The sequence below is a fragment of the Amedibacterium intestinale genome, from assembly GCF_010537335.1.
Classification (GTDB): domain Bacteria; phylum Bacillota_I; class Bacilli_A; order Erysipelotrichales; family Erysipelotrichaceae; genus Amedibacterium; species Amedibacterium intestinale.
This window is the reverse complement of the sequence record NZ_AP019711.1, coordinates 1557129-1614799: the sequence shown is the minus strand read 5'-3', so window position 1 is coordinate 1614799 and position 57671 is coordinate 1557129. Positions and strand designations below refer to the sequence as shown.

Sequence of the window (57671 nt, the reverse complement as noted above, 5' to 3'; positions counted from 1 at the left end):
AAAGATGAGGAATATTATGGGTGGTATCACAAATAATATTCTTCTTTTCTTTTGAGTTTTTCAAAAACTTTCCATTTTACATTTTACTTTGATATTGTTATACTTTATAAAGAATATCGAATAGGAGGATGTTCATGAAAAAATTTATATGTATATTTAGCTGTATGCTGATGTTAATATTAGGTGGATGCTCATCTTATGAAAGAGATACAAGTGCTGGTGAAGTAAAGAAGATAACGGTAAATGAGATGCAGAAAAAGTTAGAAAATAAAGAGACTTTTGCTATCGTTTTTACGCAAAGCTGGTGTGGACATTGTAAAGATTTGATGGCAATGTTAGATACTTATTTAGAAGATCACCATGTAATTTTAAATGATTTGATCCTGGATATGGATCCAGATTACAGCAGTGAGGAAGCAGTAGATATTTCTCAAAAAACATTTACGGATATGACAGGAACTCCAACACTTTATTATGTTAAGGATGGAGAAATTGCAAGTAAGCTTGTCAGTGGAGAAGATGGAATCACAGAAGAAAAATTTGATAGCTGGGTTCAAAAGAATGAATTGGATAAAAAGGAATAGCTTTTATAAGCTGTTCTTTTTTTTACAATCAATGTTATAATATTACTTGTGTAAAAAAGGTGTGATTGTCATGTCAAAATTAAAAAAGATTATAAATATTACATTGGCAGGAATCTTGGTTTTAACGTTGTTAATGTCTGTCATTACCGTTATTAATAGAGAAAGTAAAGAAAACTTTATATATCGAAATAAAGAACCTAAAAAAATAGGGGCAACGTATATGACATTAAACAATCCTTTTTATCAAATTATAGACAATGAAATTCGCAGTGTTGTAAATGCGAATGGAGATATTTTAATTTCTTTAGATCCACAGCTAAGCCTGGAAAGACAGGTGCAGCAATTGGAATATCTTATTGAGCAGGATGTAGATGCAATTGTTTTAACAGCAGTTGATTTTAATGGTTTGACCTCCTCTTTAAAAAAAGCAAGTGAAGCAGGTATACCGATTCTTGTAGTCGATACAGATATACCTGAGAATGATTACGTATCTTTTAGTATTACTTCAGATAATTATCAGGCAGGAGTTGAATGTGCAAAAGATATGATGAAGAAAAAAAGTCATGCAGATATAGTACTTCTTCGTCATAGTAAAGCATATTCTGCACTTCAGCGAATACAGGGGTTTGTAGATACAATAAAAGATAATCCTAATTATCGAATTGTTGAAAATATAGAATGCAATGGACAACTGGAAGTCGCTATGCCAAAAATGAAACAATTCCTAAATAAGAATGTTCCTTTTGATGTTGTCATGGGTTTAAACGATCCAAGTATTTTAGGGGCAGTAGCAGCTATGCAGGAACAAAATCGTTTAAAAGATGTTCTTGTATATGGAGTTGATGGTTCACCAGAAGTGAAAGATTTAATAAAAGATGGATTTATTGAAGGGACAGTTGTTCAATCACCAAAAACAATGGGAAAAGAAACTGCAGAAATCTTATATCGTATTTTAAATAAAAAAGGGTATGCGAAAAGCGAAAAAATAGAAGTTACACTTATAACGAAAGAAAATATTCATGAGCATTCTCTGGAAGGATGGGAATAACTATGTTTTCAAAAATTACTAATACAGATAAGCTTCATTTCACATTTTTATTCATGAGCTTCATTAATTTTATCATTATTATTTTTATTGGAAGTGTAATGGCAATCACAATACAAACTGTATGTGATATGGATAGTGCCTATATTTTTCTAAGCAGAATTTCTCATTTACCTAAAAATCCTTATTCCGTATTGCTTATATCTATTCTAGCTTTTCTTTTCTTACTTGTGATGATGTGGATAAGAAGAAAACAGGAAATTACCTCCGTTCGTCTTGGTGTTTGGTTTGCTGCGGAAATTATCTTATGTATGATAATTATGGAGGAATTATCCTTTAGTACCAATGCGATTTTATTATTTGTGATGGCAGATATTTTATTATATCTGACTTCTAATGTAAATCGAATGATTTATATGCTTTGCATGATTGTATTGTATTTGATTTGCAATTATGAGGTGATGAGTCGTTATGTTTCCATGCTATCTTTCATGGAATATATTTCTGTCTATGATGCTTCTATGCGTGCAGCCTTATCAAGTGCATTAACTACGCTTTCTTCTTTGAATATCATTGTCTTTATCGTACATATGATTTTTGTAGTACAAGATAAATTGAAGGAAAACAAACATTTTATTGAAATGAATAATGAGTTAAAGAACTTGAATGAGCAATTGAAAGAATATGCAGATATACGTGAAAAAATGGGGGAAACAAGAGAGAGGAATCGTCTGGCAAGGGAAATTCATGATACCCTTGGTCACACATTAACAGGCTTATCTGTTGGGTTAGATGCCTGTGTAGTGACAAGTGATATAGATCTTGAAGCAACGAAAAAACAATTGCGTTTATTAAGTGAAACAGCAAGAAGAGGATTAAAGGATGTTCGACGTTCTGTAGATAAGCTAAGACCGGATGCATTGGAACATTATACATTGAAGGAAGCATTGGATAAAATGATTCAAGAGTTTCATGAAGTAACAGATGTATCTATTCATTTTGTATGTCATTTGCCAAAACTTGTATTTGATAATGATGAGGAAGAAGTTATTTATCGAATCATACAGGAAGGAATGACAAATGCAGTTCGTCATGGAAAAGCAAAAGAAATATATATTTCGATTGCGAAGGAAAGAAACATATTGATATTAATAATTGAGGATGATGGTATTGGATGTGAAAATATCAAGCCGGATTTTGGATTGCATCATATGCAGGAAAGGGTTTCTCTGTTACAGGGAAATATTCGTTTTTATGGTTCTAATGGATTTGTAATTATTGCGGAAATCCCAATTCGAGAAGGAGTTTTATAATGATTAAAATTATGATAGCAGATGATCAGGAATTGATTCGTGAAAGTTTAAAAATTATTTTAAGTACACAAAAAGAATTTAATATTATCTCTACTGCTGTTAGTGGTAAAGATGTTATTGAAAAAGTAAGAGATGAAGCTCCGGATGTAATTCTTATGGATATACGTATGCCGGATATGGATGGTGTGCAGTGTACAAAGTTTATAAAAGAAGTTTATCCAGAAATTAAAATTATTATTTTAACGACTTTTGATGATGACGATTATATTTTTGATGCGTTAAAATATGGTGCAAGCGGCTATTTGTTAAAGGGAGTTGCTTTAGAAGAATTAAGTAGTGCGATTCATACAGTTGTGGAAGGCGGTGCTATTTTTAATCCAAATGTTGCAGGAAAAGTAACACAGTTTTTTTCGAAAATGGCAAATCATCAGGGATTGAAAGAAACTTTTATCTCAGATACAGATGTGCCTACTATGAGCAATACAGAGTGGCAAATTATCTGCAAGGTCGCACAAGGGCTTTCTAATAAGGAAATAGCCTTTGAATTAAAGTTTACAGAGGGAACGATTCGCAACTATTTAAGTGTTATTTTGGAAAAATTAAACTTACGAGATCGTACACAATTGGCAATCTGGTATTTGCATAAAGAAAAGGATGAGCATGAATGAAAAGAAAACATAAGTTCATATTCGCAAGTGTTATTTTAGGAATTGCTGTCTGCTTGCTTGGTGCGTTTTATTACCATACAAGAACGATTACTTTAACACTGGGGATGTTTTCAGGAAGTAACTGGGATGTGCCAAGTGCAGATAGTTATCGTATTATTGATGAAACGATTCAGGAATTTGAAAAAAAACACCCAAATGTTAACGTTAAGTATGTCAGTGGATTGCAGAAAGAAGAGTATGCAGAGTGGATGAGTCAGCAGGCTTTAAAATCGAATCTTCCTGATGTATTTATGGTTCGAAGTGAAGATTTTGCGACTTTTGCGAATGTAGGAGTTTTAGAAAATCTTAATGCTTATATAAGAAGAGATGAAACATTTCATATCAAAGATTATTTTTCACCTGCTTTAGAAACTTGTAAACAGGAGAATGACTTTTATGCACTTCCTTATGAGAGTGTTCCTACACTTATGTATGTGAATAAAACATTATTAGAAAAAGAACATATTAAAATCCCATCAAAGAATTGGACATGGGATGAGTTTTATGATATTTGTGAGAAAGTAACAAAAGATACAAACAAAGATGGGGAATTAGATCAGTTTGGGGTTTATGATTTTTCCTGGCAGCAGGCAGTGTATTCTAATGGAGGGACGATCTTTGATAAAGAAGGAAAAAATACAACACTTGCCAATAATAAAGTGTATGAAGCGGTAGAATTTACAAGGAAACTGGAAATGCTGAGTCTTGGAGAAAGAATAGTTGAAAATGATTTTGATAATGGAAAAGTAGCTTTTCGACCAATGCGTTTTAGTGAATATCGTACGTATAAGCCATATCCATGGAAAATAAAAAAATATTCGGATTTTGAATGGGAATGCATCCCTATGCCTGCAGGTCCACAAGGAAAAAATACATCTTCTTTAGATACTTTAATGATAGGAATGAGTAGTGCATCTAGCCATAAAGCATTGGCATGGGAATTTATGAAACTGCTAAGTTATAATAAAGATACACAGGAAAAACTGCTAGAATATTCGCAAGGAGTTCCTGTTATAAAAGAAGTCTTAAACTCAGAAAAAGCCTCTGATTATTTAAAAGAAGATGGATTAGTAGGTAAAGAACCATATATTACATTTTTTACGAATATCATGGAAGAAGCAATTCCTATAAAGAAATCAAAAGAATATGAATCTGTAATGACAATTGCAGATAGAGATATGGAAACTTTAGTATCAAATAAAGAGGATATTAAAATAGGAGTAGATACTTTACAGACAAAAATAGAAGTATATCTACGAGGAACGAATTAGCGCTTATATCATATACAATGTAAAATTAAAAAATCAGAAGATTTTGTGTAATAAAAATTATTTTATGTTTTTATAGGAGAAAAGAACAAAAACATATCGGTTTTTAGTATAATAAAAGAAAGAATGAAGGTGTGTAATATGAGTGCCTATATTGAATTTCGAAATGTAAAAAAAGTATATAAAATGGGAGAGGTAGAAATTGAAGCACTGGCAGGTGTGGATTTTTCTATTGATAAGGGTGAATTTGTTGTGATTGCCGGAGCAAGCGGTGCTGGGAAAAGTACGATTTTGAATATACTTGGCGGTATGGATTCACTAACAAGTGGAAATATTTTTGTAGATGGAAAAGAAATCAGTGGATATACTTCCCGTCAGCTGACAACATATCGTCGATACGATATTGGATTTGTCTTTCAGTTTTATAATCTGGTACAAAACTTAACAGTAAGAGAAAATGTGGAACTTGCAACACAGATTTGTAAGGAACCACTGGATATTGATCAAACAATTGAAGCCGTTGGTTTAAGGGAGAGAAGCAGAAATTTCCCTGCACAGTTGTCTGGGGGAGAACAGCAGCGTGTTGCCATTGCACGTGCTTTAGCAAAAAATCCTAAGTTATTGTTATGTGATGAGCCAACCGGTGCTTTGGATTATAATACAGGGAAACAGGTATTAAAACTGCTGCAGGATACTTGTCGAAAACAGAAAGTAACGGTCATTGTGATCACGCATAATCTGGCACTTGCGCCAATGGGAGATAAAGTTATTCATGTAAAAAATGGAAGAATCGAAAGTATTGAAATTAATGAAAATCCTATGCCTGTGGAAAGGATTGAATATTGATGAAATCTGCATTATGGAAAGACATATTGCGTGAGATACGAAAATCGAAAGGACGCTTTTTTTCGATTATGATGATCGTTGCGATTGGAGTTGCTTTTTTCGCAGGGGTAAAAGGAAGCGTTCCTGATATGAAATATACCGCAGATAAATATTTTGATGATTATCAGGCACAGGATATTCAGCTGGTATCTAGCGTAGGTTTCACAAAAGAAGATGTAGAAGAAATTCGTAAAGTGGAGGGTGTCGAAGGTGTGCATCCTACTTATACAAAAGATGTCGTGACAAATAAGGATGCCCGTCAATACACGTTGAAAGTGATGGGGATGCCTTCTAAAGATAAACAGGGAAGTATAGATGATGTGAATAAACTTCGTCTTGTGGAAGGAAGATTTCCTGAAAAAAGCGGAGAATGTGTTGTAGAAAAATCGACGTTAACAGAAGGAGATTTTCATATCGGAGATACAATTACGCTTTCCAGTGGAAATAAAGAAGATATCAAAGATTCTTTGAAAACAGATACGTATAAAATTGTAGGAACGGTATATTCTCCTGTATATTTATCAGATGAAAAAGGAAGTACGACCATAGGTAGTGGAACCATTGATTATTTTATCGTTGTACTGGATGATGAATTTACAATGGATTATTATACAGAAGTTGGAGTAACCGTAAGTGGTGCAGACAAGTATAATTCTTATGAAGATGCCTATTTTGATGTAACGGATAATGTAAAAAATCGATTACAGACTTTAGGAAATGATCGTGTAGAACTTCGTACAAAAGAAATACAGGATACTGCAAAAAAAGAATATGAAAAAGGGGAAAAGGAATACGAGCAGTCAAAGAAAACTTTTGAGGAAGAAATGACAAAAGCACAGGCGAAACTGGATGCTTCCAAAGATACACTTTTGGTTTCAGAGGCAACCTTAAATTCTTCCAAGCTTTACGCACAGCAGGAAGTTGCCAATGCGAAATCACAGATTGCGATGCTGGAAAGTGCATTGACACAGGTACAGGCAAAACAAAAAGAATTAAGTGTACAGATTCAAAGCAAAGTAGATGCAGCAAATGCACGATTAGATGAACTGTATGCGCAAAAGAAAGTATATGAGGATATTATTTCGTATAATGAAAATCGAAAAATAGAGTTGCAGGCAAAACTGGATGCAGCGAGCAGTGAAGAAGAAAAGAAACTGTATCAGATGCAAATTGCTGTTTGTGATGAAACAATTCAAACAACAAAGGAATTGGAAAAAACATTGGAAGACTCAATTTCAACCGTGAGAGGAACTTTGCAGGAAATTCAAAAACAGCTGGATGATGTGGATAACTACAGCAAGGAATTAACGACCATGTTAGCAGATGCCAAGCAGGAATTAAAAGACAAAGAAGCTTTGGCGAAAGAACAGAGTGCATCTGGGGAAGCACAGATAAAAGAAGGAAAACAAAAACTTCAAGAAGGGCAGAAAGAATTGCTGCGTCAAAAAACCTTGGGAGAAGCACAGTTAGAACTTGCAAAACAGAAACTGGATAAGGCAAAAGCACAGTTATCCAATCTTCCAGAACCACAATGGTATGTACTGGATCGTCATAAACAGTATGCGTATATGGATTATGGAAGTGTAGCAGATCGCATGGATGGTATTGCGAAAGTATTCCCATTATTCTTCTTTCTTGTCGCAGCACTTGTATGTTTAACAACCATGACACGTATGGTAGATGAACAGCGTGGAAATATTGGTACGATGAAAGCCCTTGGCTACAGTCAAGGAGCAATCGCACTAAAATATATTGTGTATGCGTTTGTTGCAGGTGTGGCTGGTTCTATTTTAGGATGTTCTTTAGGTATGTATATCTTCCCGCTGGTTATTTTCAACGCATGGAATTTAATGTACAATCTTCCCCCATTATCCTTTGTATTACAGCCAACATTGATGTTTGGTGCCAGTGCGCTTGTTATTGGGGTAACAATACTGGCAGCTTTTGCGGCAGTTTACAAAGAACTCATGGAAGTACCTTCCCAGTTAATGCGGCCAAAAGCACCAAAAGAAGGAAAGAAGATTTTTTTGGAAAGAATTCCATTTTTATGGTCTTCCTTCAGCTTTACCCAAAAGGTAACTGCCCGAAATATTTTCCGTTATAAGAAACGTTTCTTTATGACTGTCATTGGTATTGCAGGATGCAGTGCTTTGCTGGTAGCAGGGTTTGGTATACAAGACAGTATTTCTGATATTGTTTCCAAACAGTATGAGGAAATCTTTCAATACGATGCGGTTATTACTTTAGATGATGGTGCAACGATACTGGAAAAAGAAGATGTTATTGACAGTATGAAAGAAGATACGCGTTTTAAAGAAGTCTTAGGTGTCACACAAAAACCGGTAACGATAACTTCTGATAGTGGAGAGGATAGTGCAGTCACTGTTGTTTCTCCTGGGGATATAGCAGAATTTTCAGATTTCACAAGTCTTCGTCATCGTGGGAGTAAAGAACTTTTACCATTAGACGATGATGGGGCATTGATCAGTGAAAAACTGGCAATGAATCTTGGAGTAAAAAAAGGGGATGTGATTTCTTTAAAAGATGCAGATGGTATCTCATATGATGTCAAAATTAATGATATTGTGGAAAACTATGTAGGACATTATATCTACATGTCTCCTATTTATTATAAAGAAGTATTTAAAGAGAGACAAAGCAATAATGCTGTGTATACAAAATTAGCAAGCAATGATGAAAAAGTGGAAAATGAATTGGCACAGGAATGGATGGGGAAAGATCATGTTAGTAGTGTTTCCATTTATTCGGGAATGGCAGAAACTTTCCAAGATACACTTGATTCTTTAGGGTTTGTTGTTGTGGTTCTTGTGATTGCGGCTGGATTACTGGCATTTGTTGTATTGTATAATTTAACGAATGTCAATATATCAGAACGTATTCGAGAAATTGCGACGATAAAAGTATTAGGCTTTTATGATAAAGAGGTTAGTGCCTATGTTTATCGTGAAAACATTATTTTGACGATCATTGGTGCTTTGGCAGGTCTTTTACTTGGTATTGGATTACATCATCTAATCATGGGACTTGCGGAAATGGAAAATGTCATGTTTGGAAGAAACATTGATGGTATTTCCTTTGTCGTATCTTTCTTTATTACGATGTTATTTGCATGTATTGTAAACCTTGTTATGTATCGTAAATTAAAGAATGTCGCAATGGTAGAATCACTAAAATCTGTGGAATAAAAGTTTTAAATAAATCCGCCAATTTCTTGTAAAATCATATTTTTTAGCATATAATATGAATAGGCAAAAAAGAAAATAGGCCACAGGAAATAAAAAAGGAGTGCTAGCGACACTCCTTTCAGGTTGTTGACAAAGTAGTCGACAACCATTTTTAAATATGATAATATAAACACGGCAGAAAGATGACTTCGTAAGCCAAAAAATTGTTGCTCTTTCTGCCTTTTATTGTGCGAAGATGATATAATTATAATGGCTTACGGAGGAGATTTTATATGGCAATGACAAGAAGAAATAACAAAAACGATAGTATTATATTAAATACAATAGAAGAATTAGTACCGCAGGATCATGATATCAGAATGCTGGAAAGCTGTATCGACTGGAATTTTATCTACCCTCTTGTAGAAAATCTTTACAGTGATGTTGGAAGACCAAGCATAGATCCTGTGGTTCTTTTTAAAATGATCTTCATCAATATTATTTTCGGAATAGGTTCAATGAGAAAGACCTGCAGAGAAATACAGGTAAACCTTGCGTATCGCTGGTTTCTGGGAATCTCCATGGATGAAAGGGTGCCAAATTATTCTACCTGGAGTCAAAACTATATCCGAAGATACGGTGACAGTGAAGTGTTTGAAAAAATATTTGATCAGATATTGAAACAGGCAATCTCTTATGGCTTTGTAGATATGGAAACTGTATATGGAGACTCCACACATCAAAAGGCAAATGCGAATAAAAACAAGTATACAGATGAAGAAGTTGAAATTATGAAGAAGATATATGAAAACGATCTGCTGGATGAGATAAACAGGGATCGTGAAGAACATGGGAAGAAACCAATTAAAAAAAACGAAAAAGAAGAATTAAATTTTGATGAAGAAACGGGAAAACTGAAAAGGGACATACAAACAAAGCATATCAAAATCAGTAAAACAGATTCGGAGAGTGGCTGTTTCCATAAAGGTGAAAAAGAAAAATGTTTTGCTTATTCACATCAAACATTTTGCGATAGAAATGGATTTGTACTGGCAAGCGTATGTGTTGCGGGAAACGTACATGACAGCGTATCTTTCTTTTCAGCGTATAAAGTATTAAACGATAAATATATGGATCAAATAAAAAATGTATGTCTGGATGCAGGATATATAACACCAGCAATATGTAAGACGATATTAGAAAATGGGCAAAAAATGTATGCGCCTTATAAAAGACCAATGACAAAGAAAGGATATTATAAGAAGTACGAGTATGTATATGATGAAGGATATGACTGTTATCTGTGTCCAAATAATAAGGTGCTGTCATACAGCACGACAAACAAGCTTGGATATAAAGAATACAAATCAAATCCAAAGGATTGTGAGAACTGTCCTTTAAGAGGAAGATGTACATCATCAAAGAACTTTCAGAAAGTAGTGACACGTCATGTATGGGAGGAATACCGGGAGGAGGTAATGGATGAGATAAGACATACACCGGAATGGAAAGAAATCTATCCAAGGCGTAAAGAAAGCATAGAGAGGGTGTTCGCAGACTGTAAAGAACATCACACGTTGAGATATACCAGAGTAAGAGGGCTACAAAAAAATCAGCATCAGTCGCTGATGATTTTTGCGTGTTATAATCTAAAAAGAATGTCCAGATGGAGGTGGAAAAACCTCTCTAAAACTGTACAAAATCTAATAAAAAGCACAATTTTAAATTATTTTAAGAAAAAAGAAAAGCGATACTTGTTTATAAGTACCACTTTGTCAACAATCTGAAAGGAGTGCTAGCGACACTCCTTTTTTATTATTGTTGCCTTTATTTTCTGTCTAGAAATTTGCAGATAAAGTATGTAACAATGCCTGCTGCGACAGAGGAAAAAAAGAAAATAGTATCTCCACAGGAAATCACCTCCTTCCTGCTGGTTGGAGATTGGCAACGAAGGGATTATATCACTATACAGGGGAAAGATGTATCTATTTTACGGGATAAAATGTAGAGTAATTGTATTCGTATTTGTACTTATTTTATTTTTATCAAATAATATATTAGATAAAAATAAAATTTATTGTTGTATATTTATGAAATATCTATATAATATAATTATAAAACAAGATGTTTTATAAACATAAAATGAGGTGATAGAATGAAAATAGGGTATCGTGATGTATGGAAGTTAAAAGCATATCGATGGAATTTGATAGCGGGAATGATTGGAAGACTGGGGGATTCCATTGATATGATTGGTTTTAGCTGGATGATGTATGGTTTAACAAAATCTACACTTTATACAGCAATCGTCTTTGGGGTAAATATGCTTCCTACGATTATACTGCAGCCATTTGCTGGTGCAATGATTGAACGCATATCGAAAAAGAAAATTATTGTATTATGTGACAGTGCCAGATTTGTCTTAACAACGTTTGTATTGTTTTTATATATGTGTGATATGTTGAATCCAGTATTCTTGTTGTTTGTTACCTTTCTTAATAATTTATTTGAAGCATTTCGTATGCCAGCTGGAACATGTTTTCTTGCGGATACATTGCCACAAGACATGTATGAGCAGGGTGTATCTTTAAACCAGTCAACTTCCAGAACATGTGAACTGATTGGAACTGGTTTGGCAGGGGTTATCATCGCAGGTGTTGGTGTAAAAGGAACTTTGTTTTGTGATCTTTTAGCGTTTCTTATCTGTGCACTTATGATTTCTCGAATTCATCTTACAGAAAGCAATGTTGCAGATAATGTACCCATTAAGCAGCATATAAAATCCACAATGATACAGATGAAGGAAGGTCTGCACTATATGATGAGAAAACGAGTTGTATTGATTATTGCGATAACGGCATCACTGTTAAATGTTGGATTGGTTCCTTTAAACAGTTTTGAAGCTGCCTATGTACAAGGTGCTTTAAATGGATCTGCAATACTTTTATCTGGATTATCTGTTAGTATTTCCTGTGGAGGAATTATCGGTGCCTTCCTTTATCCATATCTTCATGAGAAAATCTCCAATAAATGGATGCTTTTATCCATCGGAGTTATTTTAGGTGGTTATAATATCATACTTGCAGCTTTACCTTATGTGGAAAATAGGATGTGGATTTGGATAGGGTTGCTAGGTAGCAGTTTTCTTCTTGGAATTACGGCCGGTTGTGGAAACGTACTTGCGTCCAGCAGTTTTATGATGCATGTAGAAAAGGAATATCTTGCAAGGGCGAGTGCTATTTTTAGCGCTGTTGCATGTGCATTTATGCCTGTGGTATCATTTGTAGTAGGTGCTATCAGCAAGATAACAGATATTCTTCCTATCTTCTTTGTGTTTGGAATAATATTTATTCTTCTGTTTATCTACATGTTTCGTATAAAAAAAATGGATGAAATTTAGGGGGTATAGATATGGCAGTTTATAAGCATCACTTTTGTATGGCAGATGAGGTTATCTCATTTATAGAAAAATACTACAATGCGCCTAAGAACTTTGAAAAGTTAAGACAGAATGCGAAAGGCGAAGAAGAATATGCGATGATTGATCGCTTGCTAATGATGATGAAAGAAGTGGGCGAAACATTTAAAGAAAAGTTTCAGGAAGATGAATACTTGTTTCAATTTCTGCAGGAAGAAGATGATCTTACACTTTCATCTTTGTTATGCTATGCGTATTGTGATTACAAGGAAGAAACACTGGATAAACAGTTGGCTTCCATGCGAAAAAACGCAAAAGAAAATCCAAAAGCATTTTTAGATGTTTTATTATCTACACATTTAGAAATGAAAGAACAAATTTCGCATGATGGAGAGTTATTAAATGAAATTGATCATATACCATACACAGATGCAGTAAAATGGAATGTATGGAAAATTCATACGAATGTGGAAAAGTATGTTGAACATTTATGTGAAATTATACAGGAACTATATCCACTATTTGAACATTATAAAGATATCTATGCGTATTATGGAAAACGCTATGAAGAAGAAATCGCTGCACTATATGAAGGAAAAGATTTGTATTCCTATCTATGTACAAAATTTGATTTTCACATAGAAGCAGAAGGAGAATATATATATCCATCTGTTGGAAAGATCTTAAGTATTTCGTTTATTGACTGCAAGCCAAAAGACATCATCATACGTTATGGTGTGGGCATGGTGAATAAACTTATAGAAATTCAGCAAATTAGCAAAGAAGAATTGTTTTTTGGATTAAAAGTATTAGGAGATACCAGCAAGTTTGAAATCCTGCAGCTGCTTGGGAAAGAAACGTCTTATGGAGCACAGCTGGCAGAAAAACTGCATTTATCTACACCTACGATTTCTTATCATATGCAGGCTTTAATTAATGCACGTTTTGTTATTTTTGAAAAGAAACAAAATCGCTTGTATTATCGAATGAATAAAGAATACCTGCAATATTTCTTAAAACAGGTAGAAGAAAGATTAGGGGTATGATCCTATGTATGTTGGGTATGTGGAAAGTGAAGCTGGTCTTATTGAAGTAATCAGTGATGGAACTGCGATTGTTCGCTGTGGTTTTGTATCTGAAAAACAAAAAGAAAATAAGGATAAGTTGTGTGTGGATGCTATCCAACAGCTGGAGGAATATTTAAGCGGGAAACGAAAGGTATTTGATCTCCCATTAAAAGTGGAAGGAACTGCATTTCAGAAAAAAGTATGGAAAGCGTTATGCAGCATTGCTTATGGAGAAACTCGCTCTTATAAGGAGATTGCGATACAAATTGGAAATGAGAGGGCATGCAGAGCGGTAGGTATGGCAAATAATAAAAATCCGATTGGAATTCTTATACCTTGTCACAGAGTTATTGGTACCAATCATAAGTTAGTTGGTTATGCTGGTGGATTGGATAAGAAAGAGTTTTTACTGAAACTGGAAAAAGAGAATAAATAGCATATAGTGATTTTAAATGAGAATGTGGAATCTTACATGGGGTTATGGTATAATCATTATCGTTAAGTGCCCATAGCTCAATTGGATAGAGTATCAGATTCCGATTCTGACGGTTGCAGGTTTGATCCCTGACGGGTGCGACATAAAGAAAAGAAGCCTCGCGATTAGCGAGGTTTTTATAATGTTACCAAGAAATAATAACTTTTTCTTTATTTTTAAAAGTTAGATATCGTTTTTATGTTGTGTAAAGGAACGGAGTGTTCTTTACAATGACTTATAATTTCTTTTGCTTAACAAGTCCATGATGCTAAATTATAGAGAATGGAAGCTTAAAGTTTGTAATTATATACTTTCCAAATAAGAAAATTACGTATTTTATGTTAAATACGTAAGGAATAGGTGGTAAATTCAAATTTATCATAACGATGTCTTGAAAAAGAATACTCAAAAGGGATTCCGTTGTCTAAATATGCAATTTGCTCAATTTCGAGGACAGGTTCCTCTTTTTCTAATAAAAGATATTTGTGATCAGTTTCGTTACTAATACATGCTCGTGTAATTTTTTTTGCGGAACCAATACGTAGTTTTAAATCTTTTTCAATATAGTTGTAAATAGAACTGTGTAATATATCTTCATTTATTCCGGGAATTAAAGCAGGATTCATATATGTTTGTTCTAACACGCATGGATCATTATTGATATATCTTAAACGATAAATAGAGTATAAAGGTTCATTAGGTTTCATATTTAAGAAATTGGCTATCGTTTCATTTGCGAAAATGAGTTTAAAATCCAAAATCTTAGATGTTACGCTGTTTTTAGCAGATTTTGTAAGACCTGTTAGCTCTCTTTCTGATAAAGTGATTCTTTGATGTGTATTAGTGGAGTTCATTACAAAAGAACCAATGCCTCGCTTTCGAAATAGTAGCCCTTCCTGTACTAATATGTCTAGAGCTTTTTTTATTGTCATACGGCTACAATTGAATTTTTTACAGAGTGTCAACTCATCACTAATTTTCTGATTAGGTTTCAGTGTACCATTTTCTATTTCTTCTTTAAAAATATTATAAATTTCTCTATATTTTGTACTCATTTATATATCCACCCTTTCGCATATTAGTTTTTTATATTATCCCATAAAATACTATATTTTGCAAATTAATATATACTTAAAAAATAAATATATATATTTATTATAAATATGTCTAGACAAATAAGATTAAAAGGTATATACTACTTATGTAGAGGAGGAAAGCTTATGAATAAAGAGATTCATTTTCCTAAAAACTTCTGGTGGGGAGCTGCAACGAGTGGTCCACAAAGTGAAGGAACTTTTGAAAAAGCCAACGAAAATGTTATGGATTATTGGTTTAGAACAAAACCAGAAGATTTTTTTAATGGAGTAGGTCCTACAGTAGCAAGTGATTTTTATCATCACTACAAAGAGGATCTTGGATTGTTGAAGCAGATTGGCTTTAATTCTTTTAGAACATCTATTCAATGGTCACGCTTAATTAAAGATTTGGAAACAGGGGAACCAGATACACAAGGTATTACATTTTATAAGAATGTAATTGCTGAAGCAAAAAAACTAGGTATTGAATTAGTGATGAACTTACATCATTTTGATATACCTGTACACCTGCTTCAAAAATATGGCGGATGGGAGAGTAAGCATGTTGTAGATTTGTTTGTAAAATTCGCACGTGTAGCTTTTGAAGAATTTGGACAAGATATTAAATATTGGACGACCTTTAATGAACCAATGGTAATTCCAGAAGCTGGATATTTATATGGGTTTCATTATCCAAAATATATAGGTAAAGGAAAAGAAGCCGTGCAGGTTATGTATAACATTAATCTTGCTAGTGCTAAGACAATTGCTTTATATAAAAGTATGAATCTTCCAGGTCAAATTGGTATTATCTTGAACTTAACGCCTGCCTATCCACGTAGTGATAGTGAGGAAGATTTGAATGCAAGTCATTTTGCAGATGATTTCTTTAATCGTTCTTTTTTAGATCCGGCAGTAAAAGGTAAATTTCCAGAAACATTAGTGAAAGTACTTGAAAAAGATAATGTACTTTGGGATTCTACAGAAGAAGAAATGGAAATTATATATCATAATACGGTTGATTTTTTAGGAGTTAATTATTATCATCCTAAACGTGTAAAGGCACAAGAGCATCCAGAAAAATATATAAATCCATGGAATCCGGATAAGTATTTTGAAGAATATGAATGGCCAGAAGCACGCATGAATCCATATAGAGGATGGGAAATCTATCCTCGAGCTCTATATGACATTGCTAAAAATATCCAGGATAACTATGGAAATATTCCATGGTTTATTAGTGAAAATGGAATGGGTGTTGAAGGTGAAGAAAAATATAAAGACACAAACGGAAATATTCAAGATGATTATCGAATTGAATTTTATAAAGAGCATTTAGCGTGGCTTGCAAAAGCAATTGAAGAAGGTAGCTCTTGCTTTGGATACCATACATGGACTGCTTTGGATTGCTGGTCATGGAATAATGCTTATAAAAATCGATATGGATTTATATCTATTGACTTAGAAACACAGAAGCGTAATATAAAAAAGAGCGGATATTGGTATAAAAAAGTATCTGAAAATAATGGTTTTCTTTATGATTTAGAAGAAGAAATTAAATAGGAAGGGGAATTTTATGGATAACAATAAAAGAAAATTCGTAGATAAATTTACAATGTTTGCTGCGAAACTAGGAAACGAAATTCATTTACGTTCATTACGAGATGCATTCGCAACAATGATGCCATTATACATTTTGGCTGGGCTTGCGGTATTATTGAATAATACTGTATTTACTTGGATTTTCTCAGGGGATACTCTTGCGAATGTACAGTATTGGGGAACAGTGATTGCGAATGGAACATTAAATGTTTCAGGTTTATTGATTGCGGCAATGGCTGGTTACTATATGGCACAAAACAGGGATTTTAAAAATCCTTTATCTGCAGCATTGGTTTCTATGGCAACTTTAGTTGTTATGATGCCAAATACTGTAAATGTTCAAGATGTCAATGGAAATTTGGTTGATGTAGCAGGTGTTCTGCCTTTTGCTAATTTAGGTACTGGGGCAATGTTTGCTGGTATCATTATAGGATTACTTTCAACGGAGGTTTTTGTAAAAGTATCAAGCATAAAAAAATTACAAGTGAATTTAGGGGATAATATTCCACCTGCAGTAGGAAGTTCATTTAATGTATTAATTCCTGTTATTATTGTAATGAGTTTATTTGCAATTGTTTCAGCACTGTTGTTTAATATAACTGGAATGAATTTAATCAACTTAATTACTACATTTATTCAAGAACCTTTACGTCATATAAGTACAGGATTATGGGGATGTATCATTCTTTATTCATTAGGAAATATGCTATGGTTCTTTGGTATCCATCAATCAGTTATCTATAGCTCTATCTTAGAACCACTTTTGATTATCAATATTACAGAAAATATTGCTGCATTTAATGCAGGACAGGAAATTCCAAATATTATCAATGTATCTCAAGTAGCAACATTTGGTTTAATTGGTGGTTCTGGATCAACTATCTGTTTATTGATTGCTACATTTATCATTGGTCGTAGTTTAGTTACTAAAAATGTTGCAAAATTGGCAATTGCTCCGGGTATCTTTAATATCAATGAACCAGTAATCTTTGGTTATCCAATTGTGTATAACATTTCTTTGATTATTCCATTTGTGCTAGTACCAGCTATGGGTATCTTTATTAGCTACATGGCAACGGTAACTGGATTCATGGATCCTTGTGTAGTACAGATTCCTTGGACTACTCCACCTTTATTATCAGCATTTTTAGCGACAGCTGGTGATTATAGAGCAGTTATTGTACAGGCGGTTATCATCATTTTAGGTATCTTAATTTATATTCCATTTGTTAGAATTAATGACAAAGTATTAGCAAAACAAGCTGAACTTGAAAATAGTAAAATGCAGGACGAATAAATAATATGAAACATATTTTATTAGTATGTAATGCAGGAATGTCAACAAGTATGTTAGTGAACAAGATGAAAGAAGAAGCAAAAAAACAAAACCTTGAAGTTGAAATTGAAGCAAAATCATTAACTGAAGCAAAAAAAGATTTATCGGGTGTAGATTGTATTTTGATTGGACCACAGATTCGTTATGAGTTAAATAATGTAAAAGCTGCAGCAGGAAATATTCCTGTAGATACTATTAATATGCAGGATTACGGTTTGATGAATGGAAAGAAAGTGCTGGAAACAGCATTGAAAATGATAGGAGAATAATTTATGGGTGAAATGGAACAGATTTGTTTTCAAATCATTTCTTGCAGTGGTACAGCAAAATCCATGTATGTAGAAGCAATTCAAAAAGCGAAAGCAAATGATTATGTGGGTGCCAAACAGTTAATGGAAGAAGCAGAAAATATATTCGTGGACGCACATCATGTACATGCAACTTTAATTCAGAAAGAGGCAAGTGGTGAAAAAACAGAGTTTTCATTACTGTTAATGCATGCAGAAGATCAAATGGCTTCATGTGAAACAGTAAAATTACTTGCACAGGAATTGATTGAGTTATATCAGAAATAAAGTTAAGTGAACGTTCCATAAAGGAATGTTCACTTTTTTTGAAAGGATGATAAAGATGCGAGAAACAATGATTTATGATACAGATGTTTATCAAATACGTAAAGATATTCTTAAAAGAATGCTTGAAATCATAGATAATAGAAAAAAAGTAAGTACTGTTTTTTATGGAGATTCAATCACAAAATACATGGATATTGATCACTATTTTTCTTTTGAAGCAGCAAATTGTGGGATTGTAGGAATTAGTAGTGATATGCTTTTACATTTTGTTGATGAAGCGGTCATAAAATATTGCCCAAAACAAGTATTTATAATGATAGGTACTAATGATTTAGGCAATACAACTATGACAAGCCCACGTCAAATTGCTATGAATGTAAAAGAACTTATAGAAATTATTCATGAGAATTTACCAGAATCAAAAGTCTATTTGATTAGCTGTATTCCTTGTATAGAAAAAATACATGGATACCAATATAAAAAGCAAGGTTTAAGGAGTAATGATATTCTTCGTATGGTATTTGAAGAATATAAAAGAATAATTCCTTATTCCTATGTTTCTTTTTTAGATGTATTTGATTCATTATTAGATGAAAATGGAGTTCCTTTAGAAAATTGTTTTTTAGATGGATTACATTTAACACAAGATGGTTATCAACGTTATACAGATGCGATTAAGAATCAGCTAAAAAAATGTGAGGAGGATATTAATGAAATACGCAGTAGGGATTGATATTGGCGGAACAAATACTAGAGTAGCCCTAATCAATGAAAACTATGAAATAAAGAAAAGAATTCAATTTTCAACGTATGTGAATGATCCAGATAATACAATGGATAAGATAGCGGAAACAATTCAATCCTTTGAAACAGATATTGTGGGAGTAGGAATGTCTTGTCCAGGACCATTAGATCTTATCAAAGGAAAAATTCTTACTACACCAAATTTACATGGGAAATGGCATGATTGTGAAATAAGTAAAAAGTTAGAAGAAAAAATACATATTCCTGTATATTTGGAAAATGATGCAAATTTAGCAGCACTTGCAGAAAGTGTCATTGGGGAAGGAAAAGCGTATGACTATGTTCAGTATTTAACAGTATCAACAGGATTAGGTGCAGGTCTTGTTATTAATAAAAAAATTTTTATTGGTGCTCATGGCTTTGCAAATGAAGTTGCTAATTGTTGTATGAAACATGAAGGTCCAAGTCATGGGATGATTTATCCAGGTGGAATTGAAGCTATATCCAGTGGAACAGGAATCATTGAGCAGGCTAAAAAACGAGGATTGAAAGTAGAACATGCAGGACAGGTAAATGATTTAGCAAAAGAAGGGAACAAAGTGGCAAAAGAAATTATGCAAGATGCAAAAATCTATCTTGCAAATTTTATAGCTAATATTCAAGCCTATACAGATCCAGAGATTATTATTTTGGGAGGATCGGTTGCTTTGAAGATTGAAGGTTTTGTAGAAGAAATAGAGGCTATGGTAAAGGAAAGAGTCTATGACGTTGTAAAACCATATGTAAAGGTGCGTAAATCCACATTAAATGAAGACAGCGGATTATTAGGGGCAGCTTGTCTTGTTTTCAACAATTAGAAGAAATAGAAAGATTACTTTGATTAATATGGTATAAATGACATATGGAGTACATTATAAAAATAACTGAGCTAATGATAATGTCATTATTTACTGTGAATTATTCTAATAAAAAGATATAAAATATAGATATTCTATGTGGTGGAGTGACTTACCAGCTAATGAAACATTACTAGGAAAGGAAGAGAAAGTCTTTTGATCTTCCATTAAAAGTGGAAGGAACTTCATTTCAGAAAAAAGTATGGAAAGCGTTATGCAGCATTCCTTATGGAGAAACCACGCTCTTATAAGGAGATTGCGATACAAATTGGAAATGAGAAGGCATGCAGAGCGGTAGGTATGGCAAATAATAAAAATCCGATTGGAATTCTTATACCTTGTCACAGAGTTATTGGTACCAATCATAAGTTAGTTGGTTATGCTGGTGGATTGGATAAGAAAGAGTTTTTACTGAAACTGGAAAAAGAGAATAAATAGCATATAGTGATTTTAAATGAGAATGTGGAATCTTACATGGGGTTATGGTATAATCATTATCGTTAAGTGCCCGTAGCTCAATTGGATAGAGTATCAGATTCCGATTCTGACGGTTGCAGGTTCGACCCCTGTCGGGTGCGCCATAAAGAAAAGAAGCCTCGCGATTTGCGAGGTTTTTGTAATATTACCTGGGAAATAATTTTTTTCTTTATTTCTTAACAGTTAGATAACGTTTTTATGATATGTAAAGGAACCGCGTGGTCTTTACAGTGTCCAATAATTTCTTTTGCATATTGCTTAGCTTCTTCACACGCATTTTCAGTTGCGTAAGAGTGTTCAAACATTTGTAACATTTCCAAGTCATTGCCTCCATCTCCATAAACAGCAACTTCTTTTGTGTTGATATTTAAATAATCAGCTAAAGTTTTAACTGCATTTCCTTTATTTACAGAAATGTCTGTGATTTCATAAGCACCTTTTTCAAAAGGTGCATTTGTAACACAATCCTTATGATTTTCTAAAAAATTATCAAGACGAATTCTTGTTTCTTCATCATGTACACGACAATTCAATTTCAAAATATCTTTTGATAATATTTCTTCTAGGGAACATTCGAATTTATGAGAAGAAATGAAACCTTCTAAAATTTCCTTTGAGAAATGAAGATTTTTCCAGATGTTTGAAGAATAAAAATGCTGTATATATTCCTTCTTTGTTCCTTGAACATATGTATGATCTATAGAAATACAATCAAAATGGATATTAGGAAATTGTGTAAGTATTTCTTTCAAAAAAGCTTTGTCTATTTCTTTCTTATAGAGAATTTCTTTGTTTGGTGCAGCGATAAATGCTCCATTCATACAAATCTTATATATAGGTAAAGTCTCAAATCCAGTATTTCTAAGACTGCCATTTAAATCTCTTCCAGTCGCAATTGTAAAATAAAGATTCTTATTTAATACCTGCTGTATTGAATTAAATATAACTTCATCAGATTCATGAAGTTCATTAAGTAAAGTTCCATCTAAATCAGATGCGAAAAGTTTTATCATATACTCATCACCCCATACCATGTAATTATAACAAAATACCTTCTAATAGAATAGAATAAAATAATTGATAAAAGGTATATACACTTCCATTTGTAACTGTTATTGTTTTATCAAATCGTATATGCTAGTATTTATTTAGAGAAAAGCAATGGTTTACAGAATCGCAAGGGAGAGGAGGAACTATATGATTATGTACATTCTATTAATTGTTGCTGTTTTGTGCTTGGTAGATATCGTTTTTTTCCTAAAGAAAATTTATAATGTTCTTAGAGAAATGCAGGACAAGAAAATGAATCTGTAGAGTAGTAAAAATCATAACTTATTTTAATCTCTGTTTCTTTTCAAAATGTAAAAGAAGATTGTAGTGGATAGCTACAGTCTTTTTATAGAAAATCATTTGAAAGCGTTGACAATCATTTGATTCTTGTTATAATGTAAAAGAGTTGGATAGTGATTGTTTAAGTACAAGCTAAACCTGTTTGCACAGATAGAATTGAGAGAGTTCTTTTTTGTTGCAGATAGGTGTTTTTTATTTATAGGAGAAGGAATATGGAAATTTACAAAATTTTAAATAATAATGTCATTGTTAGCAAAAATGAGCATGATAAAGAAATCATTGCCATGGGGAAAGGAATTGCATTTAAGAAAAAAGTGGGAGAACATATTGAGGATGAATTGATAGACAAGGTTTATACGTTATCTGATGAAGTTTCTTCTAAATTTCAGGAACTTGCTGCAGAAATCCCTGTGGAACATATGAAAATCAGTGATGATATTATCAAATATGTAAAACTTAAGCTTGGAAAGAAACTTAATGATAGCATTTATCTCTCTTTATGTGATCATATTTCTACCGCAATTCTGCGTCATGAAGAAGGAGTAGACGTAAAGAATGTATTGTTGTGGGATATTAAGAAATTTTATAAAGATGAATTTGAAATAGGAAAACATGGATTGGAAATGATCAAAGAAAAACTGAATGTACAGTTAAATGAGGATGAAGCAGGCTTTATTGCCCTTCATATCGTAAATGCAGAAATGGATGAGAAGCTGGAAACGATTTATGAAGTTACAAAGGTCATGCAGGAAATTTTGAATATCGTGAAGTATTTCTTCCATATAGATTTTGATGAAGATTCCGTATATTTTTATCGTTTTATAACACATTTAAAGTTTTTTGCACATCGTTTGATTACAAAAAGCAGTTATCAGGATGAACAAAGTGATGATTTGCTGGATCTAATTAAAATAAAATATAAAAATGCATATGCATACTGCCTCAAAATCAAACAATTTTTAAAAACAAATTATGCATATGATTTATCACAGGAAGAAACGTTATATTTAACAATACATATCGCAAGAGTTGTATATAAGAATGAACGTTCATAATTTAAAAGGAAAAGCAGGAGGTAACTATATATGAAATTTAAAATAAATGAAAAAGGACAGGCAGTAGCAGGGAAGACACAATTGATTGATAAAAAAGCATTTGATAAGATAGAAGGTACACAAATCAGGTGGTTGGGAAATGCCGGTATTATGATAAACAGCAAGGGTACCAATGTTATGATCGATCCATTGCTGGAGGGGTTTGATATGCCGCTTTTAATTGAAATGCCAATGCTTCCAGAAAGTGTTCCCTTTTTAGATGCTGTTTTAGTTACCCATATTGATAATGATCATTTCAGTCGTGTGACTTGTCGTAAACTAAAGGAGAAATGCAAGGAGTTTCATGCACCATACTATGTTGCACAGCAGATGGAAAAGGAATTGCAAATCAATGGAATTGGACATGGAATACACGATACGTTTCAAATAGGAAACATAACTTTCAAACTAACACCAGCATGGCATAACTGGCAAAATGATGTGAAAAAGTATCAGTATAGAGAATGGAAAAAAGAAGAGTATTGCGGTTATTGGATGGAAACAGAAGATGGGACGATTTGGCTGCCGGGGGATTCACGTCTTTTAGAAGAGCATTTGCATATGTCAGCTCCAGATGTTATTTTATTTGATTTTGCGGATAATGATTGGCATATTACGTTAAAAGGTGCGATACAATTGGCAAATACATATCCTAATAGTGATTTAATTTGTATCCATTGGGGATGCGTGGATGCACCAGACATGACGCCCTTTAATGGAAATCCACAAAATATTCTTGACCATGTTGTAAATCCAAACAGAGTAAAAATACTGGCACCAGGAGAAGTGTATGAAGTAAGGAGTAAAAAGAATGAGTAAAACTTTATATTTGATGAGACATGCACAAACAATGTTTAATGTACAGAAAAAGATTCAGGGATGGTGTGATTCCCCACTCACTCAGCAGGGAAAAGAACAGGCAAAGAAAGTATCCGAATATTTTAAAGAACATGGCATATCTTTTGACCATGCCTATTGTTCTACAAGTGAGCGTTGCAGTGATACCTTAGAAATCGTTACCGATATGCAATATACTCGTTTAAAAGGATTAAAAGAAATGTTTTATGGAGAATTAGAAGGAGAAAGTGAACGTTTGAATTGCGATGATCCTGAAGGGTGTAAAACATACTATTTGCAGTTTGGAGGGGAATCCAGTGATGATGTAAAAGATAGAATGATGAAAACATTAACAGAAATCATGGAAAAAGAAGATCATCAAAGTGTATTGGCGGTTTCTCATGGAGGTGCTTGTTTTAACTTTCTTCGAGGTGTACAAGATCCTAGCGAAGAATTAAAAAAGGGTTTTACGAACTGTTGTGTTTTTGTGTATGAATATAACGATCATCACTTTACATTAAAAGAAGTAATACGATAAATGAGGAGAAGATAGCTTATGGTGATAAAAGCAATTATGTGTGATGTAGATGGAACTTTATTGAATGATGAAGGGTATGTTTCTCCATTTACGATAGAAATGATAAAAAAAGCAAAAGAACAGGGAATCTTGTTTGGTCTATGTACAGGAAGAGATGTAGATAGTGTAAAAACCTTGTTAGAAACATGGGGAGTAAACAATATAGTAGACATTATCGTAGGTACTGGCGGTGCAGAAATTTATGATTATATTTTAGGAATCGATAAATCAAATTATCCATTAGATGGAGCACTGATTCAGGACATTATAAATCATTATGAAGGAATGGATTTGAATTTTGCGATACCTTATGAAGGAATTTTATACGCTCCTAAAGATGATAAATATATTCAAATGCTATCTTATTTTGATAAGGTACCTTATAAGGTTGTAGATTTTAAAGAATTTTTAAAAGAACCGAAATCAAAAGTGATGATTGTTTGTGATGAAGGATATATGGAAAAAGTAATAGAAAAAAGTAAAACGTTCCATAATGAAAATTACAAATCTGCTTCTTTAAAAACAGCAAGTGTTCTATATGAATACATGGATTCTAGAGTTACAAAAACAAATGGATTAATAGAAGCATTAAAAATGCATGATTTATCTTTGGATGAACTTTGTGTTTTTGGGGATGCGGATAATGATTATGATATGGTAAAAAATGCTGCGATGGGTGTTGTTATGGCAAATGGTAGTGAAAAAACGAAGAGTGCAGCGAATTATATTACAGAAGATAATAATCATGATGGTGTAGGTAACTTTATTTCTAAAATCCTAGAGGGTACGTTGTAATAAAGGCTGGAAATAAATGATGATAAAATTGTTTGCGACAGATCTTGATGGAACTTTGTTGTTAAGTAAACAGCCAGGTTGTGATGAGAAGATTTATAATACTTTAAAACAAATGATCGATAAGAATTATTTGATGTGTTTTGCGACAGGAAGAAATTTACGTGAAATTGAAATGGAAGAATATTTGTGGAGATTGCCTGCGTATGTCGTTTCCATGAATGGTGCCATCATATTAGATCAAAAGCATAATCTTTTGAAAAGCTATCCTTTTTCATATGAAGTTACAAAAGCCATTTGTGAAGAATTCGCTAACTATCCTTTGGAATTTCTTGGAATGCGAGATAAATGGGTTCAACAGGATAAAGAATCTTTTGAAGCGTATGTACTAGAGAACATACCAGATAAATTTAAACAAGCGATAAATTATGAAGAAATTGCATGTACGTTTTTTTCAAAAAATATTTTTAATGCAAGTAGTGAGGAAATTGCTTCAAATAAGATTTATAAGATTGATTTTATGTGCTGTGATGATTCCATAGAAAAGATAATTAGAGAGCGATTGTTTCATTTGTTTGGGAAAGATATGTTCCATATTGCTTATGATGGCATGTCGATTGAAATAACAAGAAAAGAAGCGGATAAAGGCACGGCTTTGTTGTATTTGAGTGAATTGCTTGGAATAAAGAAGGAAGAAGTGGCAGTATTTGGGGATAGTGGCAATGATGTCACAATGTTGGCTAGTTTTCCACATTCCTATGCAATGGAAAATGCAGCAGAAAAAGCAAAAGAAAGTGCAAATCACATCATTGGAAATAATAACGATTATGCAGTTACAGCAGAAATGATGAAGATTATAAATAGAGATAATAAATAGAATAAAGAATTGAGGAAATATACACCTGAATCCATGTGAAAGAGGGTGTTTTTTAGCTTTGCAAGTTGAGTTAAAGTTAAAATGGTATTGGCTTCAAAATTTTATAAACAAAAAAACGCATGAAAGCGTTGACAAAATTAAAATAATTGATATAATAAAAACGTGAAAAACGGATAGTGATTGTTTAAGTACAAGCTAAACCTATTTATAACAGAAAAGATGAAATTACATTCTTTTTGTTGTAGATAGGTTTTTCTTTTGTCAAAAACACACTTGATTACCTAATAGGAGGAGTTAACATGGGTAAGTATGAACAATTAGCAAAAGACATTATTAAAAATGTCGGAGGTAAAGAAAATGTGTTAAGTTTAACACATTGTGTTACACGTCTACGTTTTCAGTTAAAAGATGAAGGGAAAGCAAATACAGATGTTTTGAAAAACATGGATGGTGTTGTTACTGTTATGCAGACAGCAGGACAATATCAGGTTGTTATTGGAAATCATGTTCCAGATGTATTCAAAGATGTATGTGAAGTTGCTGGAATTAGTGGTGGAGAAGGCAGTGGAGAAAAAGTAAAACGTAAATTCTCTGAAGCTGCATTGGATATCATTTCAGGAATTTTTATGCCATCTATTGGAATTCTTTGTGCAAGTGGTATTTTAAAAGGTGTAAATATAATTTTAGATATGGCTGGTCTTATTCCTGCAGCATCTGGTCTTGGACAGATTTTGGCAGGTGCAGCCGATGCAATGTTTTGGTTCTTCCCTATTATTTTAGGATTTAACGCATTTAAGAAATTAGGAGGAAATCCATATCTAGGTATGACACTTGGAGCTGCACTTTGTTATCCAGCATTACAAGGTGTAAATCTAAACGTTTTAGGATTTAACGTAAATGCGACTTATACAAGTACAATGCTTCCAATTTTGGTAATGTCATTTATTGCAGTACCAATGGAAAAATGGTTAAATAAAGTAGTACCGGATGTAGTAAAAACATTCGTAGTTCCTGCCGTTGTATTATTTGTTTGTGTTCCAGTAGGATTTTGTTTAATTGGTCCTGCAGCAAATGAAGTAGGTGCGATCATTAACAACGTTATTCAGGGAGCATATGGATTTAGTCCAATCGTTGCAGGTATTTTACTTGGTTTCTTATGGCAATTGCTTGTCATGGTAGGATGTCATGTACTTGTTGTTTTACCAATGATGATGGGGTTAATGGCTGGAGAACCTCAGCCTTTGATGGCAGTAGTTGCTTTTCCATCTTTTGTGCAGACAGGTGCAGTATTTGCGATTTGGTTAAAATCTAAAAATAAAAAATTAAAAACAATCGCATTGCCTGCTTGGATTTCTGGTATCTTTGGTGTTACAGAACCTGCTATTTATGGGGTAACTCTTCCAAATGGAAAACAGTTTATCTTAACTTGTGTTGGCGCAGGTGTCATCGGCGGTTTATCTGTATTGCTTGGTGTTTCTCAGTTTACGATGGGTGGAATGGGTGTATTTGCACTTCCTGCAATGATTGATCCTGCAAATGGAAGTGGAAGTATTATTTCAGCTGTTATTGTTGCGGTAGCTGCTATCGTTATTGGATTTATCATTGCATTTGTAACATACAAAGACAAAAAAGAAGCAGTTATCGAAAATAAAGAAGAAAAACTTGTGAAAGGAAGAGAAGTTATCTGCAGCCCAATAAATGGAAATGTACTTCCTTTATCAGAAGCAAAAGATGATGCATTTGCTCAAGGTTTATTAGGAAATGGGGTCGCAATCGATCCTGCAGATGGAAAAGTTGTATCTCCAGTAGATGGAACCGTTATGACGTTATTCCCTACAAAACATGCAATTGGACTAGTGAGTGATAATGGCGCAGAAATCTTGATTCACTTGGGAATGGATACAGTTAAATTAGATGGAAAATATTTTGAAGCACATGTAAAACAAGGTGATAAAGTTAAAAAAGGTGATGTTCTTGTAACTTGTGATGTAGAGGCTATCAAAGCAGAAGGATATTCTATGATTACACCTGTAATTGTTACAAATACAGCAGATTATTTAGATGTAGTAGAAATGGCATCAGGAACTGTGAAAGCAGGAGATGATATTATCAGCTGCTTAAACTAATTTCATATGATAAAGGTTTAATTCGGGTGTATTCTACGAATTGAACCTTTCTTTGGTTTAAAAAAGGAGGAAAAAGATTATGGCATTTAAAGAAGGATTTTTATGGGGAGGCGCAACTGCAGCCAACCAGTGTGAAGGAGCATGGAATGTAGATGGAAGAGGGCCAGCTCTAACCGATGTAACTACAGGAGGATCTGTGAATTCTCCTCGTTATGTTACGTTTGTTGATAAAGATGGAAAACCAGGAAAGATTCCAGCACATGGAGGAGTGCTTCCAGAAGGCGCAAAATATGCAGTGTTGGAAGATGAACTGTATCCAAATCATGATGGAATTGATTTTTATCATCATTATAAAGAAGATATTGCGTTGTTTGCGGAAATGGGATTTAAGACATTTCGTATGTCGATTTCATGGTCAAGGTTATATCCAAATGGGGATGAATTAGAACCAAATCCAAAAGGGATTGAATTTTACCGCAACGTATTTACAGAATTAAAAAAATATAACATTGAACCATTGGTAACAATTTGGCATTTTGATACACCGCTATACTTGGAAGAACATTATGGTGGATGGAAAAACAGAGAATTGATTACCTTCTATGAACGTTTTGCGAAAACATGCTTTACAGAGTTCAAAGGGCTTGTTAAATACTGGCTGACTTTTAATGAAATCAATAATACCGTTATGTTTTTAGACTTGTTTGGAGGAAAAGCAAGTGATGAAGCTTATCAGAATGCATACCAGCACCTGCATCATCAGTTTGTCGCAAGTGCAAGAGCAGTAAAAATTGGACATGAAATCGATCCGGAAAACCAGATAGGATGTATGATTTGTGGAATTACTTTCTATCCATTGACATCCGATCCAAAAGATATTCTTGCGAATCGTCATACATGGGAACAAAATATCTTCTACTGTGGAGATGTACAGTGCAAGGGAGAATATGGAAGCTATGCGAAACGTTTGTGGAAAGAACATAATGTAAACCTTGAAATCACAGAACAGGATGTAAAAGACTTAAAAGAAGGAACAGTAGATATCTATACATTCTCATATTATATGTCAACGATCGTTACAACACATAAAGTGGATGAAAAAGTAGGAGGAAACTTCTCAGCAGGAGCGAAAAATCCATACCTGACATATTCTGACTGGGGATGGGCACTAGATCCTGATGGATTAACTTATTATCTGGAAATGATCTATGATCGTTATCATAAACCATTGATGGTCGTAGAAAATGGACTTGGCGCATTTGATAAAGTAGAGGAAGATGGAAACATCCATGATCCATATCGAATTGAGTATTTTAGAGAACACATCAAGGCAATGGATACTGCCATTGAAAATGGAGTCGACTTGATAGGATTTACCCCATGGGGATGCATTGATTTGGTAAGTGCAGGAACCGGAGAAATGAGAAAACGTTATGGATTTATTTATGTAGATAAACATGACGATGGAACAGGAACGATGAAAAGAAGCAAAAAAGATTCTTTTGAATGGTATAAAAAAGTCATTGCCTCTAATGGAAAAGATATCGATTAAATATTCAAGTCATATATAAGGAACTAAGACAATGAAAAAAACACTATATTTAATGCGTCATGGGCAAACTTTGTTTAATGTGCGCAGAAAAATACAGGGATGGTGTGATTCCCCTTTGACACAAACAGGTATTCAGCAGGCAAAAATTGCTGGAGAATATTTTAAACGAAAGAACATTGTTTTTGATCATGCATATTCTTCAACATCAGAAAGAGCATGTGATACGCTGGAATATGTATGTGATATGCCATACCAGCGTGTGAAAGGATTAAAAGAGTGGAATTTTGGTATGTTTGAAGGGGAGAGCGAGGATCTTAATCCATCCCTTCCTTATAAAGATTTCTTTGTGACGTATGGTGGAGAAGAAGAGATTTCTTTTCGAAAACGTGTAGCAGATACATTAATGGATATTATGAAAAAGGAAGATCATCAATGTGTGCTGGCTGTTTCTCATGGGGCAAGCTGTCGTCAATTTATGCGCTATTGGGAACATACAAGTTCTGTTGATAAAAAGGGGCGTTTAGACAACTGCTGCATATTAAAATTCGAATTTGACAATAATGAATTTAAACTGGTTGAAATAATCAACCATGACTTTTCTAAGATACAATAAATCGGAGGTAAAAAATTATGAGTTTTCCAAAAGGATTTTTATGGGGTGGAGCAACCGCTGCCAACCAGTATGAAGGTGGATGGAACGAAGGAGGAAAAGGACCAAGTACTGCAGATATGTTGACAAATGGTACCCATACGACACCACGTAAGATTACACGTACATGGGAAGATGGATTGTATTATCCAAACCATATCGCAAGTGATTTCTATCATCATTATAAAGAAGACATTGCGTTGATGGGAGAAATGGGATTTAAAGTTTTCCGTATGTCTATCGCATGGTCAAGAATCTTTCCAAAAGGAATTGAAGAAGAACCAAATGAAGAAGGTCTAAGATTTTATGATGAAGTATTTGATGAACTTCATAAACAGGGAATGGAACCGCTTGTTACGATTTCTCATTATGAATCACCATTCTATCTAACAGAAAAATACAATGGATGGGCAAGCAGAGAACTTGTGGATTTGTATGTAAAATACTGTAACGTAATTTTTAACAGATATAAAGACAAGGTAAAATACTGGCTGACATTTAATGAAATCAACTGTGGTACGATGCCATTAGGTGGATATTTAGGATTGGGTATCTTGAATGAAGGAACAACTGATTTTATGAATCAGAAAGATGATCCACAGCTTCGCTTCCAGGGACTTCATCATCAGTTCATTGCCAGTGCAAAAGCAGTGAAGCTGGGACATGAAATCAATCCTGACTTTAAGATTGGATGTATGATTGCGTTTATGACAAGTTATCCATATAGCTGCAATCCAAAAGATGTATTGAAATGTCAAAAAGAAATGCAGATGGGAAACTATTACTGTGGAGATGTACAGGTACGAGGAGAATATCCATATTTTGCGAAACAGTACTGGAAAGAAAACAATATTCAAATCCAGATGGAAGAAGGAGATGAAGCACTGTTAAAAGAAGGAAAGGTAGATTTTTATAGCTTCTCCTACTATATGACAAACTGTGTTTCTACAGATCCAAATCTGGAAGGAATTGGAGGAAACTTGATTGGAGGAGTGAAGAATCCATATCTGAAGGCAAGTGACTGGGGATGGCAGATCGATCCTGATGGATTACGCTATACATTAAATGAATTGTATGCAAGATATCAGGTGCCATTGATGGTCGTAGAAAATGGATTAGGTGCCTTTGACAAGCTGGAAGAAGGAAACAAAGTGCATGACAGCTATCGCATCGATTATTTAAGAGAACATATCAAATGCATGGAAGAAGCAATTGAAGATGGAGTAGATTTGATAGGATATACTCCATGGGGATGTATTGATCTGGTATCCGCATCTACAGGAGAGATGGGAAAACGCTATGGTTTTGTATATGTAGATAGCGATGACTATGGAAATGGAAGCTTTAACAGATATAAAAAAGATTCTTTTACATGGTATAAAAAAGTTATTGCCAGCAACGGCACTGATTTAGATTAAAGAAAACAGGAGGTTTTATTATATGAGTTTTCCAAAAGGATTTTTATGGGGAGGCGCAACCGCTGCCAACCAATATGAAGGTGGATATTTAGAAGGTGGAAAAGGTTTAAGTACTGCAGATGTTGTGACTGCTGGAAGCCATACGACGCCCAGACAAATTACATGGAGAAATCCAGAAACAGGTGAAACAGGTTGTACTGGAATTGGTTTTGGGGCAGCTATGGCATTTGAGAAAGGAGCAATTCCTGATGTGATTGATGGAGCTTATTATCCAAGTCATGTCGCAACGGATTTTTATCATCACTTTAAAGAAGATATTGCGTTGATGAAAGAGATGGGGTTTAAAACTTTCCGTATGAGTATGAACTGGGCACGTATTTTCCCTAATGGAGATGATGAAACACCAAATGAAGAAGGATTAAAATTTTATGATGAAGTGTTTGATGAATGTGCAAAATATGGCATTGAGCCATTAGTTACATTGTCACATTATGAAACACCATTAAATTTAGTACACAAATATGGCGGATGGCAAAATAGAAAATGCATTGATGCTTTTGTAAAATACTCTACAACAGTAATGAAACACTACAAAGGAAAAGTAAAATACTGGTTAACATTTAATGAAATCAATATGATGAGCATGATTCCTTTCTTTGCGGGTGGATGTATGCAAAATGATGAACAGACAAAAGCACAGGGTGCTCATAATCAGTTTGTCGCAAGTGCATTAACAGTAAAAGCTGCACATGAAATCAGCGATGAAATTAAAGTTGGACAAATGCTGGCATATCAGCCAAATTATGCAATGACATGTGATCCGAATGATCAAGTGCTGGTTATGGAAAGAAATCACAGTACTTTATGGTATAGTGATGTACAAACAGGTGGGAAATATCCTAACTATAAATTAAAAGAATATGAACGAAAAGGTATCGTATTAGAAACAGAACCAGAAGATTTTGAATTATTAGAAAAATATTCTGCTGATTTCTTAAGCTTCTCTTGTTATGGATCTAGTACATTTACAACACATGATAGTGAAGCAGGTAGTGGAAATTTTGTTATGGGTGTAAAAAATCCATATTTAGAAACAAATGCCTGGGGATGGGCAACAGATCCTCACTGTTTAAGACTTGCTTGTAATACTTTGTATGATTGCTATCACAAGCCATTATGGATCGTTGAAAACGGTATAGGATGGGATGATAAAAAAGAAGCAGATGGAAGTGTACATGATACATATCGTATTGATTATTTACGTGCAAATGTAAAATCAATGGATGATGCTATCAATCTTGATGGTGTAGAACTTATGGGATATACGATGTGGGGATGTATTGACCTTGTTTCTGCTGGTACCGGTGAAATGAAGAAACGCTATGGTTTTGTTTATGTAGATCGTGATGATAAAGGAAATGGAACTTTAGAACGTTCTCGTAAAGATTCTTTCTACTGGTATAAAAAATGCATTGCCAGTGATGGTGCTGATTTAGATTAGATGTAAACCTTATAAGAATATACCTGCTTCCTGCAAGTAGGTGTATTTTTATATGACTTAAAATGTATTATACTATATGTGGAAAGGCAGGGGAGTTGGGATGAAAACAACAAAAGAAAGTTTGTTGGAGTATATTCAAAGAGAAGTTTTTACAGATAGTATCCATAAAGAAGGATTGTCAACGAATGAAATTGCAGATGCTTTTCAAATTCAAAGATCGAATGTTTCTAGTTTGTTAAACACATTAGTAAAGGAAGGAAAACTTGAAAAAACAACAGGAAGACCTGTATTGTATCGGATACCTGAAAAAAATGAAATGGAAGAAATATGTTATGGAGATAAAATTTTCATAGGTGCAAAAGGGAGTCTTGCGAATGCATTTCAAGTGGCAAAAGCTGCAATTTTATATCCAAAACGAAGTTTAAATGTTTTAATTAGTGCGAAACCAGGCTGTGGGACTACACATTTTGTTTATTCCATGTATGCCTTTGCGAAAGAAAAGAAGATCTTTACCTCTTCTGCCCCTTTTATAAAAATAAATTGTCGCCATTATCAAAAAAATATAAATGAATTAGATGCAGAAATTTTTGGTAGGGGAGTAGATAATTCTATTTCTTTAGAACATACTTTATTTTATAAAGCAAAGGGTGGAATGCTGTTTATTGATGGTGCGGAATTATTAAACGCAAAACAAATTAGCTTTTTATCCAGTTTTATAGAATCTGGGATAATCTATAGTGAAGATCGGAAGTCTTCCGTGGATTGTAAGGATGTTTTTCTTGTGTTATCGTGTAATCCAAGTGCCCTTTATCAGTTTAATCAAAGAATTCCAATGGTTATTGAACTTCCTGAATTACAAAATAGACCCTTAAAAGAAAGACTTGAACTAATTAAATATTTTTTCTCTGTTGAGGCAAATAATGCAAAGCGAAACATTGAAATTACACAAGAAGTTATGCAAGGATTGCTGCTGGCGGATTTTCCACGGAATATCAAAGAATTAGAGATGGAAATTAGGAAAGCATGTGCAACTGCTTGTGTCAGGGTCATAGAAGATGTTAATTCCAGTATAGAAGTATGTCTGCATGATTTTTCTAGTGTAGTACAAAAAAGTCTTATTAAAGTACGTACGAGGGGACAGGAAATCTTTGCATTGCTTGGTACTCAAAAGTTGTTTATCTTTGATTGTAATATGGATTATAAAAATTTAACATCGCATGAAACCAGGGACTTATATAAAGACATTCAGCTTCAATACGATGAACTGTCAAAAAGAGGAATTAATTCATCGGGAATCAAAGATGTTATTAATAATCATATATCAAATCTATTTAAGCGATACAAATGTTTTGATGGTTTAGAGGATACATATGATATAGAGCAGCTTTCAAAAATTGTAGATCCGAAATTAATAAATGCTGTTCAGAAGATATTAAATACTTGTCAGGATGAACTAAATAGAAGCTTTAAGCCAAGTGTTTTTTATGGATTATGTCTTCATATCAATTCTCTGCTTACTTTAAAGCCAGATAAAAAGCGAATTGATAATGATAAAGTTATACAAATTATTCAAGACTATCCAAGGGAATATGCAGCTAGTGTGCAGCTTGCAAAGGTATTGGAAGATAGTTTTCACTTAAAACTATCCATAGAAGAAGTCGTTATTTTAGCTATGTTTTTAATAGAGGATGAAGAGGAAGAAAATAGATGTCATCCGGTATTGTTATATATTCTGCATGGCCATGGAGTTGCGAAAGCATTGCAGGAAGTTACAAAGAATTTGATTCATTGTGAAAATGTATATAGTTATGATTTAGCACTGGAAAAAGATACAAGGCAGGCATTAGAAGAAATTCGTTCTGTAATTTTGCAGATTGACAATGGACAGGGAGTGATTGTTATCTATGATATGGGTTCTATCCAATCTATGCTGGATACAATTGCACAAGAGGAGAATGTAAAGATTCGATATATCCATGTTCCGATTACTTTGATTGGCATTGATGTAGCACGTAAATGTTTGCAGGAAGAAGATATTGATTATGTATATCATACAACAAATCTTGAATTACAAAAAATGTTTGGAGAACAAGAAAAACGAAAAGAAGTGATTGTTACTTTATGTCATACAGGGGATGGAGGAGCTTATCAATTAAAACAGTATATTGAGCAATATTCGAATTTGGGAATGAAAGTAATTGCCTTATCGATATCAAATCGAAGTGAATTGATTAAGCAAATTATGACAATTAAAAATCTATACCAAATTCATTGTTTTGTCGGTACTTATGATCCTAAATTACTTGGAATTCCTTTTATTTCAATTTCTAAAGTATTTGAAAATAAAACAGAAGATTTGGACAGAATTTTGTTGTTTGAACCTATTAAATCGAAAGATGGAATAAATTATACAGAAGTATATCAATTTTTGGAGGAACAGCTCCACTATGTATCGATTTCCAAATTAAAAAGTGTTCTTCCACAAATCATAGATGATCTTGAAGTCATGTATTCTTTGGATTCTGATCAAAAAACAGGTTTATTTGTGCATATTGCCTGTATGCTGGATAAAATATTAGAAGGTCAGAAGTTTGAAATAACGAAGGAAGACGAAAGAATCAACATGGTATATCAGGAGGATTTTAAAATAATATCTAAAATTATGAAAGAACTAGAAAAGAAATTTCATATTATTATTGACGATACACAGATAGCAACCATTATAAGAATATTAAAACGTATATAAGAAAAGGACAGGAATAATTATGTAGTTAGTCTTCCTGTCCTTTTTCATTTAATTTTTTTTCTAATGTTTTTCGTAATCCTTTGAAGGATTCCATTTGTTTTTGATTAACAGGTGAAATTCCTTCTTTTTTGTTTACAATGTCATTTCGTATGCCATAGAGTGTATTTGACATACGTCCAAAAGAAATCCAGTCATGAAAGGTTCTAGAAACAATATTTTTTTTATCACGTACGCTGTCATAAGAATCTACATATTCTTCAAATGTTATTTGTAACCCCTCTTTCGTCTCTTTTGTCTGATACGTAATCGTGATAAAATCCGTCCTTGATTTTACAGTTGCAGAATAGATCTCATGGCGTTTATAGTCGTTGATGGTAATCGTCGTATAAGCGTCTTTCTTGTCGTATCTAAATCCTTTTTTAATTTCTTTTGCCTTCACTTTTTTTCCAGTAGTTTGCTGAATATCTTGAAGAAGTTTTTCTTCTAAATAGTCATAAAACTCATCGGATGTGATTTTAAAATTTCTTATTAACTTCATGTCTGTATTATATCATGAAGATGGAAACTTGTATCAAATGAAGGTGGTTTTATACGGATTATAAGAAATGACATACGCAAGCGTGATTATTTAAACACTAAGCTTTTTTTTGAAGGGAAAATCTATACACTAGATAAATGTATACTGTGAATTTGCATGTTTTCTAGTATAGCTAGTGTATACACAAAGTTTTAGTGTATACACTATGCATGATTCACTAATGAAAGCGCTTTGACACATAAACGATTGTGGTATAAAGTTACAGTGCAAACAGGTTAAGGAAGGAAGTGAAAGGATGGAAGAAGAAAAAAAATCAATAGATGAAATTTCATTTGGTATCATTGCCAATGCTGGAGATGCAAGATCATACGCATTTCAGGCTTTGGATGCAGCTAAGTCTGGAAACTTTGATGAAGCAGAAGAATTGTTGAAAAAATCAGAAGAAGCATCAACACTTGCTCACAAAGCACAAACGGATTTGTTGTTTGATGAAGTAAATGGAAATCCAACCCCAGTGAATGTACTTCTTGTTCACTCTCAGGACCATCTAATGACAAGCATGCTCGCTACAGAGCTAATTAAAGAATTAATCATAATGTATAAAAAAGAAGCAAAATAATTTAAAAAATAAGGAGGAAAAGAAAATGAAAATTTTACTAGTTTGTGCCGGAGGTATGTCTACAGGATTGTTAATGAAAAAGATGGAAGCTTACTGGAAAGAAAGAGGGGAAGATAATTCTATTAATGCAGTTGGTTTAAGTGAATATGCTAACGTATATCAGGATTATGATATTATCATGACAGGGCCACAGGTAAGTTATCGTTTAAAACAAATTAAAGAAGATACAGGTTTACCATGTGAAGGAATCCCTTCTTTCGATTATGCTGTCGGAAATTGTGAAAATATCATGAAGATTGCAAATAAACTATACGCAGAAAAATAAAATTATAGGAGGGAAAAAGAATGGATGGAATCTTTAATAGTCCTGTGATGATAAAATTACAGGAATTTGGACAAAAGTTAGGATCAAATAAGTTTTTATCAGCTTTACAAGGTGCAATGATGTCTTGTATGGCGCCAATCATGGTTGGTGCCATCTTCTCAATTATTTGTGCCGTAGGACCAATGGTTGGTTTGTTTGAAAATGGAGATGCAATTTATAATATTTTATATGCTCCTTATCACTTCACAATGGATTTGTTATCTCTGTGGATCGTTCTTATCATGGGATATCAATATGGAAAAGCTATTGGTTTGAAATCTCCAGTTATGTCTGCTGTACAAACAACCATCGTATTTACTTTGATTGCCTGTACATGGGGTGTCAATGAGGCTGGTGCTAGTGTTATTGATGTAACTTACTTGGGATCATCAGGAATGTTCATTGGTTTCTTATGTGTATTTGTTGTATGTCAGATTGAAAAATTCTGTATTGCACACAACATTCGTGTAAAAATGCCAGATGTATGTCCACCATCACTGGTTAATGGATTTACTGCAATTCTTCCTTTGGCATTTGCATTGATTCCAATGTATGCTTTACAAATCATTATTCAAACAGCAACTGGCGGTGCCTTTGGTATTTGTTCTGGATTTATGGCAATTTTAGCTGCACCATTAAATGCTTTAACTTCTGTATCAGGAATGTTCGTCATTTGTGGATTTGCTGGTTTGTTATGGTGTTTTGGGATTCATGGAACAATGATTCTTATGTCTGTGTTAATGCCATTGATGATGCAGGCTTTATCTGCAAATGCTGCAGCGTATGCACAAGGTGGTATTGAAGCATTGACATTCTATCCAGTATCTTTATTTGGTGCGATGGCACTTTGTGGAGGAACAGGTAATACACTTCCTTTGGCAATCTTTGGTTTAAAAGCAAAATCTGAACAAATTAGAGCGGTTTCAAAAATTGCTTTGGTTCCAGGCTGGTTTGGTATCAATGAACCAATGACATTCGGTATGCCTATTATGTATAATCCTATCTTATGTATTCCTTATGTACTAGCAATTCTAGTAGTTATGTTATGTACATTAATCGGATATCAGACTGGATGGCTAATTCCTGCATTCGTACCAATTATGACATTGATGCCAATGGGATTTGCACAATTCTTTGGAACATTACGTTGGCAAAATGCAATCTGGGATTATTTAATGTTAATTCCTGCTGGAATTGTATGGTATCCATTCTTTAAAGTTTATGATAATCAGCTATATAAGAAAGAACAGGAAACAAAAGCAGCAGAAAATCAGGCTTAATAAAATAAACGGAGGAGGGGGTTGATTTATCAATCCTTTCCTTTTTTAGATAGAAGAAGGAGAAATTTTATGTCCGAAAAGAAACCAATAAAAATTGTTACAATTGGAGGAGGTAGCAGTTATACTCCAGAATTAATGGAAGGTTTTATTAAACGTTATGAAGAACTTCCGATTAAAGAAATATGGTTAGTAGATATTGAAGATGGAAAAGAAAAACTAGAAATTGTAGGAAAGATGGCACAGCGTATGTGGGATGCTTCTCCTTATGATGTAAAAGTGTATTTAACACTAAATCGAAGAGAAGCATTAAAAGATGCTGATTTTGTCACAACTCAATTTCGTGTAGGTTTATTAAATGCCAGAATTAAAGATGAACGTATTCCATTCTCTTATGGTTTGTTAGGACAGGAAACGAATGGGGCTGGAGGGATTTTTAAAGCTTTTCGAACGATTCCTGTTATCTTATCTATAGTAGAAGATATGAAGGAATTATGTCCAAATGCATGGCTTATCAACTTTACAAACCCAAGTGGTATGGTAAGTGAATCTGTCATGCGTTATGGAAAATGGGACAAAGTAATTGGTTTATGCAATGTTCCAATAGCTTCTATGATGGCAGAACCAGCTACTATTGGAAAAACATTAGATCAGTTAACTTATCGATTTGCCGGTTTAAATCATTTCCATTGGCATAAAGTATACGATGAATGTGGAAAAGAGGTAACTCAGGATATAATTGATGCGATATATAGTGGAAAAGATACAGGAGTACCTGAAAACATTCATAAACTTCCTTTGTTTAAAGAACAATATGATGCGATGAAGATGCTGGCTTGTGGATATCACAATTATTACTATCGACAAGAAGAAATGTTAAAGCATGGTTTAGAGGAATATCATGGAGTTGGTACAAGAGGACAGCAGGTAAAGAAAACAGAAGAAGAATTGTTTGAATTATATAAAGATCCTGCTTTAGATCATAAACCAGAACAGTTGGCAAAACGTGGTGGTGCACATTATTCAGATGCAGCTTGTGAAACAATAGCTTCTATTTATTCCAATGCGAATCGTCATATTGTTGTAACAACAAGAAATAATGGTGCAATTCCTGATTTACCAAGTGATTGTGCAGTTGAAGTTTCTTCTTTTGTTGGGGCTACAGGAGCCAAAGCAATTGCTTTTGGACCTTTACATCCAGCTGAAAGAGGATGGCTGCAATGTATGAAAAATATGGAATTATGCGTAGAAGAAGCTGCTGTAACAGGGGATTATGGTATGGCACTACAGGCGTTCTTTTTGAATCCACAAATTCCATCAGGAGAAACAGCGAAACGAGTTTTAGATGAATTGTTGATTGCACACAAGAAATATTTACCACGATTTAAGAAAAAGATTGAAGAGTTAGAAAAAGAAGGTGTAACGATCAAAGACGACGTTGCAAGAGAGCTTACAGAGCAAGGATTGTAAAGGAGAATATCAATGGCAAAATTTCCAGAAAATTTTTTATGGGGTGCAAGTTCTAGTAGTGCACAAATAGAAGGAGGATATGATGAAGGAGGAAGAGGATTATCCATTTGGGATGTAAAACCTTTGAATAAAGGAACTTGTTCTTTCCACTATGCTTCTGATTTTTATCATCATTACAAAGAAGATATTGCGTTAATGGCAGAAATGGGATTTAAAGCATATCGTATGTCTATTTCCTGGTCACGTATTTTACCAAAAGGAGAAGGAGAAATTAATAAAGAAGGTATTGCCTTTTACAAAGATGTATTTAAAGAATGTCACAAATATGGTATTGAACCTGTTGTTATAATTTTCCACTTTGATTTGCCTTTGGCATTAGAAGAAAAATATGGAAGCTGGAGAGATCGACGTATGATGGATGCTTACGTCAACTATTGCAAAGTATTGTTTGAAAACTTCAAAGATGATGTTAACTACTGGTTAACTTATAATGAACAAAATATGCTGATTTTCTTTGGTGCAGTAGATATGATGGGGGGAACATTTAAAAGGAACGATTTGAATGATTTGTATAATCAGGCACATATTCAAATCGTTGTACAGGCAAAAGCTATTCATTTATGTCATGAAATGTGTCCACATGCGAAAATTGGACCAGCTCCTAATATTACAACAGCTTATCCAAAAACTTGTGATCCGAAAGATCAGATAGCTGCTTATAACATGGATGATTTAAGAAATAATTTTTATTTGGATCCATTAGTGTTTGGTACTTATCCAAAAAGTGTCAATACCTATTTTGAAAATCATCATATCAAATTAGAAATTGAAGATGGGGATATGGAACTTTTACGTAGTTGTCATCCTGATTTTATAGGATTTAACTGTTATGGAAATGATACAGTAGAAGTTTTAGATTTTTATGAGATGGATTATGGCATTTTTGAGGGTGCAGATAATCGTGACTTAAGTTATTTAAAAGCATTGATGGATAAACCTGGTGTTGGTAAAAGTGTAGAAAATGATAAGTTTCCAAAAGGAGAAGATGGACATTCTTTTGATCCATACTGTATTCGTGTAACTGCAAGACGTTTAAGTGATCGTTATCATTTACCACTTATTATTACAGAAAATGGTTATGGTAGAGCGGATACTTTGGAAGATGATGGTACTATTCATGATTCTTATCGTATTGAACATTTAAAAGAAACGATAAAACAGATGAAGCTAGGTATTGAAGAAGGAGCAGATATTTTTGGGTATTGTCCATGGAGTGCTGTTGACTTAGTTTCCACACGTGAAGGAATTACAAAGCGTTATGGATTTATTTATGTCGATCGTGATGAAGATGATGAAAAAGCAAAAACAGCCGAAATGAAACGATATCGAAAAGATAGTTTTTACTGGTATAAGAAAGTCATTTCCTCAAATGGAGAGGATTTAGATTAATATAGGAGGTGTCTTATGAAAGAACCAAGTCAAAGAGTTAAAGATATTTTAGCAAATATGAGCATAGAACAAAAAGCAGCACAATTATCTTGTGTAATACCATCTTTAGTTTTAGAAAAAGGGGAATTTAAAGAGGAGAGAGCATTAAAAGAAATGCCTTTTGGTGTTGGACGTATGACACAATTTGCATCTGGTTTTACACAAGGACCTGTACAGGCAGCAACTGGTTATAATGCGATACAAAAATATATGATAGAAAAAACAGGGTTACCTGCGATTATTCAAAATGAAAGTTCTTCTGGAACGGTTGCGGCACAAGGAACGATATTTCCAGTTCCTATTGCATTAGCAAGCAGTTTTGAACCAAAATTATCCTATGAAATGGGAAAAGTCATTGCGGATGAAGGAAAGGCTATTGGTGTTCATGCGATGATGTCACCAGTTGCGGATGTAAGTCGTGATGCCAGATGGGGTAGAGTTGATGAAACTTTTGGGGAAGATCCACTTGTTTGTGCACGTTTTACAAGTGAAGAAGTAAGAGGAATACAAGGAGAAGATTATACTTCAAGATGTGCAGCTTTAGCAAAACATTGGGTTGGATATGGAGCATCCGAAGGTGGAATTAACTGTGCTACGATCAATATAGGAAAGAAAGAATTATTTGAAGTATATGCCACCCCATTCGCTGCGGCTATTAAAGAAAATGACATGCAAAGTATAATGGTTACTTACAGTGAAATTGATGGCAGACCAATGTCAGTAAATGAGGAATATACACAAAAGGTATTAAGAGAAGATTTAGGTTTTAATGGAATTGCAGTATGTGATGGAATGTCTATCCCTCGTGTCTTTGAAACACAGGGAATGTTTGCTTCTAGAGAAGAATTGGCAGCTGCTGCATTAAAAGCAGGTATTGATGCAGATACAATGTTTACAACAGTGTATAACCATATTAGTGAAGGTGTAAAAAAAGGATGTATCAATGAAGAAGATTTAGATGCCGCTGTTTTAAGAACTCTGCAATTTAGAGAGGAAATGGGACTTTTGGATAATCCTTATGTTGATCCTCAAAAAGCACAGGAAGTATATGATGATCCTAAAGCAGATAAATTAAGTGAAGAAATTGCACAAAAAGCAATTACATTGTTAAAAAATGATGGTATCTTGCCATTAAAAAATACGTATAAGAAAATTGCAGTTATTGGACCATTTGCAAATAAACTTTCTTCCTTTTTTGGAGGTTATGCATATCCAGCTATGATGGGTTCTTTTTTGGAAATGTGTGTAGATCCATCTGTTGCGGTAAAAATGGAAGGATTTCAAGAAATTGCGGAAAAAATGTTTGATATTGAAAGTATGAAGCAAAAAATGTATAAAGATCCATCCAAATCTTTTGCGGAAAATTTTGATAACTATTTAAAAGAAGAATTAGGTACGCAGTCATTAACAGAAGCTTTGCAGCAGGAATGTAAAGATATTACATTCGTTAGTTATGGAGAAAGTTTAAATACTGAGAATTATAAAGCATGTATTGAAAAAGCTTTAGAGGTTGCCAAAGATGCCGATGCAGTTATTCTTGCTTTAGGTGAGGTTACAGGGCAAGGAAAGGATGCAACAAGTGGAGAAGGTGTAAATAATCCAGATTTATCTTTACCATTCCATCAACAAGAACTTGTTGAAGCCATTCATTCCATTCATAAACCATCTGTATTGGTTTTATTTAATGGACGTCCTTTAGCACTTGGTGAAACAGAGCCACTAGTCAATGCCATCGTAGAAGCTTGGTATCCTGGACCATCTGGTGGAAAACCAGTTGCGAAAGTTCTATCAGGTGCATTTAATCCACAAGGACATCTTCCTGTTACATTCCCTAGAATGAGTGCGCAATGTCCAATTTATTATGGTCATAAAACAGGAAGTGGGTACATGAACATTCATCAAGAACCAGATGCTAGTGTTATGCAGCCATTATATCCATTTGGATATGGCTTAAGCTATACTACATTTAAAATCAGTAATTTAAAACATGAAAAAGAGGTAGAAATTGGTGATAGTTTTAAAGTAAGTATAGATATTACGAACACTGGTACGATTGCTGGTAGTGATGTTGTACAGGTTTATACACATTCTATGGCTCCAACAATAAATCGTCCAATTAAAGAACTTAGAGGATTTAAAAATGTATATTTAAATCCTAAAGAAACAAAAACAATTGAATTTGAATTTGATACACATCAGTTTGGATACTACAATGCATTAGAGCAGTTTGTAATAGAAAATCGTCCACAAGAAATTTTTGTAGGTGATAATTCATCTGTAATACAGGAAAAAGGACGTATTGAATTTAAGGGAAAGACAAAAGAAATACTACACGAAAGAGTGTTTGATTTTAAAGTTGTTGAAAAATAGGAGGAAGTTAGTATGGCATTTAAAGAAGGATTTTTATGGGGAGGGGCGACAGCTGCCAACCAGTATGAAGGAGCATGGAATATTGGAAATAAAGGAGTAAGCAGTGCAGATTGCTGTACACGTGGTTCCAGAAGTGAACCAAGAAAAGTAACGTATATGACCAAAGAAGGAGAAATCAAAGCGGATGTCATGTTTGGCTTAGATGCACCAGAAGGGGCACAATTTGGTTGCTTTGAAGGGTATGATTATCCAAGTCATGAGGCAAGTGATTTCTATCATCACTATAAAGAAGATATTGCTTTGATGGCAGAAATGGGATTTAAGACATTTCGTATGTCTATTAACTGGACAAGAATTTATCCTTTAGGTTATGAAGAAGAACCAAATGAAGAGGGATTAAAATTTTATGATGATGTTTTTGATGAATGTTTAAAATATGGAATCAAACCACTGGTAACTTTATCACATTATGAAACACCGGTAGGATTAACAAATAAATGGGGTTCTTGGGCAGATGCCAGAACGATTGATTGCTTTGCGCGTTATGTAGAAACAGTTGGAAACCGTTATAAAGGAAAAGTAGAATATTGGTTGACTTTTAACGAAATTAACTGTTTAGAGTTTGGTGGTTGGATGGCTGCTGGTGTAGCAAGTCGTGATCCTCAAAAGATTGCAGATGCAGGAAAACATCAGTTATTGGCAAGTGCGAAAGCTGTACAGATTTTACATGAAATTGATGAAAATAATAAAGTAGGAAATATGATTGGTTATGGAATGATTTATCCATATACATGTAATCCAAAAGATGTATTTCAAACTTGGGAAAAATTTAAGGGAAGTTATTTCTATTGTGATGTGCAGGCTAGAGGATATTATCCATCTTATAAATTAAAAGAATATGAACAAAAGGGTATTCAATTTTCTTTGACAAAAGAAGAAAAAGAATTGTTGAAAAATGGAACGGTTGATTTTATAAGTTTCTCATATTATATGTCTAATTGTACTTCAACTGATCCAAAAGTACTGGCAGATCAAGGTGGAAATATGATGTTTGGGGTCAAAAATCCATATCTGAAGGCAAGTGATTGGGGATGGCAGATTGATCCAATTGGATTACGATTGTCTTTAAATTACATGTATGATCGTTATCAAAAGCCTTTGATGGTAGTAGAAAATGGTTTAGGAGCACAGGATGTCCTGGAAGCTAATGGAGAAATTCATGATTCTTATCGTATTGATTATTTACGTGATCATATTCAGGCAATGCATGATGCGGTTAGCTTGGATGGTGTTGAGTTATGGGGATTTACACCATGGGGATGTATTGATTTAGTATCTGCATCAACTGGAGAAATGCATAAACGTTATGGTTTTGTTTATGTAGATTATCAGGATGATGGAACAGGAAACGGAAATCGTATTCGTAAAGATTCTTTCTACTGGTATAAAAAGGTCATTGCCAGCAATGGGGAAGATTTAAAGTAATATCATAAAATACCGTGGTAATTGTAGCGATTATCACGTTTTTTTTAATCAAAATTATGTTATAGTATAAAAATAGTAGTATAGGAGAAAAATATGGCGATAAAAGTAATTATTATGGATGTAGATGGTACCTTAACCAATAGTAAAAAGCAAATCACACCAAAAACAAAAGAAATGCTGATTGCAGCACAAAACAAGGGAATCAAACTGGTACTGGCTTCAGGAAGACCAGTTAGTGGTTTAATAGGATTGGCGAAAGAGCTGGAAATGGAAAAACATCATGGACTATTGGTTTCTTTTAATGGTTCCAAAGTTGTTGATTGTCAAACAAAGGAAGTTTTATTTAATCAGACAATGCGAATCGAAGATGCTAGGGAAGTTTTAGAACATATGAAAAACTTTAAGGTATATCCTATGATTGATAAAGGAAACTATTTGTTTGTAAATGACGTATATAAAGGTATGATTACTTATCAAAATGAAAAGATTGATATTATTCAATATGAAGCACGTGGTGGAAATTTTAAACTTTGTGAAATAGAAGATTTATCTTCTTTTGTAGATTTTCCTCTAAATAAAATCTTAACAGCAGGAGATCCAGAGTATTTAAATGAACATTATCAGGATATGATGGAACCATTTAAAGAACGTTTAAACTGTATGTTTACTGCGCCATTTTATTTTGAGTTTACTGCAAAGGGAATCGATAAAGCCAAAGCATTGGATTCTGTTTTAAAACCTATGGGATTTCAACAGGAAGAAATGGTTGCCTTTGGTGATGGGGATAATGATGCGACTATGCTTTCCTATGCGGGTATTGGAGTAGCTATGGACAATGCACAGGATTCCTTAAAGAAAATTGCGGATAAAATAACGTTATCAAATGAGGAAGATGGCATTGCGGTAATGCTGGAAACATTGTTGTAGAAAACGCATATTAAAAAAGAGGGATTTTCCTCTTCTTTAATATGTGTTTTATTTTAAAACGCTATCAACATGAACTGTTTCTTTTTCTACTTTATGTGCTACTTTAATAATGCGCTCTAATGTAATCTCTTTTAGTTTTGAACGATATTGTTCTTCTGCGTTATTCAAATATTCCATAAAGACATTTTCTGTTTCTGCGACTTTTATAGAAGAATCAAATACTTTATCCATTAAATGTGTTGTTTCAATAAAGTTTTCTTTTCCTTCGATGGCATCAAAAATATCTAAAAAGGAAATATCCTTTGTTTCTCTGTTTAATACAAATCCTCCACGTTTACTAGCTTTTGAAGTAATTAAGCCAGATACAACAAGTTGTCTGGTTATTTTTTTTAAATAAGAATCAGAAACTTTTAAGATTTCACTTAACTGGTGGCTTTTTAAAGGACCATCACTGGATGCTATTAATAATAATATACAGATAGCTTGTTCAAAACTATGTCTAATTTTCATACGTATTACCCCTTTAACTTTATTTTAACAAATAATGAACTATTTGTGTTTAAAATTGTTGACAATCATACAAATATTACTATAATTATTCGTAGATATTTAATATCTATAGATATTTAATATCTATAAAATAGGAAGAAGGTTATTTATGATTAAAAAAGAATGGAAGGAGTTATTGCACAGCAAATGGTTAAAAATCGTTATGATTGCGATTCTTATCATACCATGTGCATATGTTTGTATTTTTCTTGGTTCTATGTGGGATCCTTATGGAAATACAAAAGATATTCCAGTTGCAGTTGTAAATCATGATCAAAAAGTTTTTTACGAAAATGAGATGCTGGATGTAGGAAATGATTTGGTTAAAAATTTAGAAGACAGCGATGCAATGAAGTTTCAATGCGTTGATGAAGAAGAAGCTGAAAAAGGATTGGAAGATGGAAAGTATTATATGATCATTACGATTCCAAAGGATTTTTCTTCCAATGCGACTACTTTATTAGATAAAAAACCTAAGAATATGGTTTTACAATATACAACAAATCCAGGAACAAACTATATTGCATCCAAGATGGATGATTCTGCGATTTCTCAAATCAAAGAAGAAGTATCTTCTCAGGTAACAAAAACGTATGCAAAGACGATTTTTGAGCAGATAGGAACTGTTTCTAATGGATTAAAAGAGGCAGCAGATGGCAGTCATAAGTTACTGGATGGAGTAAATCAGTTAAGTGATGGAAACAAAGAGATTTCTGATAACTTAAATGTACTAGCATCTAGTTCACTTACTTTTAAAGATGGAGCAAACACATTAGAAGTAGGTTTAAAAGACTATACTGATGGTGTATTAAGTGTGCATGATGGTATTACAACATTAAAAGATGGGGTAACTACTTTAAAGGAAGCTACTCCACAATTATCACAAGGAATTCAACAATTGGATGAAGGCTCTAGTGAATTAGCGAATGGGGTAAGTCAATATACAGAAGGTGTATCACAGGCTTATGCTGGTACGCAGGAATTAGTAAAAAACAATGCAGTTCTTAAAGAAGGGACAAAATCATTATCTGAGGGGACAAAATCTCTTGTGGCTGGAAATGAACAAATCGTACAAGGGGTTAATTTACTATCAGAAGAAATATCAAAAGGTAAAGTAAGTTTAGATAGTTATCTTGCTTTATATGAAGAGTTAAACAGTAATGCAGAAACAAAAAAGTTTGCAGAAATATTAAAAGAAAATGGATTAAAAAAAGAACAACTGGCACAATTCGGTATTCATGTGGAAAGTGATTTACCTTCTTTTGAAGGAATGTTAAAAATGTTAGATGGAAATTTAGCACAATTACAAACAGCTGTTGGTGATCAGGGACTTCGTACAGGTGTTTTAACACTGCAAAATGGGTTAACACAGCTGGATAGCAAAGTAAATGATGAAAACTTAGGTCTTGTTACTGGACTAAATCGTTATATAGCAGGTGTTGAACAAGTGAATAATGGATTGGCACAGATAACACAAAACAATGATCGTTTGAATGCGGGAAGTAAACAGCTGGCAGCAGGAACAAAGAGTCTTTCTAATAAGACACCAGTATTAATCGATGGAATTTCACAGCTTCACCAGGGAACGAATCAATTGTTTGATGGAACATCCACTTTGGTAGCGAATAATCAAACGTTAACGAATGGTTCAAAAGAATTAGCAAAAGGAGCAAACTTGATACAAGATGGTGCTTCTCTGCTTGCCAATGGTTCTATGACTTTAGGGGATGGATTAAAAGAGGCAAAAGAAGGAACTACAACCCTTCATACAGGTTTACAAGATGGGGCAAAAGAAAGTAATATTCAAACAAGTGATGATACATTTACAATGATGTCAGCTCCATTAACGACCAAACATGTGGAAACTAGTGTTGTGAAAAATAATGGACATGCGATGGCACCTTATATGATGAGTGTTGCTTTATATGTTGCATGTATGGCATTTGTATTGATGTTCCCTTTAATGAAACATGTAGAAGATGCGAAAAATGGATTTACGTATTGGTTAGGAAAAGCATCTGTATGGTTTGTTATTTCTACATTAGCTGCAGTAGCAATGGTTGGATCTTTGATGCTTATCAATGGTTTCGCTCCTGAAAATATAGGAGAAACGTTTATGTTTGCTGTTTTAGTAAGTGCAGCATTTATGGCACTTATTACCTTATTAAGCATTACATGTGGAAAAATTGGAGAATTTGTACTTTTGATTTACATGATCATTAATTTAGGTGGTTCAGCTGGAACGTATCCATTAGAAACATCTACATCACTTTTCCATACGATTCATCCATTTGTACCATTCACCTATAGTGTAAATGGTTTTAGAAAAGTAATCAGTATGTCAAATGCTTCTCTTTCAACAGAATGTATGGTGTTTGCAGGTATTCTTATAGTATGCAGTATTCTTACAATACTTATATATCAATATAGAAATAAAAAACCACAGCCATTTCTTCCACAGGCATTTGAACATGTAAATGAATAAAACGAAAAAACCACTTTGTTTGCTATGATAAAGTGGTTTTTTCATGATTTCGATAAATACTTCCATATTTTTGTGGGGTATTGACTGGAAAATGTTTTGCGCCATAACTTTTTTTCTTAATGCAAATATGATATACTAATTAAGCAATTGCCCTCTTAGTTAAATGGATATAACAAGCCCCTCCTAAGGGTTAGTTGTGAGTTCGATTCTCGCAGAGGGTGCCATATAAATAACGCTGTAAGTTCTTATTTATAGGAATTTACAGTTTTTTTGTTTGTTCTGGCTGACAATCCTATCTGTGAAATATAGCTTTGCTTCGTAATTTATAATATATTGTTTTCGATGATGAAGATTTTTTAGATGAATGGACTTGATAACAATTTTTGAAAAAGGTGTTTCTATAGTTTGTTTTGTAAGGTTTGTATTAGAAGTGTATCTCTGTTTGTTCTGTAGATAATGAATAAAGCTAAAATACATAAGTTAACTTTTGAATAGAAATTGAATAAAACATCTATACAAAAGTAAACAGAGGTGATTGCTATGCTCAATAAACTTGTATGTGAAATGAGAAAGAATAATAATACAATAACTACTGCTAAAGCGTTAGAAATTGGAATATCTAAATCTTTGTTATCTAAATATGCAAAACTAGGGATAATAGAACGAGTTCGACAAGGTGTTATCCACCTTTCTTAGGTATTCCTCTAAACTCTATATAAGAATCTAATATTTTGATACGTTTATAAATGATATTTGAATTTATTGAAGGGTATTTACTTTTTAGCTTTGGTGCTATCTCTTTTAGTCTAATACCTGGATTATCTCTAATTATTTCCAAGATTTCGATATCTTTTTGATTTTCAAGTTGAAAATGTTCTTCATTTATATCGCTATTTACTCTGCCATTTGATTTTACCTTATTATCCTCTATATGTTTTTCAGGGTTTAAATATAAGCCTTCATAATTTTTATTTGGTAAAGTAACTTTAAACATGTATAATGATGTATAAATTTCTGGAACTATACCTAACTCTTTGGAATTTTGAAAAATACGTGTAAGACCAGAAGCATAGTTTTCAACATACTCTAACTTATATAAAAGTTTAACCAGATTTTCATTTATAAAACTCTGCAAACCATTTAAGGCATCTTCCAAAGTTAACCCATCAAAAAAAAACACTCGGTGAAATAATTTCGCATCTATCATCGAAAAATTCAATCTTTATATTTAATTTTCGAGAAAAATCACGATGACAATAACAGTTCAATATAGCTTCACGTGCTGAAGACATATCATAAGATGGTATCTCTGTTCTCGTTGGTTTTCCATCAATAATCACTCGCACTTCGTTACAAACCTCATAATATTCCATAACTCTTTCTATATGTTTAACAATAGAACCCTGAAACTCTTTTTTAGAACGAAAAACAGAACGATTTAAACCTTGATAAACAGCCATTTTTGTAGGTATATCATATTGATCACTAAACCGAAATGCAAGATTTGTATAAAGATGATTTTCAGGATCTACAAAACCTGATGTGGTCATCTTAAACTTATTAAAGTCTAAATTCTTTTCTTCAAATTTTTCCCTTAATTCTTTAAACGTTAGTAATAATTGTTGTGAGAAGTTTAGATACTTCTTTTTTTATCAATAATGATACACAAAACTTATTTAAGTAATATGTTATAAAAAAGTTATTATTGAACTTATTTAAGTAATATGATATAAATAAGTTAGGGTGATATTATGGATTATAATTTTGCAGATGATCTAAGGGCAATAAGAGAAATACTAGGCTATACTCAATTTGAGATAGCTGAACAAATAGGAGTAGAACAGGTAACTATTTCGAGAAATGAACTTCATAAAAATAATCCTTCAAATCAATTGATGGAACTAGTATATAATTTTGCTTTTGATAAAAAAATACAATTAAATAGATTAAAAGAAATGTTATGGATAGAAAAATTACCTTTAAATCATAAATTATTGTTTCACGGAGCTAAAAGGATTATAGAAGGACCTTTAAATGTACATGTTGGAAGAATAAATAATGATTTTGGACAAGGGTTTTATACTGGAGAAACATATGCTCAGGCAATATCTTTTGTCTCTGGATATAATGGGTCATCTGTTTATTATTTAGATTTTAATAGTCAAAATTTAAAATGTAAAGAGTATCAAGTAAATCAAGAATGGATGATGACGATAGCCTATTATCGAGGAGCTTTAGATAAATATAAAGATCATGCAATTATTCAAAAAATAATAAAAGATTCAAGAAACTGTGATTATATTATTGCACCAATCGCAGATAATAGGATGTTTAAAATTATTGATTCTTTTATTCAAGGAGAAATAACAGATGAACAATGTAAACATTGTCTAGCTGCAACGAATCTGGGAAAACAGTATGTTTTTGTGAGTGATTTGGCTATTTCTCAATTAAAAATTGTGGAACGTGTATATCTTGCTGATAATGAGAAAAACTATTATAAAGAAATGAGAAGTTCTGATTCTAAACTTGGAGAGGATAAAGTAAAATTAGCAAGAATACAGTATAGAGGAAAAGGTAAATATATTGATGAGATTTTATACTAAATGGATAAGGTGAAAATAATGAGAAAAATGGATAAAGATGGTTTGTTATTGTGTGATTTACAAGGAAATGCTTTTGAACTTTCTATTCAACTAACATCAACGAGCTCTGAAATATTTATGCGAAGATTTATGAATAGTAAAGTGGCAAAAATGATAGATAATGAAAGCATTTTACAGATGAATATACAACCAAAAGATATAATTAAACGAGTAGAAGAAGAATATAAAGAATCGAAATATGGATCAGTAAAATATACAAAAAACGAAATGTATTGGATAGGATATTTGTATAGATATTTTTCATATACGTATGAATTATCATCAACTCGAGTCTATAAAATTATAAAGCCAAAGGAATTGAGAGGATTATTTTTACCATATCATACACTTAGCCCTGAACAGGCTATAGAACGTATATTAGAGGCAAAAGGTATGATCTTAAACTTGGAAGATGAAATAAATAGACAATTTGAAATCTATAAAAGAATAAGAGGTAATCGTTGACATTAAATCTTAATATAGTTTAAATGAAATTTACAATAAGTTGTTTTAAGTAGTTTTTGCAAATGCAGCAAGTAAGTGACAAAAATGCTATAAAGTCCTTGTTTTATAATGCTTCGGAGTTCTCGAAACGTTAATTTTTGATTTTTAGAAATTAATGATTCATAAGAGATTTCTTCACTTTCTCTTATCATTCTAGCTATTTCTTCTTGAGTTGCTTGTGCTTTATTTCTTCCATATCTAACATAAACACCGCTTGGCTTTAAACCTTTTGATTTTAGGTAATAAGGCTTCCTATTACCTGATTCAATACAAATTTCTAAAACTCCATCTTCGTTATGAGTTAATTTAACAAAATCTGAACAATTTGGATAAATGGCTTCATCTCTTATCCAGTTAATAACTCTAGATTCATTACTATCTCTTTCTTCCATGCTGAAATCATAGACTGAGCCATCATCATTAACACCAACATAAATAGTTCCACCTAAATAGCTATTCAAAAACGCAATAATTTCAGGTTTCATTTTTTCATCAAGTGTTCTTTTTAATTCAATAAGATTTGATTCTTCATATTTCAAAGAAAACGTTTCCCGGAACGTTTTCGCTTTCAATTGAAGAGATGGATAATGGATATGGAGGGCGAAGAAAACTACCTTATGTATTTACAGAGCAAGGAATTGCTATGTTATCTTCTGTTTTAAGAAGTGATGTGGAAATTCAAGTTAGTATAAATATAATGGATGCTTTCGTAGAAATGCGCCGCTTCATCACCAACAACGCTTTACTTTTTGTGCGTATCAGTAACGTAGAATTAAAACAGCTGGAATACCAGAAGCAGACGGACGAAAAGCTTGAACAAATATTTGAGTACATATCCGATCATCAGGAAGCCAACCAGAAAGTATTCTTTGACGGACAGATTTATGATGCTTTCAGCCTGATTGTCAGTTTAATTCAAAAAGCAGATAATGAGATTACACTGATAGATGGATACGTAGACGTGGGAACACTTAATTTGCTCTCCAAGAAAAAGGACAATGTGGCAGTTACCATTTATACCCACAATCGAACAAGATTAAGTGAGTTGGATGTGAACAGCTTTAATGCACAGTATCCTGAGTTGGAAGTGAAATATACGGATGTGTTCCATGATCGATTCCTGCTTCTCGATCGCAGGATAGCTTACCATATTGGAGCGTCACTGAAGGATGCCGGCAAAAAGTGCTTTGGTATAACAAAGATTGATGATGTGGGAATTACAAGGGACATCTTGCAAAGATTAGAACTGGAATCGGAAGAATAACGAATTATTTGAGGTCGCAGTTTGCTACCTCAAATAATTTATTCGAAATCCGGCGAGCAGCTTTTGAGCTGCTGTACATAAAAGTTAAGAAAATGTTCACTACAGATTTTGGGTATTGCGTTATAATACATATCAGTTTAATGATGGAAAATTACGTTTGAGGAATGTACGGTATATAACTGGCTTACAAAACGATATACAACATATCATTTTGTACCATAAAATTGCACCGACAACGCCCACCATTTTTTATCAGATGTGTAAAACGATTGCTAAAAGGGCTATCTGAAATCCCTCTGAATTAGCTATTACAGGGTGGTATCAGATGGAAAACAAAACCGTGAAAAGCTCATTAAAATAAAGTATTAGATGTCATTGGACATCCCTTGAACGTTAGGTACAGGACTTACTTTTAAAGGTTAGTTGTGAGTTCGATTCTCGTAGAGGGTGCCATGAAAAGAATGCTGTAAGTTCTTATTTTATAGGGATTTACAGTTTTTATTTATATATGGCTTTGTTTACTAATCTGGAATGTATTGTATTCGATTATGATGAAGACTTTTTTTAGATGAATAGGTTTGCTAAATTCGTATATTTACCTCTTAAAATTTATTATACAACAATACACTTTGACCTTATACGATATGGCAGAAATTGTACACGGTTAATTATTTTTGTTTATGACTGATTTGCTTTTTTATTTCATTATAAAGTTCTCTAGTATCACTGGGGTTAAACTGATTGAATAGAAATACTTTATCCGTTTTCAAGTAAATATAAGGGCTTTTATCATTGTAAAGATATGCACGACATTTTCCAATTTCATCAAATTTAAAATCTCCAACAGATAATTCATTAGTGCCGATTCCACCGCCTGATTTCATTCCATGTGGCAGTTTTTCCAGGAGCTTAATCTCTTTTATATCCTTGAATTTTACCAAATCTGCAGTTATTCCATCAAATCCTATGCAATCATCTTCCAAACGAATTTCATATGCATTCCCGCTCTGTGCATCTTGATGAGTTGACCACAGCAATGTTCCAATCAATACTACTGTGATGATTAGTATGATTCCTGCCATGATCCATGCAATTTTTTCATTTTCTTTTTCAAATTCATCCGTTGCCATCTACTGCTACCTCCATACTTAATAACTATATATTAACAACTTCTAATTTTAATTACGTTTTATTTTTACTAAAATACATGGATGAGAAACATAGAAAACAAGCACCTAAGCATAAATGAACAACTGTCATATTCCCTTTGTTAAAAAAAATAATAGCTGCACTAATGAAGAAGCATATAGCTGCTGCTAGAGAACACACTCCTGCAATTTTATCATTCTTCTTTTTCATTTTACACCTCCTAGAAAATTGTGATTTAACTATTGTTTCTATACATGGATTATAACAATTTTTCATTGCTTAAAATTTAGATTTTTAACAACAACTTTACCATAAGGATATTCTAATCTTTTTTCAAGCACTTTTGAAAAAAATAAGAGTGGATTAAACCAAATGTTTGAAAATAAATCATATAAAATAACGCTTAATTTTAAAATATTTATATCTTTGCAGATGGTTTCATCTTTTTTGAATTGAAAGAAAATGATTGATTATAAAAACTATTCTATTTTGGAATATAGTGTTGCTAAATTTGAATTGTTTAAAGAGTTTTTGGCATGCTAGAATCTTTTGGTAAAAAATAGGAGGAAGTAAATGATGTTAAATAACGAAGTTATTGATTTACGTTCAGCATTAGAGTTATTACAATCTATTGATGGACAATTGGTTGAAACGAATGTGGAAGTTGATCCAATGGGGGAACTTTCAGGAGTATATCGTCATGTTGGTGCAGGTGGAACCGTTATGCGTCCAACACAAGAAGGACCAGCAATGATCTTTAATAATATAAAAGGTCATCCTGGAGCAAGAGTTGCTATTGGTTTATTAGCAAGTCGTAAAAGAGTAGGATATTTATTAGGTTGTGAACCAGAAAAATTAGGCTTTTTATTGAAGGATTCTGTAAATAATCCTATAAAACCTGTTGTTATTCCAAATGAAAAAGCAAAATGTCAAGAAGTTAAATATTATGCAACAGATGAGAACTTCGACATTAGAAAATTAGTGCCTGCTCCTACAAATACATTAGAAGATGCAGGACCATATATTACGTTAGGTATGTGCTATGCTTCTCATCCAGAAACAGGAGAATCAGATGTGACGATTCATCGTATGTGTTTTCAATCAAAGGATGAAATCTCTATTTTCTTACAACCTGGAGCACGTCATATTGGGTATTTTAGAGAATTGGCAGAAGCAAAAGGGGAACCACTTCCGATATCAATTAGTATCGGTGTGGATCCAGCTATCGAAATCGCTTCCTGTTTTGAAGCACCTACAACACCATTAGGATATGATGAGTTACAGGCAGCTGGAGCAATCAGAAATAAACCTGTTGAACTTGTTCAATGTTTGACTATCAATGAAAAAGCTATTGCTAATGCTGAATATGTTATTGAAGGAGAAATTTTACCTGGAAAACGTATTCGTGAGGATATACACTCTAACACAGGTAAAGCAATGCCGGAGTTTCCAGGATATTGTGGTCCAGCAAATCCTGAGCTTCCAATTATCAAGGTTAAAGCTGTAACGACAAGAAAAAATCCAATCATGCAAACGTGTATTGGTCCAAGTGAAGAGCATGTGTCTATGGCTGGTATTCCAACTGAGGCAAGTATATTAACAATGGTTGATAAAGCAATGCCTGGGAAGTTGTTAAATGTGTATTGTGCTTCTAGTGGAGGCGGTAAATATATTGCAGTTATGCAGTTTAAGAAATCTGTTCCATCTGATGAAGGAAGGCAAAGACAGGCAGCCTTATTAGCTTTCAGTGCTTTTGCTGAGTTGAAACATGTTTTCCTAGTTGATGAAGATGTTGATCCTTTTGATATGAAAGATGTAATGTGGGCAATGACAACACGTTTTCAGGCGGACTTGGATGTAATTACCATCCCAGGAGTTCAATGTCACCCATTAGATCCATCTAATCAACCTGAATATTCACCACATATTCGAGCACGTGGTGTTGCATGTAAAGCTATTTTTGATTGTACGATACCATTTGATCAAAAAAATCGATTTGAAAGAGCTAAATTCATGGATGTAGATCCAGCTCATTGGCTACCAGATATGTTTAAATAAAAGGAGGATTATTTATGCCTATAGGAGTTCTTATCAATGCGGCTTCTGTATTACTTGGAGGTATTGCAGGAGCGTTAGCTGGACATAAGTTAAGTTCAAAGTTTAAAGCAGAAATATCATTGATTTTCGGTGTTTGTTCCATGGGTATGGGAATTAGTACAATTGGGCTTATGAAAAATATGCCAGCTGTTATTTTTGCGATTATCATTGGTACAGCTTTAGGATTAGCTATACATTTAGGTGATTGGATTCATAAAGGTGCTACATTAATGCAAAAACCTATTTCAAAAATATTTAAAAATAATTC

Annotated in this window: 53 protein-coding genes and 3 tRNA genes (2 of these 56 cut by a window edge); 47 read left to right on the top strand and 9 right to left on the bottom strand. The window is 33.4% G+C overall.

Translation table 11 applies throughout. The features are described from left to right. The 13 genes from A9CBEGH2_RS08230 to A9CBEGH2_RS08170 all read left to right on the top strand — a co-directional run. On the top strand, window positions 1–36 hold the 3' end of the coding sequence (locus tag A9CBEGH2_RS08230; RefSeq protein ID WP_158572256.1) for a hypothetical protein. It extends 138 nt beyond the left edge of the window; the window shows 36 of its 174 coding nt (coding positions 139–174); its start codon lies off the left edge, out of view; it ends in the stop codon at window positions 34–36. Window positions 37–134: 98 nt separating this feature from the next. Next, on the top strand, window positions 135–584 hold the full coding sequence (locus A9CBEGH2_RS08225; protein ID WP_115716603.1) for a DUF6568 family protein: 450 nt from the start codon (window positions 135–137) through the stop codon (window positions 582–584). Window positions 585–654: 70 nt separating this feature from the next. Further along, window positions 655–1632 carry a sugar ABC transporter substrate-binding protein gene (locus A9CBEGH2_RS08220; protein ID WP_118277409.1) on the top strand — a complete coding sequence of 326 codons (978 nt, stop codon included), beginning with the start codon at window positions 655–657 and terminating at the stop codon, window positions 1630–1632. Window positions 1633–1634: 2 nt separating this feature from the next. Further along, window positions 1635–2942 carry a sensor histidine kinase gene (locus A9CBEGH2_RS08215; protein WP_199594516.1) on the top strand — a complete coding sequence of 436 codons (1308 nt, stop codon included), beginning with the start codon at window positions 1635–1637 and terminating at the stop codon, window positions 2940–2942. Further along, complete coding sequence (locus A9CBEGH2_RS08210; protein ID WP_118277411.1) at window positions 2942–3610, top strand: response regulator transcription factor; 669 nt, start codon at window positions 2942–2944, stop codon at window positions 3608–3610. Before A9CBEGH2_RS08215 ends, A9CBEGH2_RS08210 begins: the two co-directional genes overlap by 1 nt. Further along, window positions 3607–4920, top strand: coding sequence for an ABC transporter substrate-binding protein (locus A9CBEGH2_RS08205; RefSeq protein WP_163104577.1), 1314 nt, complete (start codon window positions 3607–3609; stop codon window positions 4918–4920). The genes A9CBEGH2_RS08210 and A9CBEGH2_RS08205 overlap by 4 nt, the downstream gene beginning before the upstream one ends. Window positions 4921–5058: 138 nt before the next feature. Then, window positions 5059–5763, top strand: a complete 705-nt coding sequence (locus A9CBEGH2_RS08200; RefSeq protein WP_118362047.1) for an ABC transporter ATP-binding protein — start codon at window positions 5059–5061, stop codon at window positions 5761–5763. After that, complete coding sequence (locus tag A9CBEGH2_RS08195; protein ID WP_232057265.1) at window positions 5763–9008, top strand: FtsX-like permease family protein; 3246 nt, start codon at window positions 5763–5765, stop codon at window positions 9006–9008. Before A9CBEGH2_RS08200 ends, A9CBEGH2_RS08195 begins: the two co-directional genes overlap by 1 nt. 272 nt (window positions 9009–9280) lie before the next feature. Beyond that, window positions 9281–10774 carry an IS1182 family transposase gene (locus A9CBEGH2_RS08190; protein ID WP_115716370.1) on the top strand — a complete coding sequence of 498 codons (1494 nt, stop codon included), beginning with the start codon at window positions 9281–9283 and terminating at the stop codon, window positions 10772–10774. A 368-nt stretch (window positions 10775–11142) separates the two neighbouring features. After that, on the top strand, window positions 11143–12387 hold the full coding sequence (locus A9CBEGH2_RS08185) for an MFS transporter (RefSeq protein ID WP_163104573.1): 1245 nt from the start codon (window positions 11143–11145) through the stop codon (window positions 12385–12387). Between the two features lie 11 nt (window positions 12388–12398). Beyond that, a complete protein-coding gene (locus A9CBEGH2_RS08180; protein ID WP_163104571.1) occupies window positions 12399–13451 on the top strand; it encodes an ArsR/SmtB family transcription factor in 1053 nt (350 codons plus the stop codon). Between the two features lie 4 nt (window positions 13452–13455). Next, complete coding sequence (locus A9CBEGH2_RS08175; protein WP_115716612.1) at window positions 13456–13908, top strand: methylated-DNA--[protein]-cysteine S-methyltransferase; 453 nt, start codon at window positions 13456–13458, stop codon at window positions 13906–13908. Between the two features lie 66 nt (window positions 13909–13974). Next, window positions 13975–14048, top strand: a tRNA-Arg gene (locus A9CBEGH2_RS08170). Between the two features lie 240 nt (window positions 14049–14288). On the opposite strand, the gene A9CBEGH2_RS08165 is transcribed toward A9CBEGH2_RS08170, so the two are convergent. Beyond that, complete coding sequence (locus tag A9CBEGH2_RS08165; protein WP_115716613.1) at window positions 14289–15002, bottom strand: GntR family transcriptional regulator; 714 nt, start codon at window positions 15000–15002, stop codon at window positions 14289–14291. Between the two features lie 165 nt (window positions 15003–15167). On the opposite strand from A9CBEGH2_RS08165, the gene A9CBEGH2_RS08160 reads away from it, so the two are divergent. The 8 genes from A9CBEGH2_RS08160 (at window position 15168) to A9CBEGH2_RS08125 (ending at window position 20757) form a co-directional block, all read left to right on the top strand. Then, a complete protein-coding gene (locus tag A9CBEGH2_RS08160; protein ID WP_115716614.1) occupies window positions 15168–16586 on the top strand; it encodes a glycoside hydrolase family 1 protein in 1419 nt (472 codons plus the stop codon). A gap of 13 nt (window positions 16587–16599) precedes the next feature. Continuing rightward, entirely contained in the window at window positions 16600–17922 is a 1323-nt protein-coding gene (locus tag A9CBEGH2_RS08155; RefSeq protein ID WP_163104569.1) for a PTS sugar transporter subunit IIC, read from the top strand. A 5-nt stretch (window positions 17923–17927) separates the two neighbouring features. Then, a complete protein-coding gene (locus tag A9CBEGH2_RS08150) occupies window positions 17928–18230 on the top strand; it encodes a PTS sugar transporter subunit IIB (protein ID WP_118277916.1) in 303 nt (100 codons plus the stop codon). Window positions 18231–18233: 3 nt separating this feature from the next. Continuing rightward, window positions 18234–18536: a PTS sugar transporter subunit IIA gene (locus tag A9CBEGH2_RS08145; RefSeq protein ID WP_115716617.1), complete on the top strand. Its 303-nt coding sequence runs from the start codon at window positions 18234–18236 to the stop codon at window positions 18534–18536. 55 nt (window positions 18537–18591) lie between these two features. Further along, a complete protein-coding gene (locus A9CBEGH2_RS08140) occupies window positions 18592–19269 on the top strand; it encodes an SGNH/GDSL hydrolase family protein (protein ID WP_115716618.1) in 678 nt (225 codons plus the stop codon). Continuing rightward, complete coding sequence (locus A9CBEGH2_RS08135) at window positions 19247–20137, top strand: ROK family protein (RefSeq protein ID WP_163104567.1); 891 nt, start codon at window positions 19247–19249, stop codon at window positions 20135–20137. The genes A9CBEGH2_RS08140 and A9CBEGH2_RS08135 overlap by 23 nt, the downstream gene beginning before the upstream one ends. 267 nt (window positions 20138–20404) lie before the next feature. Continuing rightward, entirely contained in the window at window positions 20405–20614 is a 210-nt protein-coding gene (locus tag A9CBEGH2_RS08130) for a methylated-DNA--[protein]-cysteine S-methyltransferase (RefSeq protein WP_269473671.1), read from the top strand. A gap of 66 nt (window positions 20615–20680) precedes the next feature. Next, window positions 20681–20757 (top strand) — tRNA-Arg (locus A9CBEGH2_RS08125). 72 nt (window positions 20758–20829) lie between these two features. On the opposite strand, the gene A9CBEGH2_RS08120 is transcribed toward A9CBEGH2_RS08125, so the two are convergent. Beyond that, window positions 20830–21666, bottom strand: a complete 837-nt coding sequence (locus A9CBEGH2_RS08120) for a Cof-type HAD-IIB family hydrolase (protein ID WP_163104566.1) — start codon at window positions 21664–21666, stop codon at window positions 20830–20832. Window positions 21667–22215: 549 nt separating this feature from the next. Here A9CBEGH2_RS08120 and licT point away from each other — a divergent pair. The 11 genes from licT to A9CBEGH2_RS08065 all read left to right on the top strand — a co-directional run bounded on the left by licT (window position 22216) and on the right by A9CBEGH2_RS08065 (window position 36172). After that, window positions 22216–23058: a BglG family transcription antiterminator LicT gene (gene licT / locus A9CBEGH2_RS08115; protein WP_163104563.1), complete on the top strand. Its 843-nt coding sequence runs from the start codon at window positions 22216–22218 to the stop codon at window positions 23056–23058. A gap of 30 nt (window positions 23059–23088) precedes the next feature. Then, window positions 23089–23916, top strand: a complete 828-nt coding sequence (locus A9CBEGH2_RS08110; RefSeq protein WP_118361819.1) for an MBL fold metallo-hydrolase — start codon at window positions 23089–23091, stop codon at window positions 23914–23916. Then, window positions 23909–24472 (top strand): histidine phosphatase family protein, encoded by a 564-nt coding sequence (locus tag A9CBEGH2_RS08105; protein ID WP_118277488.1) that lies wholly within the window; start codon window positions 23909–23911, stop codon window positions 24470–24472. Before A9CBEGH2_RS08110 ends, A9CBEGH2_RS08105 begins: the two co-directional genes overlap by 8 nt. A gap of 18 nt (window positions 24473–24490) precedes the next feature. Then, window positions 24491–25306 carry a Cof-type HAD-IIB family hydrolase gene (locus A9CBEGH2_RS08100; protein WP_163104561.1) on the top strand — a complete coding sequence of 272 codons (816 nt, stop codon included), beginning with the start codon at window positions 24491–24493 and terminating at the stop codon, window positions 25304–25306. A gap of 16 nt (window positions 25307–25322) precedes the next feature. After that, window positions 25323–26180 carry an HAD family hydrolase gene (locus A9CBEGH2_RS08095; protein WP_115716625.1) on the top strand — a complete coding sequence of 286 codons (858 nt, stop codon included), beginning with the start codon at window positions 25323–25325 and terminating at the stop codon, window positions 26178–26180. A gap of 299 nt (window positions 26181–26479) precedes the next feature. Next, window positions 26480–28306, top strand: a complete 1827-nt coding sequence (locus tag A9CBEGH2_RS08090) for a beta-glucoside-specific PTS transporter subunit IIABC (RefSeq protein WP_118277491.1) — start codon at window positions 26480–26482, stop codon at window positions 28304–28306. 79 nt (window positions 28307–28385) lie between these two features. Beyond that, entirely contained in the window at window positions 28386–29858 is a 1473-nt protein-coding gene (locus A9CBEGH2_RS08085) for a family 1 glycosylhydrolase (protein ID WP_115716627.1), read from the top strand. 31 nt (window positions 29859–29889) lie between these two features. Beyond that, window positions 29890–30471 (top strand): histidine phosphatase family protein, encoded by a 582-nt coding sequence (locus A9CBEGH2_RS08080; RefSeq protein WP_163104559.1) that lies wholly within the window; start codon window positions 29890–29892, stop codon window positions 30469–30471. A 17-nt stretch (window positions 30472–30488) separates the two neighbouring features. After that, complete coding sequence (locus tag A9CBEGH2_RS08075; RefSeq protein ID WP_115716629.1) at window positions 30489–31925, top strand: glycoside hydrolase family 1 protein; 1437 nt, start codon at window positions 30489–30491, stop codon at window positions 31923–31925. A gap of 22 nt (window positions 31926–31947) precedes the next feature. Beyond that, window positions 31948–33426 carry a glycoside hydrolase family 1 protein gene (locus A9CBEGH2_RS08070; protein WP_163104557.1) on the top strand — a complete coding sequence of 493 codons (1479 nt, stop codon included), beginning with the start codon at window positions 31948–31950 and terminating at the stop codon, window positions 33424–33426. Between the two features lie 100 nt (window positions 33427–33526). Next, a complete protein-coding gene (locus tag A9CBEGH2_RS08065; protein ID WP_118361831.1) occupies window positions 33527–36172 on the top strand; it encodes a PRD domain-containing protein in 2646 nt (881 codons plus the stop codon). 25 nt (window positions 36173–36197) lie between these two features. Here A9CBEGH2_RS08065 and A9CBEGH2_RS08060 read toward each other — a convergent pair whose 3' ends face one another. Next, window positions 36198–36710: a DUF3284 domain-containing protein gene (locus A9CBEGH2_RS08060; protein WP_115716632.1), complete on the bottom strand. Its 513-nt coding sequence runs from the start codon at window positions 36708–36710 to the stop codon at window positions 36198–36200. A 295-nt stretch (window positions 36711–37005) separates the two neighbouring features. Here A9CBEGH2_RS08060 and A9CBEGH2_RS08055 point away from each other — a divergent pair, with 295 nt between their 5' ends. From A9CBEGH2_RS08055 to A9CBEGH2_RS08020, 8 genes are all read left to right on the top strand, one after another. Next, a complete protein-coding gene (locus tag A9CBEGH2_RS08055) occupies window positions 37006–37329 on the top strand; it encodes a PTS lactose/cellobiose transporter subunit IIA (RefSeq protein ID WP_115716633.1) in 324 nt (107 codons plus the stop codon). A gap of 25 nt (window positions 37330–37354) precedes the next feature. Continuing rightward, on the top strand, window positions 37355–37654 hold the full coding sequence (locus A9CBEGH2_RS08050; RefSeq protein WP_115716634.1) for a PTS sugar transporter subunit IIB: 300 nt from the start codon (window positions 37355–37357) through the stop codon (window positions 37652–37654). A gap of 20 nt (window positions 37655–37674) precedes the next feature. After that, window positions 37675–38973 carry a PTS sugar transporter subunit IIC gene (locus tag A9CBEGH2_RS08045; protein ID WP_163104555.1) on the top strand — a complete coding sequence of 433 codons (1299 nt, stop codon included), beginning with the start codon at window positions 37675–37677 and terminating at the stop codon, window positions 38971–38973. A gap of 69 nt (window positions 38974–39042) precedes the next feature. Further along, complete coding sequence (locus tag A9CBEGH2_RS08040; RefSeq protein WP_163104553.1) at window positions 39043–40440, top strand: 6-phospho-beta-glucosidase; 1398 nt, start codon at window positions 39043–39045, stop codon at window positions 40438–40440. A gap of 12 nt (window positions 40441–40452) precedes the next feature. Next, window positions 40453–41889: a glycoside hydrolase family 1 protein gene (locus A9CBEGH2_RS08035; protein WP_163104551.1), complete on the top strand. Its 1437-nt coding sequence runs from the start codon at window positions 40453–40455 to the stop codon at window positions 41887–41889. A 15-nt stretch (window positions 41890–41904) separates the two neighbouring features. Further along, window positions 41905–44298 carry a glycoside hydrolase family 3 N-terminal domain-containing protein gene (locus tag A9CBEGH2_RS08030; protein ID WP_115716638.1) on the top strand — a complete coding sequence of 798 codons (2394 nt, stop codon included), beginning with the start codon at window positions 41905–41907 and terminating at the stop codon, window positions 44296–44298. 12 nt (window positions 44299–44310) lie between these two features. After that, a complete protein-coding gene (locus A9CBEGH2_RS08025; protein WP_115716639.1) occupies window positions 44311–45783 on the top strand; it encodes a glycoside hydrolase family 1 protein in 1473 nt (490 codons plus the stop codon). 93 nt (window positions 45784–45876) lie between these two features. Beyond that, on the top strand, window positions 45877–46710 hold the full coding sequence (locus tag A9CBEGH2_RS08020; RefSeq protein ID WP_115716640.1) for a Cof-type HAD-IIB family hydrolase: 834 nt from the start codon (window positions 45877–45879) through the stop codon (window positions 46708–46710). Between the two features lie 48 nt (window positions 46711–46758). Here the strand turns inward: A9CBEGH2_RS08020 and A9CBEGH2_RS08015 are convergent, their stop codons facing one another. Beyond that, on the bottom strand, window positions 46759–47220 hold the full coding sequence (locus A9CBEGH2_RS08015; protein WP_115716641.1) for an Rrf2 family transcriptional regulator: 462 nt from the start codon (window positions 47218–47220) through the stop codon (window positions 46759–46761). A 148-nt stretch (window positions 47221–47368) separates the two neighbouring features. Between A9CBEGH2_RS08015 and A9CBEGH2_RS08010 the strand changes: the two genes are divergently transcribed. After that, window positions 47369–49744 (top strand): YhgE/Pip domain-containing protein, encoded by a 2376-nt coding sequence (locus tag A9CBEGH2_RS08010; RefSeq protein WP_115716642.1) that lies wholly within the window; start codon window positions 47369–47371, stop codon window positions 49742–49744. Between the two features lie 149 nt (window positions 49745–49893). Beyond that, window positions 49894–49968, top strand: a tRNA-Arg gene (locus tag A9CBEGH2_RS08005). 455 nt (window positions 49969–50423) lie between these two features. Here A9CBEGH2_RS08005 and A9CBEGH2_RS07995 read toward each other — a convergent pair. Next, entirely contained in the window at window positions 50424–50951 is a 528-nt protein-coding gene (locus tag A9CBEGH2_RS07995) for an ATP-binding protein (protein WP_115716644.1), read from the bottom strand. Further along, complete coding sequence (locus tag A9CBEGH2_RS07990; protein ID WP_115716645.1) at window positions 50911–51294, bottom strand: hypothetical protein; 384 nt, start codon at window positions 51292–51294, stop codon at window positions 50911–50913. The genes A9CBEGH2_RS07995 and A9CBEGH2_RS07990 overlap by 41 nt, the downstream gene beginning before the upstream one ends. Window positions 51295–51495: 201 nt before the next feature. Between A9CBEGH2_RS07990 and A9CBEGH2_RS07985 the strand changes: the two genes are divergently transcribed. Beyond that, a complete protein-coding gene (locus tag A9CBEGH2_RS07985; protein ID WP_118276560.1) occupies window positions 51496–52350 on the top strand; it encodes a DUF3990 domain-containing protein in 855 nt (284 codons plus the stop codon). A gap of 18 nt (window positions 52351–52368) precedes the next feature. Next, on the top strand, window positions 52369–52854 hold the full coding sequence (locus tag A9CBEGH2_RS07980; RefSeq protein WP_232057264.1) for an antitoxin: 486 nt from the start codon (window positions 52369–52371) through the stop codon (window positions 52852–52854). A 2-nt stretch (window positions 52855–52856) separates the two neighbouring features. Here A9CBEGH2_RS07980 and A9CBEGH2_RS07975 read toward each other — a convergent pair whose 3' ends face one another. Continuing rightward, the gene (locus A9CBEGH2_RS07975; protein ID WP_115716647.1) at window positions 52857–53432 is read right to left on the bottom strand and encodes an AlbA family DNA-binding domain-containing protein; all 576 of its coding nucleotides are present in this window, start codon (window positions 53430–53432) and stop codon (window positions 52857–52859) included. A gap of 41 nt (window positions 53433–53473) precedes the next feature. Here A9CBEGH2_RS07975 and A9CBEGH2_RS07970 point away from each other — a divergent pair, with 41 nt between their 5' ends. After that, complete coding sequence (locus A9CBEGH2_RS07970) at window positions 53474–54157, top strand: ORF6N domain-containing protein (RefSeq protein ID WP_232057263.1); 684 nt, start codon at window positions 53474–53476, stop codon at window positions 54155–54157. Window positions 54158–54825: 668 nt separating this feature from the next. Here A9CBEGH2_RS07970 and A9CBEGH2_RS07965 read toward each other — a convergent pair. Beyond that, window positions 54826–55287: a PH domain-containing protein gene (locus A9CBEGH2_RS07965; protein ID WP_118276559.1), complete on the bottom strand. Its 462-nt coding sequence runs from the start codon at window positions 55285–55287 to the stop codon at window positions 54826–54828. 52 nt (window positions 55288–55339) lie between these two features. Further along, complete coding sequence (locus A9CBEGH2_RS07960) at window positions 55340–55516, bottom strand: hypothetical protein (protein WP_158572198.1); 177 nt, start codon at window positions 55514–55516, stop codon at window positions 55340–55342. A 363-nt stretch (window positions 55517–55879) separates the two neighbouring features. On the opposite strand from A9CBEGH2_RS07960, the gene A9CBEGH2_RS07955 reads away from it, so the two are divergent. Then, window positions 55880–57364, top strand: a complete 1485-nt coding sequence (locus A9CBEGH2_RS07955; RefSeq protein ID WP_198668179.1) for a UbiD family decarboxylase — start codon at window positions 55880–55882, stop codon at window positions 57362–57364. 14 nt (window positions 57365–57378) lie between these two features. Continuing rightward, window positions 57379–57671, top strand: partial view of a DUF554 domain-containing protein gene (locus tag A9CBEGH2_RS07950; RefSeq protein WP_118276558.1) — the 5' end (the start) only. The gene runs 433 nt beyond the window's last position; only the first 293 of its 726 coding nucleotides appear in the window; its start codon is at window positions 57379–57381; its stop codon lies off the right edge, out of view.

Bases quoted from the DNA above. Each gene is read 5' to 3' on its own strand.
- A9CBEGH2_RS08225 (WP_115716603.1), top strand. From the start codon at position 135: ATGAAAAAATTTATATGTATATTTAGCTGTATGCTGATGTTAATATTA.
- A9CBEGH2_RS08220 (WP_118277409.1), top strand. From the start codon at position 655: ATGTCAAAATTAAAAAAGATTATAAATATTACATTGGCAGGAATCTTG.
- A9CBEGH2_RS08215 (WP_199594516.1), top strand. From the start codon at position 1,635: ATGTTTTCAAAAATTACTAATACAGATAAGCTTCATTTCACATTTTTA.
- A9CBEGH2_RS08210 (WP_118277411.1), top strand. From the start codon at position 2,942: ATGATTAAAATTATGATAGCAGATGATCAGGAATTGATTCGTGAAAGT.
- A9CBEGH2_RS08205 (WP_163104577.1), top strand. From the start codon at position 3,607: ATGAAAAGAAAACATAAGTTCATATTCGCAAGTGTTATTTTAGGAATT.
- A9CBEGH2_RS08200 (WP_118362047.1), top strand. From the start codon at position 5,059: ATGAGTGCCTATATTGAATTTCGAAATGTAAAAAAAGTATATAAAATG.
- A9CBEGH2_RS08195 (WP_232057265.1), top strand. From the start codon at position 5,763: ATGAAATCTGCATTATGGAAAGACATATTGCGTGAGATACGAAAATCG.
- A9CBEGH2_RS08190 (WP_115716370.1), top strand. From the start codon at position 9,281: ATGGCAATGACAAGAAGAAATAACAAAAACGATAGTATTATATTAAAT.
- A9CBEGH2_RS08185 (WP_163104573.1), top strand. From the start codon at position 11,143: ATGAAAATAGGGTATCGTGATGTATGGAAGTTAAAAGCATATCGATGG.
- A9CBEGH2_RS08180 (WP_163104571.1), top strand. From the start codon at position 12,399: ATGGCAGTTTATAAGCATCACTTTTGTATGGCAGATGAGGTTATCTCA.
- A9CBEGH2_RS08175 (WP_115716612.1), top strand. From the start codon at position 13,456: ATGTATGTTGGGTATGTGGAAAGTGAAGCTGGTCTTATTGAAGTAATC.
- A9CBEGH2_RS08165 (WP_115716613.1), bottom strand. From the start codon at position 15,002: ATGAGTACAAAATATAGAGAAATTTATAATATTTTTAAAGAAGAAATA.
- A9CBEGH2_RS08160 (WP_115716614.1), top strand. From the start codon at position 15,168: ATGAATAAAGAGATTCATTTTCCTAAAAACTTCTGGTGGGGAGCTGCA.
- A9CBEGH2_RS08155 (WP_163104569.1), top strand. From the start codon at position 16,600: ATGGATAACAATAAAAGAAAATTCGTAGATAAATTTACAATGTTTGCT.
- A9CBEGH2_RS08150 (WP_118277916.1), top strand. From the start codon at position 17,928: ATGAAACATATTTTATTAGTATGTAATGCAGGAATGTCAACAAGTATG.
- A9CBEGH2_RS08145 (WP_115716617.1), top strand. From the start codon at position 18,234: ATGGGTGAAATGGAACAGATTTGTTTTCAAATCATTTCTTGCAGTGGT.
- A9CBEGH2_RS08140 (WP_115716618.1), top strand. From the start codon at position 18,592: ATGCGAGAAACAATGATTTATGATACAGATGTTTATCAAATACGTAAA.
- A9CBEGH2_RS08135 (WP_163104567.1), top strand. From the start codon at position 19,247: ATGAAATACGCAGTAGGGATTGATATTGGCGGAACAAATACTAGAGTA.
- A9CBEGH2_RS08130 (WP_269473671.1), top strand. From the start codon at position 20,405: ATGGAGAAACCACGCTCTTATAAGGAGATTGCGATACAAATTGGAAAT.
- A9CBEGH2_RS08120 (WP_163104566.1), bottom strand. From the start codon at position 21,666: ATGATAAAACTTTTCGCATCTGATTTAGATGGAACTTTACTTAATGAA.
- licT (WP_163104563.1), top strand. From the start codon at position 22,216: ATGGAAATTTACAAAATTTTAAATAATAATGTCATTGTTAGCAAAAAT.
- A9CBEGH2_RS08110 (WP_118361819.1), top strand. From the start codon at position 23,089: ATGAAATTTAAAATAAATGAAAAAGGACAGGCAGTAGCAGGGAAGACA.
- A9CBEGH2_RS08105 (WP_118277488.1), top strand. From the start codon at position 23,909: ATGAGTAAAACTTTATATTTGATGAGACATGCACAAACAATGTTTAAT.
- A9CBEGH2_RS08100 (WP_163104561.1), top strand. From the start codon at position 24,491: ATGGTGATAAAAGCAATTATGTGTGATGTAGATGGAACTTTATTGAAT.
- A9CBEGH2_RS08095 (WP_115716625.1), top strand. From the start codon at position 25,323: ATGATGATAAAATTGTTTGCGACAGATCTTGATGGAACTTTGTTGTTA.
- A9CBEGH2_RS08090 (WP_118277491.1), top strand. From the start codon at position 26,480: ATGGGTAAGTATGAACAATTAGCAAAAGACATTATTAAAAATGTCGGA.
- A9CBEGH2_RS08085 (WP_115716627.1), top strand. From the start codon at position 28,386: ATGGCATTTAAAGAAGGATTTTTATGGGGAGGCGCAACTGCAGCCAAC.
- A9CBEGH2_RS08080 (WP_163104559.1), top strand. From the start codon at position 29,890: ATGAAAAAAACACTATATTTAATGCGTCATGGGCAAACTTTGTTTAAT.
- A9CBEGH2_RS08075 (WP_115716629.1), top strand. From the start codon at position 30,489: ATGAGTTTTCCAAAAGGATTTTTATGGGGTGGAGCAACCGCTGCCAAC.
- A9CBEGH2_RS08070 (WP_163104557.1), top strand. From the start codon at position 31,948: ATGAGTTTTCCAAAAGGATTTTTATGGGGAGGCGCAACCGCTGCCAAC.
- A9CBEGH2_RS08065 (WP_118361831.1), top strand. From the start codon at position 33,527: ATGAAAACAACAAAAGAAAGTTTGTTGGAGTATATTCAAAGAGAAGTT.
- A9CBEGH2_RS08060 (WP_115716632.1), bottom strand. From the start codon at position 36,710: ATGAAGTTAATAAGAAATTTTAAAATCACATCCGATGAGTTTTATGAC.
- A9CBEGH2_RS08055 (WP_115716633.1), top strand. From the start codon at position 37,006: ATGGAAGAAGAAAAAAAATCAATAGATGAAATTTCATTTGGTATCATT.
- A9CBEGH2_RS08050 (WP_115716634.1), top strand. From the start codon at position 37,355: ATGAAAATTTTACTAGTTTGTGCCGGAGGTATGTCTACAGGATTGTTA.
- A9CBEGH2_RS08045 (WP_163104555.1), top strand. From the start codon at position 37,675: ATGGATGGAATCTTTAATAGTCCTGTGATGATAAAATTACAGGAATTT.
- A9CBEGH2_RS08040 (WP_163104553.1), top strand. From the start codon at position 39,043: ATGTCCGAAAAGAAACCAATAAAAATTGTTACAATTGGAGGAGGTAGC.
- A9CBEGH2_RS08035 (WP_163104551.1), top strand. From the start codon at position 40,453: ATGGCAAAATTTCCAGAAAATTTTTTATGGGGTGCAAGTTCTAGTAGT.
- A9CBEGH2_RS08030 (WP_115716638.1), top strand. From the start codon at position 41,905: ATGAAAGAACCAAGTCAAAGAGTTAAAGATATTTTAGCAAATATGAGC.
- A9CBEGH2_RS08025 (WP_115716639.1), top strand. From the start codon at position 44,311: ATGGCATTTAAAGAAGGATTTTTATGGGGAGGGGCGACAGCTGCCAAC.
- A9CBEGH2_RS08020 (WP_115716640.1), top strand. From the start codon at position 45,877: ATGGCGATAAAAGTAATTATTATGGATGTAGATGGTACCTTAACCAAT.
- A9CBEGH2_RS08015 (WP_115716641.1), bottom strand. From the start codon at position 47,220: ATGAAAATTAGACATAGTTTTGAACAAGCTATCTGTATATTATTATTA.
- A9CBEGH2_RS08010 (WP_115716642.1), top strand. From the start codon at position 47,369: ATGATTAAAAAAGAATGGAAGGAGTTATTGCACAGCAAATGGTTAAAA.
- A9CBEGH2_RS07995 (WP_115716644.1), bottom strand. From the start codon at position 50,951: ATGATAGATGCGAAATTATTTCACCGAGTGTTTTTTTTTGATGGGTTA.
- A9CBEGH2_RS07990 (WP_115716645.1), bottom strand. From the start codon at position 51,294: ATGACCACATCAGGTTTTGTAGATCCTGAAAATCATCTTTATACAAAT.
- A9CBEGH2_RS07985 (WP_118276560.1), top strand. From the start codon at position 51,496: ATGGATTATAATTTTGCAGATGATCTAAGGGCAATAAGAGAAATACTA.
- A9CBEGH2_RS07980 (WP_232057264.1), top strand. From the start codon at position 52,369: ATGAGAAAAATGGATAAAGATGGTTTGTTATTGTGTGATTTACAAGGA.
- A9CBEGH2_RS07970 (WP_232057263.1), top strand. From the start codon at position 53,474: ATGGATAATGGATATGGAGGGCGAAGAAAACTACCTTATGTATTTACA.
- A9CBEGH2_RS07965 (WP_118276559.1), bottom strand. From the start codon at position 55,287: ATGGCAACGGATGAATTTGAAAAAGAAAATGAAAAAATTGCATGGATC.
- A9CBEGH2_RS07960 (WP_158572198.1), bottom strand. From the start codon at position 55,516: ATGAAAAAGAAGAATGATAAAATTGCAGGAGTGTGTTCTCTAGCAGCA.
- A9CBEGH2_RS07955 (WP_198668179.1), top strand. From the start codon at position 55,880: ATGATGTTAAATAACGAAGTTATTGATTTACGTTCAGCATTAGAGTTA.